This is a genomic window from uncultured Roseobacter sp. (assembly GCF_947495275.1).
In the GTDB taxonomy this organism is placed as follows: Bacteria; Pseudomonadota; Alphaproteobacteria; order Rhodobacterales; family Rhodobacteraceae; genus Roseobacter.
In genome coordinates this window covers 1-55784 of the sequence record NZ_CANLYL010000010.1, presented here as the reverse complement: position 1 = coordinate 55784, position 55784 = coordinate 1, and the positions used below count along the sequence as shown (strand labels likewise).

Here is a 55784-nt window from a genome sequence, read left to right as displayed (position 1 = left end):
CCGCAAAATGGCTAGCACCCAGACTTTACGAGTTTGCACAAGCCCACCCGGAAATTGAGCTTCGTTTCTCCGCATCATTGAAGATCATGGATTTTGGACGCGACGCAATTGATGTGGCCATACGTTTCAGTCGTGAACCAGAAGAGAACCTTTACGCAGTGCCACTTGCCCACGAATGGGTTGCACCGGTCATGACACCGGCATTGGCCGAGAAGTACCCTAATGCAGAGAGCCTCAAATCCGCGCCGCTGATTTTCGACGATTCGATCAATTTCCTGAGGCCTAAATGTGACTGGCAAGCATGGTTCGCGGCTGTGGGGATAGATTTTGCGCCGACCCACGGCCCGCGCTTCAGTCAGGCGGATCATGCGGTTGATGCTGCACTTGCCGGAATGGGCGTTGTCTTGGGTCGACGTGCGCTTGTGGTCAAAGAAGTAGATGAGGGCAGATTGGTTATGCCTTACAAAGTGGCATTATCAACCGGGGCGCGCTTCCGTTTTCTCTGCCCGCAGGGCGCGGAAAACCGACCGCAGATCAGAGCGTTCAGAGATTGGATGCTCCATGAGATTGGCAAAACGACCTACATCACAGATCAACTTGTTATCAGAAATCCAGCGGATTGGTCCTGAAAACAGGACACCACACGCAATGGCAGTCCTGCATTCATGCTCTTTTGGCGTCAGTCCCCGGAAAAGGGTCTCCGACATCATCAGATATCTGCGCTCAACCGCCATTGCTTCAAGCGATCAAGCCGGTTTTAGCTTTCTGGAAAGACAACAGACATCGACCTTACGAGATCGGAAGCGGTGTCTTGCATGTCACCGGCGGGGCGCTATGCGCTGCCCGCGCCAGACTGTCTCGCGGGCTTTAACTGGAGAGCCGCGTAATCTCTTCTTTCAGGCGTAGTTTCTGCTTTTTCAGGTCGGCGATTGCAAGATCATCGGTGCCCGGCGCGCGTTGCGCCTCTTCAACGGCTTCGCTCAGGGACTGATGTTTCTTCTTCAGCTGGTCGACATGTGCAGTAACGCTCATTCATTCCTCCTGTTTGCAACGGTACGGGTTGAGTTGAGCACAACATGCGCGCCAAGTCACGCCGCATCAGCAGCATGGGCATGATACCCGTTAAAATTGTGTTAACGCCTGTCAAAAATCCAGCGCGGCACCGTCGCGCAGTATGGATTTCACCGCCGGAACATAGCTGTCGCCATCCTTTTCGTGGCGAGATCCTTCGTGGAGAATCAGCGGCGCGTGCAGCTTAAAGGCGGCACGCCCGTCCTTTTTTGCCCGCAAAATGACCAGTTCAGCCAAACGCCCCGCGCGCGGAGTCAGCGGCAACACTTCAATACTCCCCATGTGCACCGGCAGTGCCCTGAGAATGTCCGGCAATCGCTCAGCACGGTGGATCACGTGAACAAAGCCCTTTGGCCGCGCGCGTTTCGCGGCAATTTTCACCCATTTTGCGAGCGGCGTAACCTCGCCAACGGCGGTTTCGCGCCCACCGTCCTTTCCAGCACGCCGTGCGGCTTTGTCAAAATAGGGCGGATTGGTCATCACGTGATCAAATTGGCGCTCGCGCAGGTCAAGAGGCAAATCATTGATATCTGCCGGAATAACCTCCAGTTGATCGCCGCCATTGCGGCGCGCAAGATCGGCGTAATCGGGCTGCATTTCCACGCCGGTCATCAAAAGCCCCGGGACCCGGGCTCCCAGACAAAGGATTGCCGCCCCAACGCCACATCCAAGGTCCAGCACGGACTGCCCGGAACGGGCTGGAACGCTTGCCGCAAGCAGCACCGGGTCTGCCCCGGCGCGGTACCCGTGACGCGGCTGAAGAAGCTGCACCCGCCCACCAAGAAAAGCATCTCGAGTCAGGTTGTCATTCATAGCCCCAGTGGGATGTCATTATCTTCGAGAACGCGCGTTGCAGCGACATGTTGGTCTGCCCTGACCATCAGGCGACGCGGGAAAATTCCGATACCTCCTTCGAGCACGCTCATGTTTACGTCCTGCTCGAAGCAAGCTATACGCTCCCCTTGAAGAAGGGCGGTGGCAAAGGCAATGATCGTTGGGTCTGTGCTACGCAAAAGTTCCTTCATATCAAAGATGTAAAGGCAAACAGACCACCATGTCGACCCTAGCAAGCGGGAAGTTGATGCCGAAAACGGAGAATTCACAAAAACCGCATGATCGGATGGCCGCGTATCTGGCCAAAGACATGCTGGCTGTGAATGCATTGATCCGGACGCGCATGGCCTCGGAGCACGCGCCACGCATTCCCGAAGTAACTGCACATCTGGTGGAGGCAGGTGGCAAGCGGTTGCGCCCCATGCTTACATTGGCGGCAGCCCATCTTTGCGGATATGAAGGGCCGTATCATGTGAACCTTGCCGCAACGGTAGAATTCATTCACACGGCGACGCTGCTGCATGACGATGTGGTGGACGAAAGCGGCCAACGCCGCGGGCGCCCGACGGCAAACCTGCTGTGGGACAACAAGTCATCCGTTCTGGTCGGCGATTATCTCTTTTCGCGCAGCTTCCAGCTGATGGTCGAAACCGGCTCCCTGCGCGTCCTCGATATATTGTCCAACGCGTCGGCGACGATTGCCGAGGGCGAAGTGCTCCAACTCACCGCCAGCCAGGATCTCGCAACAACCGAAGCCATTTACTTGCAAGTTGTCCGAGGCAAAACCGCCGCATTGTTTTCTGCCGCCACAGAAGTCGGGGGGGTTATCGCCGATGCGCCCGGCGCCGTGGTGCAGGCGCTTTTTGATTACGGTGACGCACTGGGGATAGCGTTCCAGATCGTTGACGACCTCCTGGATTTTCAGGGAGACGCGGGCACCATCGGGAAAAATATCGGCGATGATTTCCGAGAGAGAAAACTCACGATGCCTCTAATCAAGGCGGTTGCCAAGGCGGACGAGCACGAACGCGCTTTCTGGGTGCGCACCATCGAACGCGGCAGACAAACAGATGAGGATCTGGAGACTGCTCTCGCTTTGCTGCGAAAGCACAACGCCCTGACTGAAACAGCCACGCAAGCGCGTGTTTGGGCCGCAAAAGCGAAATCTGCTTTAAAGCCGCTGCCCGATCACGAGATTAAGGACATGTTGAGCGATCTGGCAGATTACGTCGTTGAACGGATCAACTGATTTGCGGCTGGGCGCTGCCTGACTGTGTTCCCAGATGCGTCGCTTGCACCCACCATTCAGGATGCATCAGGCCAATTTCCTTGGCCGCAGCGAGCGATGCATCTGCGTTTTTAAACACCCCAAAACAGGTCGCCCCGGACCCAGACATACGCGCCATCAGACACCCCGGCTGGCTTTCCAGTGCTTGGATCACCGTCTCGATTGATGGCTCCAGTGCAATGGCGGTGGCCTGCAAATCATTGCGTTGCGCCAACAACCAGTCTGCAAATTCTGACGCACCGGCGAAGCTCGGGAGATCTACCGGCATGGGTGGATTCTTTCGCACTGGAAGGGACTGAAACACCTTTGGTGTCGAAACTGCAGCTCTCGGGTTCACAAGAACAGCGTGCAGCGACGGCATCTTCGGTAATATTGTGATCTCCTGACCAATACCGCGTATGCGCGCTGCGGCACAGCTCACGCACATCGGGATATCGGCACCAAGTTCCAGCAATTGATCAACCTTTGGGACCGCCTGGCCAGCTTGCATTGCAGCCAACCCGCGAAAGGTCGCAGCCGCATCCGCCGATCCACCACCAATTCCTGACGCAACCGGCAGGTTTTTTGTGAGCGCGATGCTCAGATCAGGCAAGCCGGGGAAGAGTTTCGCCACCCGCACGACAAGATTACTGTCCTCAGAACCCAGATGTTGTGCCTCCGGGCCCGAAACACTGAATTCCCGAGGGCCAACCGTCAGTTCGACAATATCCCCGATATCGGCAAAGGCCACCAGACTGTCGATCAGATGGTAGCCGTCAGAACGCTGACCCACCACATGCAAGGTCAAATTGATTTTGGCGGGCGCGAATATCCGAACCGATTTAGGATCGCTTTGCGTCAATCTTGAGCAACTTCCAGCGGAGCAGCCCCTTCTTCCTCAAGCACGGCATCAAGCCCGATCTCCAGCTTGCGCCGAATCCGGTCAGGCTTGGCCTCGCTCAGAGGATCATCTTCATCGACAAAAGATAACGCACGCGCCCATTGGAATTCCGCCTCGCGTTTGCGACCCACGGCCCAATAAACGTCACCAAGGTGATCATTCACAACCGGATCAACGGCCATCAGCTCCACCGCACGCTCCATATGCGGAACTGCTTCGTCGTAGCGGCCCAGACGATAAAGCGCCCAGCCGAGGGAATCGATTATGTAGCCGCTGTCCGGGCTGGCCGCGACCGCTTGCTCAATCAAACCCAGCGCCTCATCAAGCTTTTCCGTTTTTTCGACCAGAGAATAACCAAGATAGTTCAACACTTGGGGTTGTCCCGGGTTCACTTCGAGTGCGGCGCGAAAACCTGCTTCTGCCGCCTCCCAGTTTCCTTGTCGCTCGTTTGAGATGGCACGGGCATACAAAAGGAACCAGCTTGGACCGCCGCTGTCTTCGGCAAGCGCCACGGCACGATCATAGGCCACAACCGCATCAGCAAAGCGATCTTCCTGACGCAGCGCGTCACCCAAAGCCGATTGAACGGATGCCAGCTGGCCATGGGTTCGGGCCAACTGTTCCAGAACCTCAATGGCGGCTTCAGGTTTGCCCGACCGACGCATTGCCGCCGACCGCCCCAGCTCCGCCGCGTGGTAGGCCGGATGATCAGACGGTACGCCCTTGTAGACAACAATCGCCTCATCATGTTGGCCAAGTGTTTCGAAAAGCTCCGCCGTCAGAAGCAAGGCATCGACGTGCCCCGGCCGCAAGGCGCGCGCGACCTGAGCATAAAGGATCGTATATTCCGGACCTGCTTCGCTTCGCAGCGCCGCAGCCACCGAATAGAAAACTTCGGCAAATCCGTCCTGAACGCTGGCAACATGTTTGAATGGCAGGGGTTCATCGTCATTTAACGCAGCAACGATCAGGTCAATCTCCGGATCAGTCGCGCCGCTGAACATGCGCTGCAAAAGCTCCAGGGCTTCACCGTCCCGATTCAGCTGCGACAAGATCTCAACCCGGGCCAGCACACCCCGGCGGGTTTGCACCACCGAACCGGTGCCGTCGGATGCAAAAATCTGCTCGGCGCCTTCATAATCGCCAACCGATGCCAGTGCCATGGCCTTGTGATAAAGCGCAAAGCCCAGAAGACCGGGCCTCTCAGCGAGCTTGTCAAAACCAGCCAGGGCCTCGCTCACCTTGCCGACACCCATCAGACCCCAGGCACCAACCAACCCATCAACGAGCGGCCCGATGCCTTCTCCCTGCGGGATCTTGCCGGCAAGTGCCTGATAATCCTCATCCAGGATCGATTTTGCGGTCAGCACCAGTTCCGCAATCTGGCTTTGTTGACCCGACGAAACCAATGCCGTAGCGATTGGCGCGGCCCGCTCTATGCGTCCCATTGCGAGCTGGGACACAACAGCGCTTTCCATCAGCTGAACATTGCCAGGATCGCGGGCCAGCGCTTGGGTGAAGTAGGATGCAGCCTGCTCAAAATCGCTTTGCAATGCAGCGGATCGTGCTGCCAGATAGGGACCAGCAATGGATTGCGCATGCGCCGACACTGCCAATGCGGATACAACGGCAATCGCCGCAGCGGTTGTCATCAGTTTTTGGAACACGAAACGCTCGACCTCATTCGAAAAGGGCTTTTGCTTTAAGCTAGCATGTTCGGACGCAATCGCAATGGCCCCGATCGACCGATGGCGATTCTCCCCGGTCTCACCTGATCACCAAAAAGCGATCACTCAGGCGGAAAAATAGCCGCCCTTCCGCAGATCACATATTTGGATAGTTCGGGCCGTCACCCCCCTGCGGCGTCGTCCAGACAATATTCTGTGCCGGGTCCTTGATATCACAAGTTTTGCAATGGACGCAGTTTTGAAAATTAATGACAAAGCGCGTGTCCTTGCCCTCTTCTTCAACAAACTCATAAACGCCCGCCGGACAATAGCGCGCTGAAGGGCCTGCAAATTTTGGCAGATTGCTTTTGATCGGTACATCGGCGTTGGTAAGTGTCAAATGCGCGGGTTGGCTCTCTTCGTGGTTGGTGAAAGAGAAAGCCACATTGGTCAGCCTGTCAAAGGACAGCTTTCCATCTGGCTTCGGATAGTCAATTGGCGTGTGTTTTGACGCTTCTTCCGTGGCATCCGCGTCAGATTTCCCATGCCCCAACGTGCCCAGAAAGGAAAACCCAAGCGTGTTGGTCCACATATCGAGTCCACCCATGATCAGGCTGGCCGTCAGCCCATATTTGGACCACAGCGGTTTGACGTTGCGCACTTTGCGCAGGTCCTGACCGATCTTGCCGGTACGGACTTCGGCCTCGTAAGTCGCCAATTCGTCGCTGGCCCGACCGTTTGACATCGCCCCGATCGCCGCCTCGGCCGCTGCCATACCAGACAACATCGCATTGTGGTTGCCCTTGATACGGGGGACATTGACCATACCGACCGAACAGCCCAGCAGGGCAACACCCGGGGCGACCATTTTTGGCATGGACTGGAAACCGCCCTCCGAGATTGCCCTTGCGCCATAAGCCACGCGTTTTCCCCCTTTCAGCAGATCCGCAACCATCGGGTGGTGCTTGAACCGCTGGAATTCCATGTAAGGGAAAAGATGTGGATTCTTGTAATTCAGGTGGACCACGAATCCCACGTAAACTTGATTATTTTCAAGGTGATAGATAAAAGATCCGCCGCCTGCATTGCCATTCAGCGGCCAACCCATCGTGTGGGTTACGGTACCTTCACGGTGCTTGGCAGGGTCAACTTCCCAGATTTCCTTCATACCAAGGCCGAATTTTTGAGGCTCATGCCCATCGCTGAGATTGTACTTCGCAATCACCTGTTTGCTCAGACTGCCGCGCACGCCTTCAGACAGGAAAACATACTTGCCATGTAATTCCATCCCCGGCTCATAGCTGTCGCCGTGGCTGCCATCAGCATTCTTGCCAAACTCACCTGCAACAACCCCTTTGACTTCGCCGTTGCCCCCGTAAACCAGCTCGGAACAAGCCATACCGGGGAAAATCTCGACCCCCATCTCTTCTGCCTGTTCCGCCATCCAGCGGCAGACGTTACCCATGGAAACAATATAGTTGCCGTGATTGTTCATTAGCGGTGGCATCGGCGCATTCGGAATGCGCAACTGCCCAGCCTCGCCCAGCATGTAGAAATTGTCCTCGGTCACCGGCACGTTCAGCGGTGCACCTTTTGCTTTCCAGTCCGGGATCAATGCATCCAGACCCACCGGATCGAGCACCGCACCAGAGAGAATATGCGCGCCAACTTCAGAGCCTTTTTCAAGCACGACCACGTTGCAATCAGCGTCCAGTTGCTTCAACCGGATCGCCGCAGACAGACCTGCTGGACCAGCGCCAACAATGACGACATCGTATTCCATTGCTTCGCGTTCACTCTCAGACATTCCCGGCTCCCTTACAATCCTTCGGGGCACAGCACCCGCTGCGCAATAATCGTTCGCGATTGGCTAAACCACGTCACCTCCCAATGCAATCGCAACCGGGCGTCATAAAGGGGTGAAAACGACGATTTTGACACAGATCTCCGCGGTTCCGTTCACGTTTCAGGTCGATCCCCCATCAGATAGCGCGGCCCCGGTCCCTTTTCCGCAGCACGATCAGTTGGGTTGTACAATGCACAATTGGGCAAACTCAGACACCCACATCCGATGCAACCGTCCAGACTGTCCCGCAGACGGGTCAAAGTCTCTATCTTCTGGTCCAGGCTGGCGCGAAAGCCAGCGCTTATCTTTGCCCAATCTGCCTTGGTCGGCGTGCGCCCGCCGGGCAATCTGTCAAGTTCCGCGCGAATCTGCGGCAAGGTAAAGCCAAATTGCTGTGCAATCATCACGAAGCTGAGCCGCCGCAAATCGGAGCGCTGAAACCGGCGCTGCCCCCCAGAATTGCGCCAGGGTCTGATCAAACCCTGCGCTTCGTAGTAACGGATCGCAGAGACCGCCAAACCTGTGCGCGCAGACAATGCCCCAATCGACAAACCATCATTGATCGCCATACAAAAAACTCCTTGACCTCAAGTTAGGTTTAGAAATTACGATACATGTGATCAAGACGCATTTGGAGGATTTTGCAATGGCGGCAATGCTTGAACACACCAACTACACAGTCTCGGATGCTGATGCGACGGCAGCCTGGATGTGTGATCTTTTTGACTGGCGTATTCGCTGGGAAGGCGCGTCGCTGGATGGCGGGAAATCCATCCACGTGGGCACGGACACCCACTATCTGGCGCTCTACACACCAAAGGTTCAGACCGGCGAGAAACCCAACAGCTACATCACGCGTGGCGGGCTGAACCATATCGCGGTTGTCGTCGAAGACATCGACGCGATGGAAAGTGCGGTAAAAACCGCTGGATTCACGCCGGGCAATCATGGCGACTATGAACCCGGGCGGCGGTTCTATTTCCACGACCATGACAATATCGAATATGAGGTCGTCCAATACGACTAAGCTGGCGCGTGCCAATCTGACACGTCCCTCTTGCATTTTGCCTCACCATTAGGTCAGGTAGTTGGCATCTCTCACCTGCGGCCCCCCGGTGCAACCCGGCGGGCCGCATCATTTCGTGGACGACACCGATGGACAAAATTCCGATGACCCGCAAGGGCCACACAGATCTTGAAGCTGAACTCAAGCAGCTGAAGTCCGTTGAGCGACCTGCCATTATCAAGGCCATCGCCGAGGCCCGCGAACATGGCGATTTATCCGAGAATGCCGAATACCATTCCGCCCGCGAAAAACAGTCTTTCATCGAAGGACGCATCAAGGAACTTGAGGGCGTTCTGGGGCTCGCCGAAGTCATCGACCCGTCAAAAATGTCCGGTACGATCAAATTCGGGGCAACGGTCACCTTGGTGGATGAAGATACGGATGAAGAAAAGACCTGGCAGATCGTTGGCGAACATGAGGCCAATGTCGAAAATGGGCTTTTGAACATTAAATCGCCGATTGCGCGCGCCTTGATTGGCAAAGATGAAGGCGACAGCGTAGAAGTGCGCACGCCAGGCGGCGAAAAATCCTATGAGGTGCTCAAGATCGTCTATGCCTGACGGGACCATGAGACATGACTGACACAGCTGAAACCACCGAGACGACCGAAGCGCGCGCGCGCCCGACACCGCTGGGGATTTATGACCGCCCCAAAACGGAAGGGGTCACTGTCATTGAAATGGCGGCAACAGCGCTCTCCTGCATCTGGTTGCTGGGCGCAGTGATCTTTTTCGTGGTTCTGCCGAATGATCTGAGTGAAAATCTGGACGGCGTGCGGTTTTTGATGACGATGCTGACGGTGTTCATGCCGGTTGGCATGATCTGGGTTGCCGCGACGGCGGCACGGTCCAATCGCGTGATGCGAGAAGAAAGCCAGCGATTGCAGGCCTCCATAGATGCCATTCGCCAGACCTATATTGCTCAAAGCCAAAGCGGTGTGGTCGGGCCGGAGCCCGCTTCGGTCGCACGAAAACTCGACGAGATTGCCGCGGCGACGCGGAAGACCGAAACCACCGTTGCGACATTCGCGTCGCGACGGGAGGCGGATCGCCCCGCAACGCCACCTGTGCAAACAAAATCTGTCCCACAGCCGGATGATCAGCCAGCACTTGCCTTGGGCACCTCCGCTGAAGATATGGCGCCCCCCCTTGCGGTTGAAGACTTTGTCCGGGCGCTGAACTTTCCGGAAACCGCAGAGGACGAAGCCGGCTTTTCAGCTTTGCGCCGCGCCCTCAAGGACCGATCCGCCGCGCAACTAGTTCAAGCCTCTCAGGACGTACTGACGCTGCTCAGCCAGGATGGCATCTACATGGATGACCTGCGACCGGATCGCGCGCGTCCCGAGGTTTGGCGGCAGTTTGGACAGGGCGCACGCGGACGCCCCATTGCAGCGCTCGGCGGGGTGCGGGACCGATCTTCTCTTGCCCTGACGGCCGGGCGTATGAAGCAGGATCCGATATTTCGCGATGCAGCCCATCATTTTCTACGGCGGTTTGACAGAACCTTTGCCGATTTCGAAAGGACGGCAACGGACAGCGAAATCTCAGCCCTGGCCGAGACCCGCACCGCGCGGGCGTTCATGTTGCTGGGTCGCGTTGCAGGAACCTTTGACTAGCATCGGAACCCAGCTCGCAAGGTTGGATAATCTTCGTCATTTTTGGACGATGCGCAATTTTGCAAATCAAGTTGCTGCTCTTTGCAAAATTAGAAACTGATATCTTTCAGCCAGTTACGCCAAGCAAATCGACGCGCCCGAATGATCGCCAATGCCAGCGAAGCTCATTCAAGCGTCTTGCCTGTGGCGACCAAACATCAAATCGGGTCCGTTGCTCACCACCATGTTCTCATCACTGAAGCACTCCTGAACCAACCCGTGTCGCGCGATGAGATCAAATACATAAAACCAAGGAACGGTCATCCAAATCGGATCGCGCCATCAACCACCAAAGGCTGCAGTTTCCCGGGTTCGCTACGATCTCTGAGGTTTGTTTGGCCCGAGAAAACTCATCTTAGCCCAAAGCTGCTGAACGGAATGTAGCGCACCATGCTGCCAGGTTTGATTTCGGCCGCTTCCGGTGGCAGTTCAACCAATCCATCTGCCCAACTCAACCCGGAAATGCGGCCCGACCCTTCGGAGGCGAAAATCTCAACACGGCCATCCCGCATTCGGGCTCGCAAAAATTCGCTACGCCCGGCTTTTTTGTGTTTGGTGAATGCGGCAGGCACGTCAAATCCCTGAGGTTCCAGCCAGTTTTGCCCTGCCAGACGGGCCATAGCCGGGCGCGCAAAGATGAGCGCGCAGACCATCGCGGCCACGGGATTACCCGGCAACCCGAAGACCGGCGCACCGGACCACATTCCCAGCGCGAGCGGTCTGCCGGGTTTGACGGCAATCCGCCAAAGGCTCATTGCTCCCGCCTCTGTCAACAGTGCCGAGACGTGGTCTTCATCGCCTGCCGAAGCGCCACCGCTGGTCAGGATCAGATCAGCTTGCTCGGCAGCCTCGTTCAAACGATTGCGCAGTGTCTCCCGATCATCGGGCACACGCCCAATATCCACCGGAAGGTGACCCATCTGCCGCACCATCTCCAACAGCATCGGACGATTTGCATCGTATATCTGGCCTGGATCGGCAAAATCACCTGCCTCCACCAGTTCTGCGCCGGTCGACAGGACAGCGACGCGCAAAGGTTCATAGGCACTGACACGTTTTGTGCCCACAGCCGCCAGCAGCGCGGCTTCGGCCGGTCCCACACGCGTCCCCTTGGAGAGAGCGCATGCGCCCTGTTCCACATCTTCGCCCGCCTGCCGCGTGTTCGCCCCCTGCCTGACGGGGCCACGAAACGCGATCTGACCGCCGTTTACAGTCACGTCCTCCTGCAAGATCACCGTATCGACACCCAAGGGCAATGCGGCACCGGTCAGCACCCGTATGGCAGTCCCTTCCGGCAAATTGACGGGCATATCGCCCGCAGCCGCTCTGGCTTTTGCGAGCGGCAGCTGATGCACACCCGCATCGCGACCACCTGCAAAGCCGTAACCATCCACAGCGGTATTCGGCAGCGGCGGGTTCGCCCGTTCTGCAAGGACATTTTCAGCCAAAACATACCCCGCAGCCTCAGTGACCGACACGTTCATTGTTCTGGTCACGGGCGAAAGACGCTGTTCCAGCATCGCCAGCGCCTCTTTGACGGGCGTCCAGTTCACGCCGGGCGGCAACGCAAAGCAATCATTGGTCAATCGCGGCGGGCGCAACGCGGCCTGACGCAGCAAATCTTCGTGGCCTAGTCCGAAAATCCACCCTTCTTCCGGGGCCGAAACATCCAGGATATCGCCCAGCTCAGTGGGATCGAGCGCGGATACCATGCGTGCCACCTCGCGCACTTGCCACGCGTCCCTGATCATCCCCTCGGGGCCACTATCGAGCGTCAGGGACGGCCAGATTTCAACCAGCGCCACGGGTTTGGTCAACGGTTCAAAAGGCCATGCGGCAGCATCGAACTTGCGCCGCAAACGGGCCAGAACCGGCAGGCCCATCAATACCTGTGAGCCAACCGCACCGGCCCCGCCCAACTGCCAGCAGGTAAACGCCCCGAGGGCCCGTTCCTCGGCTGCGCGTTTTTCAGGAAAACGGTTCTGATAACCTTGCATCCCGCGTGGCAAACACTCGATTTCGCGTTTGAGGCAATTGAACCAGAACGGCCCATGACCACCAAACTGACGGTTGATTTCGCCGGCAAGATCGAAGCGGTTGTTTGCTTGAGGCGTGTCCTCGATACGTTGCTCCAGCCATTCCCAAAGGGCGAACGGATCCTCCTTGCCCGTGATCGCGCTGGCAAATCCTTTCGGGTAGCCGAAAGGAAAATCAAACCCGGCCAGCACCCGCCGCCCGGCAGCAAGTTCAGCGGCAAGCAAGTCTTCCAGCCAATCTTCGGCAAGCTTTCGGTTGCGAAGATAGATAGGGGCCTCGGTACGCCCATCCCGCGCGACACAGGCCCAGATCGCATCTTTCCGGGGAGATTTTCCAGTGTCATTGCCGCCAGACCAATCAACCATGACGATTGTGTCAAAAAGCGTCACAGGCCCACCTCGGCCAGAATGAAATCCGCGATTGTGCTTGTGTCGTTCAGGTCAAAAACCGGTCGATCCATGCTGATCTTGGTGTCACTGGCGATAGCTCGGATCGTTGGATCCTCTGGCGCAATCAACGGGTTACCGGTTTCTGAACGGTGCGCTTCGATCTTGCTGTGCGCGTCGCGCTTATATCCTTCGATGAGCACCAGATCGACCGGACTGAGTTTATCTAGCAGTTCATCGAGCGTTGGCTCTGGCGCACCGCGCAACTCGTGCATCAATGCAAAGCGGTTTCGCGATGCCAAAAGCACCTCGGAAGCACCTGCCTGCCGATGGCGGTAACTGTCCTTCCCAGGATGATCGACGTCAAAAACGTGATGCGCGTGTTTCACGGTCGATACCGATATTCCGCGGCTGCAAATCTCACTGACCAAACGCTCCATCAACCCGGTTTTGCCCGCATTCTTCCACCCGACAATGCCATAGATTTTCATAGCAACGCCTCAGCTTGCGCCAGATCATCCGGTGTGTTGACATTGAAGAACGGATCAACTGAAGCCACCGGGAACAGGGCTTCGCGACCGTTGTGCGCGTCCGTCCACAAAACCACCTTGCGCAAGCCGTCTTGCAAATCCGCGCGCAGATCGTCGCGCAGAGCCACGGGCCAAAGACCAAAAGTCGGATGCCGAACGCGTCCGCGCGCCGCATCCGGCGTGGCGGAAAGAACCAGAGGCTGCGTCATTCCCTCGGCCGCCAATAGCAGTTGCGGGACAAGATCGGCCGGAAAAAACGGCGTGTCCGCCGCCGCCGTCACAATTGTATCCGCACCTTGCGCCGCCGCCCAATCGAGCCCGGCAAGCACACCCGCAAGGGGACCGGCGTAATCTTCAATACTATCCGGCAAGACGGGTAGCTGAAAACGGGCAAATCGCGCCGGATCCCCATTTGCATTGAGCGCCAGCCCAGCCACTTGCGGCGACAGCCGTTCGATGACGTGGTCAAGCAGGCAGTGCTTGCCGAGACGCAACAGCCCCTTGTCTCCGCCGCCCATACGCGTGGCCTGCCCACCGGCCAAAATCACTCCAAGCGGCTGCTTCATCACGCCCCCTTGCGCCCGGCGCGGCGAGGCTCTTCCGCAATTTCGCGAGGGTTTGCATCGCGTGTCAGGCGATCTTCTCCCGAAAGACACATGAAGCGCTGACCCTTCATGCGACCGATCAGCGTCAGGCCAACCTCCTTGGCAATTTCCACCCCCCAGGCCGTGAAGCCGGAGCGTGATGCGAGCACCGGAATGCCCATCATCGCCGTTTTGATCACCATCTCGGAGGTCAGACGCCCGGTGGTGTAAAGGATCTTGTCTGCGGCATCGACATTCTCCGCCAGCATCCATCCGGCGATCTTGTCGACCGCATTGTGTCGCCCGACATCTTCCATATAAACCAAAGGCTTATCCTGATGGCAGAGCACAGTACCGTGAATGGCACCCGCTTCCAAGTAGAGCGATGGGGTCCGGTTGATCCGGGCACTCAATGCGTAAAGCCAGGACGTACGCACAGGCGTCGCAGGCAGTCGAACGCCCTCCAGTCCGGACATCATATCACCAAAAACAGTGCCAACCGCACAACCGCTCGTGCGGGTTTTCTTGCGCATTTTCTCTTCGTAATCCGTCTGGCGCGCGGTGCGCACGACCACGGTTTCCAGCTCTTCATCATAGTCGACGCCGGTGATCTCATCCCCGGCCTGCAACATGCCCTGATTGCGCAGAAAACCAAGGGCGAGGTAATCGGGATAGTCCCCGATGGTCATGGCCGTGACGATCTCCTGACCATTGAGGAAGATGGTCAACGGGCGTTCTTCGACGACATTTGTAGTGACACGCCGACCTTCGTGATCCGTGCCCTCCACGCAACGGGTCAGCCGCGCCGCCGAAGGATCGGGAGCGATGATATAGTCGCCGGTATCGTCGAGCCTGGCCAATTGCATCCCCCTCGAAGCTAAGCTACCTCTTGGCGGTAACTTTAGAAGCATCTCATGTCCTCCACCACACCGAAAACACGCACAAGGGCGTCAGCCTTTTGGAAAGGGGTAGCCGACGGCACCCCATTTTTGCTCGTTGTCGGGCCTTTTGCGATGCTGTTTGGCGTGCTGGCGACGGAAGCGGGCCTCAACGTTCTGGAAACGCTTGCCTTTTCTGCGGTCGTCTTCGCTGGTGCGGCGCAGTTTACCGCGTTGCAACTGATGCAGGAAAACGCCCCGACACTGATTGTCCTGGCCTCTGCACTCGCGGTAAATTTACGGGTTGCGATGTATTCGGCATCGCTCACGCCCTGGATTGGCGCGGCCCCTCTCTGGCAGCGGGCCATTGCGGCGTATTTCACGGTCGACCAATCCTACGCCTGTTCCGTTGCACAATTTGAAAAAGAACCGCAAATGACCGTGCCTCAGCGGATGGCTTATTTTTTCGGTGTACTGACCCCGATCGTGCCGACATGGTACATCAGTACATTCATCGGCGCAGCAATTGGCACGCAGGTGCCCGAAAGCTGGGCGCTCGATTTTGCACTGCCCATAACCTTTTTAGCGATGGTCGCGCCCATGCTGCGCACCGCAGCCCACGTCGTCGCCGCCTGTGTCGCAATCGTCGTCAGCTTGCTGGCCGCGGGCGTACCCTATTCGCTGGGACTGATCATTGCGGGTGCCTTGGGAATGATCGCTGGTGCGCAGGCGGAAGCCATTATAGAGCGTCGAAAGGCAGAAAATGACTGAGCCGAATACCCTCTGGACCGTCATCATTTGCCTCGGCCTTGGCAGTTACTTTCTACGTTTTGCATTCCTCGGGATCGTCGGGGACCGCCCGATGCCCAAATGGTTGCTGCGGCACTTGCGATATACTGCCGTGGCCATGTTGCCGGCGATGGTATCGCCGCTTGTTGTCTGGCCTGCCGCAACGGGAGGGCAACCCGACCTGCCCCGCATGTTGGCGGCCTCCGCGACGCTGCTTGTGGGTCTTGCAACCAAGAACGTGCTTGCCGCAATCATATCCGGAGCAGCGACGCTATTCGGCGCGCTCTATCTCTTAGGTTAGGGGTTTGCGATCAGCTTTGTGCAGCTTCGATCCCGTCGCGTACGTCGCCCTCGTCATTCTCATAGTATTTGTCGGTTTTCACATCCGGACGCTGTGCAATCTGCTCCATGAGGTTGATCGGGAAAAACGTCACCGAAATATTTTCAAAGCCAGGGATTTCTTTCAAAATCGCGGAGGTTGCATTGGCGCAAAACGCGCCGGGGACGGCACCCTTGGATTGTACCAGTTGCAGCGCTTGTTCGGCCTGCGCGGGCGTCACTATGATTTCCTGGGACACAACATGATAGGTGCTGCGCGCATGCGCGCTCTTGTAGCCCTGTACCCAGGCCGGTGACATCCCGTAGAGCACGTCGCCGCGTTCCGCTACGTCAGCGTGCAAGAACGACCCCGCAGGGTCATAGATCACCTGTTGGGACCCGCTCACCATCAGGGACGTATGGCCACCGCTGCCAGTCGTATTGTTCACCATTGTGAAAATCGTAAGCTTCGGCGGCCCCTCGGGAACGTAAACCTTGGCAGCGATTTCTTCCGGCGATGCCTCGAAAACGGACGAGACCGCACATCCCGTCAGCAATGACGCTGCGGCCAGGATCATCAGTAAGCGCATTATTTATCCCCGCGGGCCAGTTCAGCTCAGGTGATGAAAATCGCCATGCCAACCAAAAGAAGAATGATAATGATCACGCTTTTGGTGGTGAAACGCATAAAACCATCAAAGGTTTTTTCCTGAGTGGTGATCTCCATGTCACCGTGCTTGTGATCTGCCATTTCCGCAGCCCTTCTAAAGATGTTTCGACCAGCCCTAATAGATTCTTCCAGCCATGTCACCCGCTTGGCCAAAGGATGCGGCGAAATGCGTATGATTCTGTTAGAGGGTCATGCCCTGGCACTCTGCTGTCGCGAAACCGGTTGCCCCACAGCTATGCATTATCTTCGATGTCCTGAGCCAGCCGGAAACCGATCCGGCGCGCTTCGACGGTTTCAGAAGGCTTGGGCAAAGCGCGCAGCATCACATTGAGCTGGCTCACATGCTGAATGAGCTGCGTTTTGCCACCCGCGCCATCGCTGCCGTAAAACGTCACGATATCGGGATCGAAGTATCCCATCCCTTCGATCCGCAGGACACCTGCATCCCCCCCGGTGAAACCCATGGCCACCTCATGCGCGTTATCCAACTGCTCTTCAAAGTTCTTCAGGTAGATGATGATACGTTCATAAGCCCATTGCGCCGGCGATTTTTGCGCCGTCGGTTTGGAGGCAATTGATTGAGGTAGTTCCGGTGCATCCGGCGCAGGTGTTTCGGGATCACAATGCACTTCGTGACGGCGTGGCAAAGCGTTTGCTTCTGCCAGCTCGGCGGAGGTTTCGATCTTGTCACCCATTGTCTATCCTTTGCGCTGATACTCCCAGGCATCATCAGCGCGGCGTGTCCGGCTGGCAAGACCCGACTGATAGAGGTGGCTCAAATGTGCGACAGCCTCAACCAGCGCCAGGCCGTATTCCGCCGCCCCAATCTTGCGTTTGAACAGGGGCGCAAAGCACTCCGCCGCTGTTTTGGGCGTGTCGATGTAGTCAAGCAGGCGCGTCAGAGCCCCATGATGATTGTCAATCAATTGGCGCATCCGCAGGGGCAGACCGGTAAAGGGCAGTTTGTGCCCCCCCAAGACCAGATGGTCAGGCCGCGCCAATGTCGACAGGCGTTCGCAGGCCTCCAGCCAGTCTGCAATCGGGTCGGCCATCGGTTCGGTGGCATAGACGCCGATGTTGGGACTGATGGAGGGCAAAATCTGGTCGCCCGCCAGCACCAGATGATCGTCCCGGCTCCAGAAGGTCGCATGCTCGGGGGCGTGACCGTTGCCTATGTGAATATCCCAGCGCCGCCCACCCATCTCGATCACATCGCCCTGCTCGATGCGGGTGTAGCCCAGCGGCATCGGGGCCACGACATCGGCAAAGTTGAACGGGCGTTCCGTGGCGCGTGTTTCGTAAATATCGGCATCCATTCCAGCACTGCGGTAAAACGCGAGGTTTTCACGCGACGGCACATCCTGCGCGTCAAGCGTCAGCATGCGAGCAGTCAGCCACGCGGTGCGGGTCGCGACCAGTTCGGCCCCATGCGCGGTCTGGAACCATCCCGCCAAACCCACATGATCGGGATGGTGATGAGTGACAATCACGCGCCCGATGGGCTTGCCGTTCAAAGGGCCTGCCATCAGGGTCTGCCAAATCGCCTTGCTCCGTTTGGACGCAAATCCGGTGTCGATCACGGTCCAACTGTCGCCATCGTCCAACGCATAGATATTGACGTGATCGAGTTTCATGGGCAGCGGCAGGCGCATCCACAGAACGCCTGGTGCTATTTCGATGGCATCCCCTTCTGCGGGAGGCTCGTCCCAAGGATACCGCAGACCCTCTGGCAATTGATCTTTCATCAGGCGGCCAGTTCGTCAGCGCTGAGCGCAAAGAGGTCTTCGGATCCCGCCTGTGCATGGGCCAGAAGCCCTGCGTGTTCCGGCAACAGGCGTTTGATATAAAACCGTGCCAGTTTCTCACGCGCACCCCCCTGATCCGCCAGGGCCGCCTTGAGGTGCAGATAGCCGCCAAGCACCCGGGCAAATGCCCGCAAATAGGGCACAGCGCCAGAGAAACGGATATTCATATCCGCTTGCGCGTTCAGCCACTCCGTCGCTTCGCGCAGGCTTTCGGAGGCCTGCCAGACCGGTTCGGCAAGATCGGGCAACGTACCACGCGCCGCTTCGGCAAGCGCTTCAACCTCATCGAGCAACCGGGCCGCGGCCTCGCCACCGTCCATCATCTTGCGCGCCACCAGATCCATCGCCTGAATGCCGTTTGTGCCTTCGTAGATCGCAGTGACACGCACATCACGGCTGAACTGCGCCGCACCTGTTTCCTCGATGAATCCCATGCCGCCATGCACCTGCACGCCCATCTCTGCAGTGGCCATGCCCGTATCGGTGCCGAACGCCTTTGAAATCGGTGTCAGCAAAGCGGCACGGGCGCGCCAGTCATCGCTGCCCGTTGCACGCGCCATATCAATGGCCATCGCACAGCTCAGCGCAATGGCCCGCGCGGCAAAAACATCCGCCTTCATGGTCATTAGCATGCGGCGTACGTCGGCGTGATCCAGAATTGTGCCGGTACCATCGGCCAGCGCGGTTCTGCCCTGTTTGCGTTCAAGCGCGTATTGCACCGCGTGTTGACAGGCGGCTTCGGCCACGCCAATCCCCTGCCCGCCCACACCAAGGCGCGCATTGTTCATCATGGTGAACATGGCCGCCATTCCGCCCTGTTCCGGCCCGACCAGCCAGCCGGTTGCGTCATCATATTGCATGACGGCAGTGGGCGAGCCATGCAGACCCATCTTGTGCTCAAGGCTGACAACTTTCACGCCATTTGCCGTGCCAAGCGAGCCATCCTCATTGGGGATGAATTTAGGCACCAGAAACAGGCTGATGCCTTTCGTGCCAGCGGGCGCATCCGGCAAGCGTGCCAGCACCAGATGGCAGACGTTTTCCGCGAGATCATGATCCCCCCAGCTGATGTAGATTTTCTGACCCGTGACCGCATAGCTGCCATCGCCGTTGTCGACCGCCTTACTGGACAAGGCCCCCACATCCGATCCCGCCTGCGGTTCTGTCAGGTTCATGGTGCCCGTCCATTCGCCGGAAATCAGTTTCGGCAGATAAAGTGCCTTGATGGCGTCACTTGCGTGATGCTCCAGCGCCTCAATCTGGCCCTGGCTCATCAAAGGTGCCAGCTGCAACGACAGGCACGCACCGCTCATCATCTCGTTGACCGCCGAGGTCAGCGTCATCGGCAGCCCCATGCCACCATATTCAGGATCCGCAGACATACCGATCCAGCCGCCTTCGGCGATCGCCTTCCAGCCGGTATCATAGCCTGGCGAAGTGCGGACAACGCCATTTTCCAACCGCGCCGGATGCAAGTCGCCGGGGCGCTGTAAAGGCGCCATCACTTCGTCGCAGAGTTTTCCGGCTTCCGTCAGGATTGCGCGGGTTACATCGTCTGTCGCATCTTCGAACTGCTGTGTCTCACGCAGCCGGGCAAAATCAACAACATGATCAAACAGAAAGGTGAAATCATCCACTGGCGCATGAAAGGGCATCAAATCGTCTCCGTCCGGGTCATCGGCCACCTTGGCAATAATGGCCACAGCCTATAAAGGTCTAGCGTTTTATACATGAGCCGCATCGCCGCGTCCGGCAATCGAAACGCGGCGTCACGGAGTGTGATGAGTTGAAAGCGCCCAAAATCCTGCACCCCGAACCTGCCGGCTTCGCCAAGGCTGCGGACCTCCTTGGAAGTGGGCAACTTGTCGCGTTTCCGACAGAGACAGTCTATGGTCTCGGGGCCGACGCCCGCAATGGACGCGCCGTCGCGGCAATCTACGAGGCCAAAGGGCGTCCAAGCTTCAATCCGTTGATTGTGCATCTTCCCGACGTCGCGACGGCGCAAGCCTATGTTGCATGGTCAGACACAGCCGACCGGTTGGCGCAAGCCTTTTGGCCGGGACCGTTGACGTTGGTCCTGCCCTTGCTGCCAGAACACGGTTTGTCGTCGCTGGTTACTGCAGGGTTGCCCACAGTGGCCCTAAGGGTGCCTGCGCAAAAGTCGGCGCAAGCTTTGCTGCGGGCTTTTGGGGGGCCGGTCGCTGCGCCATCTGCAAACCCATCCGGGCGCATAAGCCCAACAACAGCCGCCCATGTGATGGCGGGATTGGGCGACAAAGTATCGGCAATTCTGGATGATGGTCCCTGCCTCGTGGGTCTGGAAAGCACGATCGTCGGTCTGGCTGAGGCGCCTGTTCTGCTGCGCGCAGGTGGGCTGCCCATTGAAATCATCGAAGTGGCTCTTGGCACCGCATTGGCAGAAGCTGAAACGCCACGTGACCCCAAACGCATCAGGGCACCCGGTCAACTGGCGTCACATTACGCGCCAAACGCCCCATTGCGCATGAACGCTACGGCGAAACGCACCGGGGAAGTCTTGCTCGGTTTCGGCGCGATGGCCTGCGATCTCAATCTCTCTGAAAATGCTGATCTTCACGAAGCGGCCGCGCGCCTTTTTGAGAGTTTGCACCAACTTGACGCCAAGGGCTTGCCAATAGCGGTCGCGCCAATACCGGATCATGGATTGGGCCGCGCCATCAATGATCGCCTCGCGCGCGCCGCAGCCCCGCGCTAGCCTATCAACCACCCTGGCAACGCCACCAAAAGGATCAGGCGTGCCCCGCCGTCGAAGACAAACCCAAAGGATCAATGCCCAGGCTCTTGACCGTTTCAACCCACTTGTCACTTGCTGAGGTTGAGAACACCAGATTGGCCGACGCATCCGCCGTAAGCCAACCGTTATGTCCAATTTCGTTTTCCAGCTGCCCCGGTCCCCATCCCGCGTAGCCCAGCATCATGATCGCGCGGCTTGGGCCCTGATCCCGGGCAATCTCTTCCAGAATATCCAAGGTCGCTGTCATCCCAAAGCCCCCGGGCACCGAGAGTGTGTGAAGGCTCGATTGATAGTCGCTTGAATGCAGCACAAACCCGCGCCCAGTCTCAACAGGTCCGCCAAAATGCACTGGCATCGCTGCGGCTTTTTTGGAGGGCTGGATTTCCAACTGGTCCAGAACATCGCTCATGCGGACATCCGCACTGGGCTTGTTCAGAATCAGCCCCATCGCCCCCTTCTCAGAATGCGCGCACAGCATGATCACGGACCGTTCGAAGCGCGAATCCCCCATAGACGGCATTGCCACCAGCAGTTTGCCATTCAAATCAAGGGGACCGATCTCGGAATGCGCAGACGTCATACCTTCAGAATGGCGCGGCACCCTGCCGGGTGCAAGGGAAATGCCTGCCAAAAACGGCGAAACATGGCTGACCGGATCGTGACTTGGCATTTCAACGGCGTTCGCCCATATCGAAGGAATGATACGCTTATCGCTTGCCCTCGCCCTCGTATGTCTCTCTGCGCTGCCCGGTTTGGCCCAGGATCGATTTGACTTACCCGTTTCAGCCGAGTTGTTGCCCGGTTGGGTGCAGGCAGACGGAAGCCGCGTCGCTGCCGTGCGTCTTTCCCTTGAGCCCGGGTGGAAAACCTATTGGCGCACGCCCGGAGACGCAGGGATACCGCCACAATTCAACTGGTCCGGATCCAAGAACATGAAATCCGTCCAAGTCGCATGGCCAACACCGAAAGTCTTTGACCAAAATGGCCTGCGCTCCATAGGCTACGCGGACGAACTCGTCATTCCTTTCACGCTTGAGCCAAAGAAGACGGGCAAGCCAATGCGCGTGAAACTGGTCATGGATATCGGAATTTGCGCCGACATCTGCATTCCCCATACGGTCAGTTTCGACGAGACGTTGCGGCACAGCGGCTCGAAGCCGACACCGGCCATTGCAGCGGCCCTGGCACAACGTCCTTTTTCGGCCAAGGAGGCGGGCGTGGCGGCCGCTACCTGCCGGATGGAGCCCACGACAGACGGGTTGCGCATCGAGGCGCGTGTCACCGTTCCCTCCACCGGCGGCAATGAGGTGGTGATCATCGAACCCGGCAGCGGCGAAATCTGGGTAAGCGAAGCCGAAACCCAACGCACAGGCCGGGAGATCGTCGGTGTCTCGGAAATGATTCATGTCAATGGCGGAACCATTGCCCTGGATCGCTCGGCCATCAGGCTCACGGTTTTGGGCAACAACCATGCCGTCGATATTCAAGGCTGCACCGCAGGCTAAGCCTGTCGGCGCGCACGTCTGGCGAAAAGAGCCGCAGCTGTGAAGCCGTAGGCACCCAGAACAATCACAACGACCCCCGAGAGGAAGAGCAGCAGGGCGGCGAGGAGTGCCGAAAGCTGTGTCACTGCGGGGAAAGCCACCGCAAGGGTCTCGGGCAAGGCACCATACCAGAGAACCCAGCCAAGCGTTGCCAGGCACCAGCACAGGATCAAGGCCCAGAGGGCTGCAAATCCGATCTTGATACCGGCAACCGGCGCGGTGAGCCCCCGCCGCATCGCATTCATCTGCCGGGCGATGTCATGCTGGGCGGCAACCAGCGCCGGAACCACCAACAAGACCAGAAGCATGCCGAAACCCAACCCGTAGACCAGCGTGATGATCGTGGGTTTGAGGAATTGCGCCTGCCGGCTGCCCTCATAGAGCAACGGTGCCATGCCCAGAACTGTGGTCATGGTTGTGAGCATAACGGGACGCAATCTGTCGGAAGTCCCCTCAATAATCGAAGGGATCAGGCCACGATCCTGCGCGTATTCGTCGATGGTGGTGATCAGCACAATAGAATCGTTAATGATAATGCCAGTCATGCCCAGCAGGCCCACCACCGTGAACATGCTCAAGGGGACATCCCACAACACATGCCCATAGATCGTCCCGACAAGCCCGAAGGGGATGATCGCCATGACAACCATCGGGCGGGTCCAACTGCCAAAAACCCAGGCCAATACGAGATATATGCCCGAAAGGCACAATATGAGCCCCGTCATCGCTTCATTCAGAAAGGTGTCTTCCTGCTCTGCCAACCCGGCAAGCTGCCATTCGATCTGCCACTCACTGGCGATGCGGGGCAGGATTTGCTGCTCCAGCGCCTGTTGTATCTCAGCGGCGCGTGCGGGATTGTCCTCGGAGATGTCTCCGGTAACCGAAATCGTCCTGATCCCGTTCTCGCGCCGCACCGTACTGAAACCGATCCGTCGTTGCACGCTTACGATATCGGCCAGCGGTACATATTCGCCTGCCGGTGTGCGCAATTGTGTCCGGTCAAGGAAATCGGCCGTTAATTCGCCTGCGGGAAGTTCAACATCTATGGTCGCGCTGCGCGGCCCGTCCGGATAGGTCGCGGCCTCGATCCCGCCGAGCCGGTTGCGCAAGACACGTCCCAGGTCATCAATCGTAAAGCCAAGCGCCTGGCCCTGTGCGGTGAGGTCAAGGATCAGTTCTTCCTTGTCATAGGACAGGTTGTCCTGCAGCGCTGAGACTTCGGGGTATTGGCGCAGCTCGTTTTGCAGATCAAGGCTTGCGGCTTTCAAAGTGTCCGTGTCGCCGCCTGAAAGCCGAACACTCAAGGCATCGCCGCCGGGGCCGGAACGCCACCCGCGGAACGAGACAACTTCGGTCAGGGGATGGTTCACCACCCGCTCTTGCAAATCACCGACAAAGGCAAAGCTTGAATAAGGTCTGAGATCCGCATCAATCAGCTGAATGGAAATCGCACCAAGAAGGTCTTTGTCCTTGATATCCATTCCGTCCAGACCGCGCCCCGTGGTTCCGCCCACCTCTGACAGAACATGCTCCACCGGGTTGAGACCGTAGCGCGCCTCGTATTCTGCGGCCACTTCGGCGGTGGCGCGTTGCAATTCACGTGTCATTTCCAGCGTATCTTGCCGTGTTGAGCCATCCACCATGGCGAAGTTGCCCGTCACAGAGGACCGTTCAGGCGCATTGAAAAACCGCCATTGCACGTCGCCCCGGATGAAGATGGCAACCTGACTGGCCAGTATCGCGACGACACCGGCCAGAACCACATAACGCGCCCGGATCACACCAGCCATCAACGGGCGGAACAGGGTTTCACGCGCCCATCTGAACCCACGATTGACCTGCCTGCTGGGCCAATCGTACCAACGTTCCTTGGCCTGCGCGGCAAGTGCGTGCGCCATATGGTTGGGCAATATCAGAAAGCACTCGATCAGCGACGCGACCAGAACGGCAATAACCGTCAGCGGGATGTCTCTGATCAGCAACCCAAAACGGCCTCCGATCGCAACCAGTCCAAAAAAGGCAATCACGGTGGTCAAAGTGGCGGCGAATACCGGCATTGCCATCCGCCGCGCGGCATTTTCCGCTGCCTGATACGGCGTTTCATTGAACCGCCGCGCGCGATGGTCCGCGTGTTCACCAACCACGATGGCATCGTCGACGACGATCCCCAATGTGATGATCAGGCCGAAAAGGGAAATCATGTTGAGCGTAATGCCAGCCGCATACATCAAAGAAATCGCAGCCATCATTGCAACCGGGATACCGGCTGCGACCCAGAAAGCCGTCCGGGCATTCAGGAACAAAAACAGCAGGCACACGACCAGACCGAGACCGATCAACCCATTGTCGATCAAAATGTCCAGGCGCCCGGTGATCGCGGCGGCACGCGTCCGAATAAGTTCGATGGTGACCCCATCGGGCAGCGTTGCTTCCAGCTTTTCAGCGACATCCTCAACCGTTGCCTGGATGCCCACCGCATCACCCCTTGCGGATCGATCCACCCTGACAGAAATCGCCGGATTGACGCCGACAAGATAGCTGCGCTCGCGATCACTGCCTTCGCGTGAGACAGTGGCCAGATCGCCAATCCGCAATTTCGCACCATTGGGCTCGGATCGCAGGACAATATCGGCAATCTGGTCGGGCGCGCGTTTTTCGACACCGGTTCTGACGCGGGCGTTTGAGCCCGACACATCGCCGGCGGGGTCTGTATCTGCTTCCGCAGCGATGGCCGCCGCGATTTCCGCCATGCTGATGTCATGTGCGATCAATCGCGCGGAGGGCACCTCCACTAATGTGCGCGGCGCGGCAACGCCCCGGATTGTCGTTCGTGTGACACCTGCCGCGAACAATCGCACCACCAGTTCATCGGCAAATTGCGCCAACTGTTCCGGCGCCACCGGCCCGCTGATCACAACATCGGTGACACGGTCCCGCCACACGGTACGACGTACCTCCGGCTCATCTGCGTCCTCCGGAAGCTCAGTGACCGCATCCACCGCACTCTGAACATCGTCAGCGGCGCGCGACATGTCCCAATCAGGCTCAAAACTCAGAGTGATCCGAGACCACCCCTCGCGCGCGATGGAGGCTGAGCTTTCCACACCTTCCACGGCCAGCAATGCAGGCTCCAGAAGCTGCACAATTGCCCGGTCGACCTCTTCAGGTCCTGCCGCATCCCAATTCGTCGAAACCGTCACCTTGTCCAGAATGACATCAGGGAAAAACTGCGTCCGCATGTTCGGCAGGGCCGCCAGCCCGGCAATAATGAGCGACACAAAAAGGAGATTGGCGATTGTTCGGTGACGCGTGAAATAGGAAAGGATGCCACTGGCCGCTTGGGGAATTTGCCGTGCCATGCGCTATCCCCCCATACGGCTTTCGATGCGGGCAACCATCTTGGCGGGCACTTCTCGCTCGGCGAGTTGCGCAAGGGTCTTTTCCTTGGCATCCTGCGGCATGCGCAGATTGCCCTGCACAAAGGCCACGAGTTTTGCGCGACGCTCTTCGGTCAGCTCAAGCATATCCGGCACGGCTGCTTCACTGCGTCCTTCTCCCCGCAAGGGGCGCACCGCAATGCCCGGCCCCAAAAGCGGCGTCCGGCTGGTTACCACTTCACGGCCCGCCAATCCTTCACCCTGCACCAGAACTTCGTCCCCTTGTCGGCGCAACAAGGCTACATCCAATATTTCGAGGCGGTCTTCTCCCGAAATCACCAGGACCTGGTTTTGCGCATCCAGCGCGCTCGCTGGCAGGCGCACCACATCGTCCAAGGTCGGTTCGTGGATATTCAAGGTCACAAAATCGCCCGGACGAAACCCGCGCGCTTCGAAAAGACGCGCAAAAACAAGGCGCCCCGTCTGCCCTTCGCCGGTCGCAGCACTGACACGGCTCACCATTCCGGTTGCTTCAAGATCAACCCCTGTCACATCCAGTGTCGCCGTGACCTTGGCAGCGACCAGATCGCCATTCGCATCAAGCAGTCGCGCGTATTGTGCGGTCGACAATCGAAAAGCCACTTCCAGATCGTTGGGATCAATCAGATCTGCCAACCGCTCATTTACCGACACTAATCGCCCTTCAACGATTGCGGTCTCGCTCAACGTCCCATCGAAAGGTGCCTCGATAGAGGCATCTTCAAGATTTCGACGTGCTTCATCCAGAGCGATCCGGGACCGTGACAGTCGGGTCGCTGCCTGATCGATACGGGCTTCGGCCAGCGTGACGGCCTGTCTGCGCGCCAACACGGTCGCGCGGGCCGCTGCAGCGGCCAGTTCTGCCTCTTCGACAGCGGCCGATGTACCGACACCGCGTGCTGCCAAGTCAACCTGTCGCCGATATGCTTTTTGTCGCAATGCCACCTGATCTTCCGCGGCAGCTTCCTCGTCGCGCGCAAGATCGAGCGCACGGGCTGCATCACGGCCTTCAGCCTCTGCATCCGCCAGATCAGCCTTAAGCCGGTCCAGCGCCGATTGCATATCTGCGGGATCGATCCGAACCAGAACCTCCCCCGTGCGCACCGCGCCACCATCTTCGAAGTTTTCAGCAAGCTCAACCACACGCCCGCCAACGGCAGCGCGCAGTTCAAGCGTACGACGGGACGCGACTTCTCCGAAGGTTTCCAGAATTGGCACGATACTCTGCGCCTCCGCCCGCAGGACGTTTACCGCAAAAACACGCTCGCGCGCTGTCTGCGGCGCGGCATCCGCGTTGAGGCGATCCTGCACGGCGTCCCGGATCATCTGACCAGCAAAAATCAGCAATCCCAACGAGATCGCCGCCAGAAATAGTCCGATCATGCTTTGGCGCAAGAACCGCATTTTGCCGTCGTCCTGTTGGCTTGTTCAATCCCATATATAACCTAGCTGGGCCGAAAAAAATACCAACCCACAAGGGTGTTACGTATCAGGATGTCATTTCCGTCGCTGGTTTTCATCCAAACGCGGCATGATCTCGACAAAATTGCAGGGCCGGTGGCGATAATCGAGCTGTTTAACCAGTATTTCATCCCAGGCATCTTTGCAGGCACCCGGGCTGCCCGGCAGCGCAAAAAGATAGGTACCATTGGCCACCCCTCCCGTGGCGCGGCTTTGTACCGCGCTGGTGCCAATTTTCTGCATCGAGACAATGGTGAAGACCGTACCAAAGGCATCAATCTCCTTTTCATAGACATCACGGTGGGCTTCAACCGTAACATCGCGCCCGGTCAGGCCGGTACCGCCAGTGGAAATCACCACGTCAACGGCGTTATCTTCACACCAGACACGTAATTGCCCGGCGATCTGGTCGCGCTCATCCGGCAAAATCCGCCGATCCGCAAGTTCGTGGCCAGCGCCGAGCAGCCGCGCCACCAGAACATCACCGGACTTGTCTTCGGAAATGCTGCGACTGTCCGATACGGTCAGGATCGCGATGCGGACGGGCATGAAGTCGAGTGCTGTGTCAATTCGGCTCATTTCAAGCTTTCTCCAATACGGCGAGTCGTCCGGCAAGTGCCGTAAATATCCCCGCGCTCACCCAATCCAGAACCCGGCTGCCATGGGCCAGTCTTTGACCCAACGACGCCGCGAACACGCCGACAAGCCCGTTCACAAAGAAACCGCAGACCGAAATGATCGCTCCGAAGAGCAAGAACTGAACCCATATCGGGCCTGCGTTCTGGTCGACAAACTGCGGGATGAACGCCAATACGAAGAGGATGACCTTGGGATTCGTCAGGTTTACCAAAAGGCCTGCGCCATAGGGTCGTCCTCTTGGTGCGTTCTGATCCTGCGTGGGAGTGTCCGGGCGACGCAAGGCTTGCGCCGCCAACCATAGCAGGTAAGCAACGCCAACCCATCTGATAACGTCAAACGCATAAGGCAACGTCGCAACCAAAGTGCTCAGGCCAGCACCTGCCAACAGGACGTGAATCATACTGCCCGTCGATATGCCGGCACTGGCAGCCCAAGCCGCACGAGGCCCCGACCTGATACCCTGTCCCAGACAGAACATCATATCCGCACCCGGCGTGACATTCAGCGCAAGTGCCGCCGGTATGAATGCCACGAGCATGACCAGATCAACCATTGCCCACCCGTGCCTTGAGGCTCAAAAGATCGGCCCAGGCTTCGCGTTTCGCGCCCGTCTGGCGCAGCAGATAGGCAGGATGGAACATCGGCAACGCGGGGCGCCCGAAGCATTCTGTCCAGTTGCCTCGAAGGCGGGTGATACCTCTCTTGCCCAAGAGCGCCTGCGCGCTGATATTTCCCATGATCACAATCACTTGCGGATCCGCCAAAGCAATATGACGTTCCAGAAAAGGACGCATCATCGCTATCTCTTCGGGATGCGGGTCACGGTTTTGGGGGGGGCGCCAGGGCAGCACATTGGTGATGTAAACGGGCGCTTCCGCACGCGCGCGGCCCATGTCGATGGCGGCCAGCATCCGGTCCAGCAACTGGCCTGCACGCCCGACAAAGGGTCGCCCTTCGCGGTCCTCATCGCGCCCCGGTGCCTCTCCGATGATCATCACGGGCGCGCCCGGGATGCCATCGGAAAAGACAAGATTGCGTGCACCGCGTTTCAACTCACAGTGTTCAAATCCCGCAAGAGCTGCGCGCAATGCGTCCAGATCCTGCGCCATTTCCGCCAATCTGCTGGCCTCCGCAACTGGATCGGGCTGAGCGCTGGCGGTCATTGGTTTCGCCGCAGCCTGCGGCACGTTTCGGGGCTTGGCGAGCGTATCCGGCAACGCGTAACAATTCACTGGTGCGTCGCAAATCGCCTCGGTCGCGCCAAGTTCGACCTGCCAATCCAAAAGGGCCAGTGCGTGATGATATTCGGCTGATTCCATGCCCCCACTCTACGCGCCGGATTGACGGAACTGAACAGCCGTTGCGCAGGCAGGCACCGCTTGCCCGCCCGGCCCGCCATCCCTATAAGGTGGCAAATCACGATAGGTTGCCGCCCATGACGTTCCCGCACCGCCATCTGCTTGGCATCGAGGCCCTGCGCCCCGAAGAAATCACGACGTTACTGGATTTGGCGGACACCTACGCGGCTCTGAACAGACAACCCGACAAACACGCCGACGCGCTGGCGGGTCTGACCCAGATCAACATGTTCTTTGAGAATTCCACGCGCACGCAGGCGAGTTTTGAGATCGCTGGCAAACGGCTGGGTGCGGATGTGATGAACATGGCAATGCAGGCCAGTTCGGTCAAAAAGGGCGAAACCTTGATCGACACGGCCCTGACGCTGAACGCCATGCATCCCGATTTGCTGGTTGTGCGGCATCCGCATTCGGGAGCCGTGGATTTGCTGGCCCAAAAGGTCAATTGCGCGGTTTTGAATGCAGGTGATGGGCGTCACGAGCACCCCACGCAGGCGCTGCTGGATGCGCTGACAATCCGCAGGGCCAAGGGCCGGTTGCACCGGCTTTCCATCGCGATCTGCGGCGATATCGCCCACAGCCGGGTGGCGCGCTCAAACATCATGCTGCTGGGCAAAATGGAAAACCGCCTGCGTCTGATCGGCCCGCCGACCCTCATGCCTTCGGGCATTGCAGAATTCGGGGTCGAGGTCTTTGACAGCATGGAAGACGGTCTGAAGGACGTCGATGTGGTGATGATGCTGCGCCTGCAAAAAGAGCGTATGGACGGTGGGTTTATTCCGTCCGAGCGCGAATATTACCATCGCTACGGGCTGGATGCGGAAAAGCTCAAACATGCCAAACCGGACGCGATTGTCATGCATCCCGGCCCGATGAACCGGGGCGTGGAGATTGACGGCACGCTGGCCGATGACATCAACCGCAGCGTCATTCAGGATCAGGTCGAGATGGGCGTTGCGGTGCGCATGGCCACCATGGACCTGTTGGCGCAGAACTTGCGATTGACCCGGGCGGAGCCGGCATGAGCCGGAGCATCGAGATCAAACGGGCAGAAAGCGGCGTGATCCGCGTCTTTGCCATAAACATGGCCCCGGCGGAGGTGGCCGGCGCGCTCAAGACCCTGCCCAAGGCCGATCTGGCGCGCCAGCTTCTTGACAGCCCGCATCTGAACACTGCCAGTGTGGAGATTTTTCCGGTTGCTGATCTGACGGGCGTGGGATTGAGCGCCTATCTGAGAGATGGCTATGCGGTTGACGATGAAGCGCTTACGGCGGATCGCGGCAAACTGGAGGCGCTGGAAGGATACGTGCTGTTGCTATTCTCCAGCAGTTTTGCAGGCGCACCCGCCGTGCTGACCCCGAGCGCCGATCTGACCCTGATCGGCAGTTACACCGATCCCAAACCCGCGCAACACAGCGTTGAGCTGAACACCGACAGCGCCAAACCCTACAGCGGCACTCCGGCGGCGCAACCTGCCACAAAGCGCAGCCCCGCCGGGAGCGCGCTGGTTGTTCTCGCAATCATCTTGCTGATCGGCTTGGCCATCTGGTGGGTGCTGGCATGAGCCCAAAGGACATAACGCCATGAATGAGCCCAGAGACCCGAAGATGTCCGGCCGCGTGGCCATGGTTGCCCTGCTGGTCGCCTTCGCGGTGGTGGGCCTGATGATCTGGGTGGGGGCGTGATGAGGATTTTTGGCGCGCGGTTTTCTGACAACCGACGGCACGCCGCATGTGGGAGCCGCCTGCAATGACCAAACTGACCTTTCTGAATGCCCGCATCGTTGATCCGGAAACCAACGAGATCAATATCGGCGGGCTGGTTGTTGAAGACGGACGCATCACCAAACACCTGCCGAAAGACGCACCCCGCCTGACGTCCGGTCGGGTCATTGACTGTCATCTCAAATATCTCGCGCCCGGCATTGTCGATCTGGGCGTCAAGGTCTGTGAACCGGGTGACCGACACAAAGAAAGTTACCGCTCGGCGGGGCAGGCAGCGGCGGCGGGTGGCATCACGACGATGGTCACACGCCCCGATACGGAACCTGCTATCGACAGCCCGGAGACCCTGGAATTCGTCACGCGCCGGGCAAATGAGGTCGCCCCTGTCAATGTGTTGCCCATGGCCGCGCTGACCAAAGGGCGCGAAGGCCGCGAGATGACCGAGATCGGGTTCCTGATGGATGCGGGTGCCGTTGCCTTCACCGATTGCGACCGGGTTGTGACGGACACCAAGGTTTTATCCAGAGCGCTCACCTATGCGCGCAGCCTCGACGCGCTGGTCATTGCGCACCCGCAGGATCCGGGGCTCAGCCGAGGTGCGGCGGCCACGTCCGGAAAATTTGCCTCCCTGCGCGGCCTGCCCGCGGTGTCGCCCATGGCGGAGCGCATGGCGCTCGACCGGGACATCGCGCTGATCGAGATGACGGGCGCGCGCTACCACGCGGACCAGATCACCTGCGCCCGCGCCCTGCCCGCGCTGGAACGCGCCAAGGCAAACGGGCTTGATATCACCGCGGGCACGTCGATCCACCATCTGACGCTGAATGCGCTGGACGTGGCCGATTACCGTACGTTTTTCAAATTGAAGCCACCCTTGCGTGACGAACAGGACCGGTTGGCCGTTGCCGAAGCGGTCAAAAATGGCCTGATCGACGTGATCTCCTCCATGCACACACCGCAGGACGAGGAAAGCAAACGCCTGCCATTTGAAGAGGCCGCATCAGGGGCCGTTGCCTTGGAAACGCTACTGCCTGCGGCGATGCGGCTCTATCATGCGGGCCTGATCGACCTGCCCACATTGTGGCGCGCGATGTCGCTCAACCCGGCCAAGCGGCTTGGACTGGAAAGCGGTCGGCTGCACGTCGGCAGCCCGGCGGATCTGGTGCTCTTTGATCCGGACGTGCCGTTTCTGATGGATCGCGCCACGCTGCGCTCAAAATCGCGCAATACCCCCTTTGATGGCGCGCGGATGCAGGGCAAGGTGCTCGCAACCTATGTTGCCGGAACCTGCGTCTACGAGACATCCTGATGCCGATCATTGAACATACCGCGACCGCCCTCGCTGCCTGGGGCCTGTTTGGCTACCTGCTCGGCTCCATTCCTTTTGGGCTGGTGCTGGCACGGATCATGGGGCTGGGCAATCTGCGGCAGATCGGGTCCGGCAATATCGGTGCGACCAATGTCCTGCGCACTGGCAACAAGACCGCTGCGGCCCTGACACTTCTGCTGGACGCAGGCAAAGGCGCTGTGGCAGTTCTGATCGCCCGCCAGTTTGGCAGCGAAGACACTGCCCAAATTGCCGGGTTGATTGCCATGCTGGGCCATTGCTACCCGATCTGGCTGAAATTCGCTGGCGGCAAGGGGGTGGCCACGTTTCTGGGCATCGTGCTGGCTTTGAGCTTTCCGGTTGGTGTGGGTTGCTGCGTCGCCTGGCTGATCGGTGCGCTGGTTTCGCGCATTTCGTCCATGGGCGCGTTGGTATCCGCTGCATCATCGACGGTGTTGTTGATTTTGCTTGGCGTGCCCGAGGCCATGATGCTGAGCATTCTGCTCACGCTGATTGTCTTCTGGCGCCATCGTTCCAATATTGCACGCATACGCGCGGGGACAGAGCCAAAAATTGGTCAGAAATCTTGAACGACGACCCCTTGCGTAGCTTGGCCGAGGCATTGGACGCATTGCCACACGGCACCTTTTACGCGCGTGTGAAGAGGCGTCGCTATATCGCCACAAAAACACAATTCAACGACGGCAAATCGACAAAGCTGGTTGCGGAGGAACTGGGGGGCAAAGATTACATCAGTTTCAATTACTACCGATTGACCACAGGTGCACGTTTGTATCCCTGCGAGATGAGCCGCGAAAAAGTCATTGCATTTGTACTTGCCGCACTGCCAGAGGGTGCGGCTCCTCAGGAAGAGGCATAGCTGCCATCCGGGCCATGAACTTCATCGCCCTGCAAGGCCGGTGAGAATACGCAGATGAGATGCAGTGGATCAGGCCCTGCGACATGCACCTCGTGACGATCATGCGCATTTGGCGCGTAAAGAACGCCGGGTGTGATGTCGTGAGACGTCCCAGATTCCAACTCGACAACCGTTCCGCGACCACCAATACAATAGCAGGCTTCCACATGGTTTTTATAGTGAAGGTTGAGAACCGCGCCCGGAAACACCCTGGTTTCCGTCATGGAAAACCCCATGCCATCGGATTTAACCAGCAACCGCAGGCTGCTCCAGCCGGGGCCGGATGCATCACGCGCGGTGCCCGCAAGTACCGCTTTATCTGCGATGATCATGAAGCGCCTCTTTTCTGTTCCGCAATTGAATTGAATATTGCATGGCCCGCAGGTGCATGCCACTTCTGCATTCATGACCAGAATTCTGACCAGCCCGGATGGGACCCCCGCAAGCCGCCTCGCGTTTGGCACCATGCAATTTGGCGGTCGCGCTGATGAAGCCGCTTCGCGCGCGATGTTTGACGCCGCTATTGACGCAGGTGTCACACATTTCGACACGGCGCATGTGTACAATGACGGCGCTTCCGAAAAACTGCTTGGTGCCCTGTTTGGCAATCAACGCGACCGCCTGATCATCGCGACCAAGGCGGCCTATACAGGGGGCGGTTCCAAGGAGAACATCTCTCAATCGTTCGAAATTTCTCGCCAGCGTCTGAACATGGACATGGTTGATGTCCTATACATGCACCGCTTCGACCCGGACACGGATTTGCACGAGAGCATGGAGGCTCTGGCGGAACTCAAAAACGCTGGAAAAATCCGCTATGTCGGTGTGTCCAACTTCGCCGCATGGCAGGTTGTCAAAGCCATTGGCATTGCGGCAAAATTCGATCTCACAATCGACATTCTGCAACCGATGTACAATCTCGTGAAACGTCAGGCAGAGGTTGAAATTCTGCCGATGTGTGCCGATCAGGATGTGGCGTGCGCCCCATATTCGCCATTGGGGGGTGGACTTCTGACTGGTAAGTATGCGGCTGGCGGAGGCGGCAGATTGGTCGAAGACGACCGGTACGCCGCTCGCTACGGCCTGGACTGGATGCATCAGGCCGCCGTTGGTCTGGGTGAGGTCGCTGCCGATATTGGGGTTGATGCGCCAACGCTGGCCGTGGCCTGGGCCGCAGCGCATCCTATGGGCCCAACGCCCATCACTTCGGCGCGCTCCGCAGAGCAACTCGGGCCCTCTCTTGCCGCGATGCATTTCGATATGGATGCGGAACTCTATGCGCGGCTTGCAGCCCTCAGCCCGACACCGCCACCTGCCACGGACCGTATCGAAGAACAGGCATGACCGACATCATCGTCATCGGCGGCGGCATCGCCGGATTGTCCGCTGCCGCGCGCCTCTCGGACACCGCCAATGTAATGGTTCTGGAAGCAGAAGGCTCCCTTGGCTATCACGCCTCGGGCCGGTCCGCCGCACTGATCGAACAGAATTACGGCGCGCCCAGCGTTCAGGCGCTGAACCGGGCCAGTTTTGGTTATCTTCAGACAAACGGCTATCTCAGCCCGCGTGGCCTGCTGCTCATTGCCCGGAGCCATGAACGCGACGCCTTCCAGAGAGACGTGGCCACTCTTGGCACTGAACCTGTCACAGTGGCGGAAGCCTTGGCCCTCGTCCCTATTCTTGATGCCCAGAAGGTTGTCTTGGCAGCCTATCATACGGAGGCGCTGGACATTGATACGGATCGGCTTTTGCAGGATTTCGCCCGTACCGTGCGCCGATCCGGTGGGCGCGTCGAGACAGGCCGACGTGTGGAAAGCATAAGTTACGCAAATGGAGAGTGGAAAGTTACCTGCGGCGAAGAACAGTTTCACGCACCAACTCTGATCAACGCCGCTGGCGCCTGGGCCGATACAATCGCAAAAATGGCTGATGTCGAGCCGCTGAACATTGTGCCACATAGACGTTCTGTTGCACGCATCCCGGCACCCGGAGATCATGATGTTGGAAAATGGCCGATATTCTTTGGCGTTGGAGAGACCTGGTATGCCAAACCGGACGCTGGGTTTCTACTGGTCTCGCCCGCAGACGAAGACCCGGTTGAGCCCCATGATGCCTGGGCCGAAGACCTGACGCTGGCAGAGGGGTTGGCACGCTACGAAGAAGTGGTGACGGAACCTGTCACGCAGCTTCAATCCAGCTGGGCCGGGTTGCGCAGTTTCGCGCCCGACCGGACGCTCGTTTTGGGGCGGGACCCTGCAAAGCCGGAATTTGTCTGGTGTGCTGGCCAGGGCGGTTATGGGTTTCAAACCGCGCCCGCGGCATCACGTCTTTTGGCCGACCTGGTTCTGGGAAAGACGCCCGGGATTGATGCAGATGTTGTGGTAGCCCTCACGCCAGACAGGTTGCGGTAATGCCTAAAATTCCATCCAATGCCAGTGTGGCGCAACAAGCTGATGGCGCGAAGCTGCATGCGCCCGCCGCTGCGCGCAATGCGGATGCGCTGGTTGGCCTGCTTGCCAAATTCGCACCCAACACCGGTGCCGCGCTGGAAATCGCCAGTGGAACGGGCCAGCATGTGGCTGCATTCGCGGCAGCCCTGCCAGAACTGGTTTGGCAGCCAACCGAGGTTGATCCTGCACGGCTTGCCAGCATCAATGCCTATGCGGCTGATGCCGGGGTCACAAACGTTCGACCGGCCTTGGCCCTTGATGCCACTCAAACGGGTTGGCACCGGCGCCATTCTGACAACGGTTTGATCGTTGTGATCAATCTTCTGCACCTAATCGACACGCCGAGCGCCGAGACAGTGTTGTCGGAAGCCCTAAAAGCCCTCCGGCCAGACGGGCGGCTCATTCTCTACGGCCCTTTCAGGCGAAACGGGCAATTGACCAGCGAAGGCGACAGGCGATTTGACGCAGACCTGCGCGCTGCTGATCCCGATATTGGCTATAAAAACGACGGTTTCATTGAGGACTGCCTTATTGCCGCGGGCGCATCGACAATTGAACGTGTCGAAATGCCCGCCAACAATCTTGCCTTCATTGCGAAAAAGGGCTGAACTGCTGCGCTTTCGGCGCCTTATCCGTCAACCCGAATGCGTTCGTTTTTGGGATCATATGGGCTGTCCTCGACAATCTCGGCATCCCAAAGCTGATCGAGCATTTTCACTTTCAGCCTTGTGCCCTTGACCGCCAGATCCGGCGTGACGTACCCCATCCCGATGCTTTTCCCAAAGGCCACGGAATACCCGCCGGAGGTCAGCCGTCCGACACGTGTCTCCCCGTGGTACAGCACCTCGCGCCCCCAGGGATCGGCATCCTCCGGCCCGTCGATCAACAGAGTGACGCATTTGGACCGCACACCAATCTCTTCCATTTTGGACTTGCCGTGAAAGTCTTTGGACATATCCACAAACCGCGGCAAATCGGCCTCCAGCGGCGTGGCGTCGCGTCCCAGTTCAGTGCCAAAGGCGCGATAGGATTTTTCCTGCCGCAGCCAGTTCTGTGCGCGCGCACCGACCAGTTTCATCCCGTGTTTCTCACCGGCCTTTTCGAGCTGGTCGAACAGGTAGTTCTGCATCTCGATGGGGTGATGCAATTCCCAGCCCAGCTCACCGGTATAGGCCACGCGGATGGCGCGCACCGGGCACATGCCCAGTTCGATATTACGCATGGTCAGCCACGGGAACCGCTTGTTTGACAGCACAGTGGCCGGATCTGCATCTTTGACGATTTCGTTCAGCACATCGCGCGATTTCGGACCCGCGATAGCAAAGACGCCCCACTGCGTGGTCACATCATGGCATTCGATATAGCCGAACTCCGGTGCTTTATCCTCGATCGCCTTGCGCAGGTAATCCGCGTCATAGGCTGTCCAAGCCCCGGCGCTGACCAGGTAATATTCGTCCTGCGCCAGACGCACGATGGTATATTCCGTGCGCGTTGTGCCATGCCCTGTAAGCGCATAAGTCAGATTGATACGACCCACATTGGGAAGCTTGTTGCACGTGAACCAGTCCAGGAATTGCGTGGCCCCCGGGCCTTTGACCAAGTGTTTGGTAAAGGCCGTGGCATCAATCAGACCAACGCCTTCGCGGATCGCTTTTGCCTCATCAACAGCATATTGCCACCAACCGCCTCGGCGGAAGCTGCGCGCGTCGTGATCGAAAGTGTCTGGCGCGTCCTGGGGACCAAAATAATTTGGTCTTTCCCACCCGTTTACAAATCCAAACTGCGCCCCGCGCACAGCTTGCCGGTCATAGGCCGGGGATGTGCGCAACGGGCGGCAGGCCGGGCGCTCTTCATCCGGGTGATGCAGGATGTAGACGTGGTCGTAGCATTCCTCATTCTTGCGCGCGGCAAATTCGGTGGTCATCCAGTCGCCGTAGCGCTTTGGATCAAGCGAAGCCATGTCAATCTCGGCTTCGCCCTCGACCATCAGTTGCGCAAGGTAATAACCCGTGCCGCCGGCGGCAGTGATGCCAAAAGAAAAACCCTCGGCCAGCCACATGTTGCGCAGGCCGGGCGCCGGGCCGACCAGCGGGTTGCCGTCGGGCGTATAGCAAATGGGTCCGTTGAAATCGTCCTTGAGACCGCTTTGCTCGCAGGAAGGCACACGGTGGATCATCGCCATATACTGCTCTTCGATCCGTTCGAGGTCGAGTTGGAAGAGATCGGCGCGGAAACTGTCCGGCACACCGTATTCAAACCGCGCAGGCGCGTTTTTCTCGTAGACGCCCAATATCCAGCCACCACGTTCTTCGCGCACATAGGATTGCGCATCAGCATCGCGGATGACCGGGTGCTCGACATTGCCTTCGGCGCGGAATTTCACCAGCTCAGGGTCCTGATCCATGACGATGAACTGATGTTCCACCGGGATTGCGGGCATCTTGATCCCGAGCATCTTGGCGGTACGCTGCGCGTGGTTGCCGGAGGCGGTGACAACATGTTCAGCCGTGATCACCACCTGTTCTTCCGTGGGCACCAGATTGCCGCCCTTTTCCGCCATTTTGGTCGCGGTCACTTCCCAATGCGTGCCGTTCCAGTGGAAAGCATCGGCCTGCCATTTGCGTTCGATCATCACGCCGCGTTGCCGCGCGCCCTTGGCCATGGCCATCGTCACGTCTGCGGGGTTTATATAGCCATCCGTGTGATGATAGAGCGCACCTTTCAGATCGTCCGTGCGAATGAGCGGCCACTTTGCCTTGATCTCATCGGGCGTCATCCATTGATATGGCACGCCACAGGTCTCGGCAGTGGAAGCATAAAGCATGTATTCGTCCATACGCTCCTGCGTCTGTGCCATCCGCAGGTTGCCAACCACGGCAAAGCCTGCATTGAGCCCGGTCTCTTCCTCCAGCGTTTTGTAGAAACGGATCGAGTAGTCGTGGATGTGTGTTGTCGCATAAGACATGTTGAAATAGGGCAGCAGTCCGGCCGCATGCCAGGTAGAGCCCGAAGTCAGCTCGTCGCGTTCCAGCAGCATCACGTCGTCCCACCCGGCGCGCGCAAGGTGATAGGCAATGGACGTCCCAACGGCACCGCCGCCGACGACAAGGGCTTTGACTTGGGTTTTCATGACACAGGCTCCATGACAATCTGTTTGGGTAGCATTAGCCGTTGATGAAAAACGGCGCAAAACGCGCCCGACCGGTCATGGTGGGAAAGCGACATCAAAGCCCGCAGCCACCTGAAGCTCCCCTTGCAAAAGAGCCTCCGTGTTTGGCACTGCGGGTAAGATGGGCGTCAGGCCACCGGTCTTTTTCCAACTGCGTTGTCTATTGCAGAACCTTCCCCGGGTTCATGATGTTCTGCGGATCGAGCGCCAGTTTTATCGCCGACATTACCAGGGTCGCCTCCCCCAGTTCCTTGACCAGATAGGGCCGTTTGCCCTGCCCGATGCCGTGCTCGCCCGTGCAGGTGCCATCCATTGAAATGGCCAGATCGTTCAGCCAGCTTACATAGCCCGCCGCCCTTTCCAATTCTTCGGCATTTGACATATCGACCAGCAGAGAGACGTGGAAATTACCGTCCCCCGCATGGCCTAAAATTGGTGCGACCAAAGAGAGATCAGCCGCTTTGGCCTGCGCCTCCCCCACACAATCTGCCAACCGGGAAATGGGGACGCAAACATCCGTGGCGATCCCCTGCGCGCCCGAGCGATACTGCAACATCGCCCAATAGGCGTCATGCCGCGCCTGCCAGAGCCTGTTACGCTCTTCCGTTGTCGCCGTGGCCTGATAGCCGATCCCGCCATGCTCTTCCGAAAGGGCGCCAAAAATCTCGGCCTGTTCTGCCACGCTGGCTTCAGTTCCGTGAAACTCCAGCAGCAAAAGCGGTGTTTCCGGCAGGCTCAGCTTTGAATAGGCATTGACGGCATTGACCGTGGTTTCGTCCAGCAGTTCAATTCTGGCGACCGGCAAACCATATTGGATAACCGACATTACGGTCTGGCAGGCTGCATCCACGGAGGCAAAAGAACAACTGGCGGCACTTATCGCCTCGGGAATGCCCTGAAGTTGCAGGGTGATTTCCGTAATGACGCATAAAGTTCCTTCCGAACCCACCAGCAAACGCGTCAGATCATACCCGGCGGATGACTTTCGCGCACGCGTGCCTGTCCGAATGATCCTGCCATCCGCCATCACCGCCTCAACCGCCAGCACATTGTCCTTCATTGTCCCGTAGCGCACAGCGTTGGTGCCCGACGCATTGGTGGCGGCCATCCCGCCCAGCGATGCATTGGCCCCCGGATCAATGGGAAAAAACAGCCCCTGATCACGCAGATGCGTGTTGAGCGCTTCACGCGTCACACCGGGTTGCACACGGCAATCAAGATCACCCTGATTGACCTCAACCACCCTGTCCATCCGACTCACGTCGATGCACACCCCGCCCGCCGGCGCATTGACATGCCCTTCAAGCGAGGTGCCCGTTCCAAAGGGAATGACGGGTACGTCATGCTGCGCGCAGACAGTTACAATATCGGAAACTTCCTGTGTGGAGGCCGGAAAGACCACCGCATCGGGCGGCTGGTTTTCGATCCATGTGGTTGTGTGCCCATGCTGCTCGCGAATGGCCTGGCCGGTTTGAAGTTGCTCGCCAAAGCGCTGTTTCAGCACCCCTAGAGCCGTTTCTATCCCCGTGTCATTCCGCGGCAGATCGGCGTGCTTGACCATAGGTTCGTCCTCCTGACCGCGCGCGGGCTATTGCCCCAGCGCGATGCCTTCACGTCTGGGGTCAGCGCCCCCTTTCAGCGTCTCACCAATGGAGATGGCATGCAGCCCGGACGTAAGCGCGCGCGCGCCAACCTCGAACCCCATGCCGGTCAACGCTTCGGTCAGCGCCTCGGCGGAAGTCCCTTCCTCCACATCGTATTTGCCGAACCGGTTGACCGCATGCGGGACGGATACGGCCTGTTGCACGTCCATCCCCCAGTCCAGATGCGCGATGATGCTTTCGGCGACATAGCCAATGATGCGGCTGCCCCCCGGGCTGCCGATGGCCAGAACCGGCGCGCCGTCTTTCATCACGATGCTGGGTGCCATGGACGACCGCGGGCGTTTGCCCGGCTCCACCCGATTGGCGATGGGCACGCCATCTGCCTGCGAGCGGAAAGAGAAATCGGTCAGCTCATTATTCAACAGAAACCCGCGCACCATCAACCGGCTGCCAAACCCGTTCTCAATGGTTGTTGTCATCGAGGCCACATTGCCCATCGCATCGACGATCACGAAGTGCGAGGTTGAAGGCAGTTCGATGGAGGCGTCATCTGCCCAGATCAGCGCATGGTCGAATTCCGGCGTACCCGGGGCAACCTCTGCAAGCGCGGCATCACCACCCAGCAGTTTGGCTCTCTCGGCCAGATAAGCGGGCGCAACGAGCCCCTCTGTCGGCACCGGCACAAAATCACTGTCCGCCATGTAACGACCACGATCGGCGAAGGCCAAACGCGAGGCATCGCCGATCAGACGCCGGACCTCCGGATCATTTGGCCCCGCACTCAGGTCATAGTTTTCCAGTATCCCCAGGATTTGACCAACGGTCAAAGCGCCAGATGACGGCGGTCCCATGCCGCAGACGTTGTGGGCGCGGTAGGTCGCGCAGACCGGCGGGCGCTCCTTGACGCGGTAAATGCTCAGATCAACGGCAGAAAGCACGCCGGGGTTGCCTTCTGCCCCCTGCACAGTCGCCACGATATCCGCCGCAATATCGCCGGTGTAAAACGCCCGCGCACCGCCATCCGCCATGGCGCGCAGAGTGTCGGCATATGCCTGGTTTTGCAGCAGATCACCGGCCGCAAGCGGCGTCCCTCCGGGCATGAAATACTCGGACGTGGCGGCAAATCGCCCAAGCCGTTCCGCATCGCCCTCGATCAAGCCTGCCAGTCGCGGGGAGACGTCAAATCCGCTCTCGGCACGCTCTATGGCCGGGGCCAACAGATCTGCCCAGGGCAACTTGCCCCAACGCACGTGCGCATCCTCCATCAGGGCCGGAGTACCGGGCGTTCCGACCGAAAGACCGCCCACAACCGCATCGTAAAAACCCAATGGTTCGCCATCACCGTCCTGAAACAGGCGAGGTGTTGCCGCCAAGGGGGCCGTTTCCCGCCCGTCGAGCGTCGTCAATGTCGCCGTTTCCGCGTCATAATACACCAGAAATGCGCCACCGCCGATGCCGGAGGACTGCGGTTCAACCAGTCCAAGCATCGCCTGAACGGCGACCAACGCGTCCGCTGCAGAGCCACCATTTGCCAGCGCATCGGCACCGGCCTTGACCGCCCAGGGGTTGGCTGCGGCCACCATCCAGTTCTGCGCCTCGACCGGGACACCGGCAAATTTCGCGTCCAGCGCGGTCGCCACCTCCGGCGAGATCGCCTGGAATGCGCCTTGTGTCGCAGCTTCGGGTTGTACCGCGTCGGCGGCTTGCTGTGCATGCACCGCGGAAGCGGCTAGCAGGGTCAGTCCACTGAGAAAATAGCGCATATCGTCTCCGATCTGTTGAGAGGGAAGTCAAAGCATGGAAGGTACAACCTGGTCCGGTGGCCGGTGGCCATCGTCAAAGGTTTTGATATTGATGATCACTTTCTCGCCCATTTCCAACCGGCCTTCTCGGGTGGCAGAGCCCATGTGCGGCAGGAGGACAACGTTACTCAATTCACGCAGGCGCGGGTTCACCTTGGTCCCGTGTTCGTAAACATCTAGCCCGGCACCAGCGATCTCATCCGCGCGCAGCATGCGCGTCAGTGCGTTCTCGTCGATGACCTCCCCACGCGAGGTATTCACGATCACGGCCTCCGGCTTCATCAGTTTCAAGCGACGGGCATTCATCAGATGGAACGTCGAGGGCGTGGCCGGGCAGTTCACCGAAATGACGTCCATCCGGGCGACCATCTGATCCAGGCTTTCCCAATAAGTCGCTTCAAGGTCTGCTTCGATTTCAGGGCGTAACCGTCGCCGGTTGTGATAGTGCACCTGCATGCCGAAGGCCGCAGCCCGCCGCGCAACCGCTTGACCAATGCGCCCCATGCCCAAAATGCCAAGCCTGCGCCCGCCCACACGACCACCCAGATGTGCGGTCGGTGCCCAACCTTCCCACGTATCGGATTGCATGACGGACAGGCCTTCGGGAATACGCCGCAGGACCGCCAGTAAAAGCGCCATGGTCATGTCAGCCGTGTCATCCGTCAGAACACCGGGCGTGTTCGACACCAGAATGCCGCGCTGACGCGCTGTTGATACGTCTATGTGATCGACACCCGCCCCGTAGTTCGCAATCAGTTTCAGGCGGTCGCTGGCCTGCCCGATCAAGGCAGAATCGATGTCATCGGTTACCGTGGGGACCAGTACGTCAGCCGCTTTGACAGCTTCCGATAGCTCTGATCTGCTCATCGGCGTGTCATCCTGCCGTAATTTGACGTCAAAGAGTTCAGAGAGACGTGTTTCAACCGCTTCGGGTAACCGTCGCGTAACGACAACACTCAGCTTTGGCTTTGACATTTTGAGCCTCCCCGGACTTGGCGCAACGATGCTTTTCATGGCATGGTGGCGGAGATGGCGACGGGGCACAAGAACCTCGGGCCCTCAAAAGAGCAAAATACGAATAACGGGCGATGTCATGACCAAATTCTTCCTGTCGGCCCTTGCCGCAGCGCTTGTTTTTGCCGCTGCTGCCCAGCCTGCTCTTGCGCGGGACAAGGGCCCGGTCACGCATCTTCCCTTGCCGCGGTTCGTTTCCATGAAAGCCGCAGAAGGCAACGTGCGGCGCGGTCCGTCGCTGACCCATCGCATTGACTGGGTTTTCAAGCATCGCGATATGCCGCTGCGAATCACCGCAGAGCACGGGCATTGGCGCCGCGTCGAAGACCGCGATGGTCAGGGGGGGTGGGTCCACTACTCGCTCTTGTCAGGCGTGCGTACCGTGATCGTGGAACAGGACATGTTGCCTTTGCATATGCGGCCCGATCCGGAAGCCCCAATAAACGCGGCACTCGAAGCCGGTGTGATTGCACGGCTTGGCAAATGTGGTCCGGAATGGTGCCAACTGAAATCCGGCGGCTATCGCGGATGGGCCCCAAAATCACGCCTCTGGGGCGTTTCCGTGGAAGAGATCAGGGAATAACGAGGCTACCTACGCCGTCTCAGTTGGCCGCAATGAACTGATTTATGATCGCTGCCAGCTCCGGCCCGACATCTTCCTGAAGAAAATGCCCTGCTCTCTCCAGGATCACATGGGGCTGGCCCGCGGCCCCGGGCATCTCGCGTTGGAACGCGATTTCGCCACCAGCCATAACCTTGTCTTCAGCTCCGAACGCGGTGAGTACCGGAAGCTGCAAGCGGCGCAACACCTGCCATGCGGCGCGGTTAGGTTCTGATGCTGGATCATCCGGACGATCAGGCACCAGCATCGGGAATTCACGCGCGCCGGCCTGATAGGATGCATCCGGAAAAGGCGCATCATAGGCGGCGATCTCTGCCTCTGACAGTTTCGAAACCGTCCCGCCGCTGACAATTCTTCCGGCACGGAACTCCGGCGTTTCCTGAGAATAGCTGCGCCAACTTTCAAACGCCCGACCCATCGGCTGATCACCTGTCGGCAGCGCGGTATTTGCAACGACCAATCTGGCAAAGCGATGCGGCATCGCGGCAAGCAGCCGCAAACCTATCAACCCGCCCCAGTCCTGACAGACCAGCGTAATGTCCTGCAGGTCCAACTGCTCCAACGCATCCGCCATCCAGTCGACATGATGTTGATACGTATAATCTGAGCGTTCCACCGGCTTATCGGACCTGCCAAAGCCCACAAGGTCGGGGGCAACCACACGATGCCCCGCCTTTACAAAAACGGGAATCATATGGCGGTAGAGATAACTCCACGTCGGCTCGCCATGCATGCAGAGAATTGTGTTGGTCGCGGCGGGCCCTTCGTCCAGGTAATGCAGCCGCAACGCGCCACCCGATGTGTCATCGACGCCGAGGTAATTCGGCCGATAAGGAAAATCGGTCAAGCCGTCAAACCTTGCATCTGGCGTACGCAGCACCCGCATCTTGACCTTCCGAAAAATGAGTGCATCGCCTCTGGCATTCCTGCGATGCAAGGGTAGGCTAGTCTCGATCCGCCCAAAACACAAAGGAAGTTCGTGATGAAGGCAATTGTTTACGAAACATTTGGCGCAGCAAGTGACGTGCTGAAACTGATCGAAATTGACCCTCCCGTACCTGAGCCTGGTGAAGTCTGCGTGGAGCTGGTTTATTCCGGCGTGAACCCATCAGATGTAAAGGCGCGTGCCGGTTCACGGCCTGGCGTCACCAGACCCGCCTTCCCCCAGATCATTCCGCACAGCGATGGTTCCGGCGTTATCTGCGCGGTTGGACAGGGTGTCGCCCGGTCTCGGATAGGAGAACGGGTGTGGATTTGGAACGGGCAATGGCAGCGTGCTTTTGGCACCGCTGCAGCATCGATTTGCCTGCCCTCAGAGCAAGCCGTTTCGCTCCCTTCCAATGTCAGCTTCGAAACCGGTGCGATACTGGGAATCCCGGGATTGACCGCAGCTCACGTGGTGTTCGGGAATGGTCCGGTCTCGGGCAAGACCCTGTTGATCCAAGGCGGCGCGGGGACTGTCGGTCATCTTGCCGTAAAACTGGCCAAATGGGGCGGTGCAAATGTCATCGCGACAGCGCGCGGGGCGGGAATGGAACGCTGCCGACAAGCTGGTGCCGACACTGTTCTGGATTATAGCGCTACCGATCTTGCGCAACAGATACTGGATGCAAACAATGGGCAGCTGATCGAGCGGATCGTCGAGGTCGAATTCGGCAAAAACATTGAAACTGACACCGAAGTCATTGCCCCCAACGGAACTATTGCCGCTTATGGTTCTGCGCAAGAAATGTCACCCACCCTTCCCTTTTATCCGCTGCTTTTCAAGGCCGTCACCATCGACATCGCCTTGATCTATCTGCTGCCAGAGGATCGGCGCCGGCAGACTATTGATTGGCTACACACCGCCCTTGAGGCAAATGTGCTCGATTGTCCGGTAGAGGCGGTTTTTCCACTGACAAGCACGGCACAGGCACATGAAGCCGTCGAAGCCTCCGCCCGCTCCGGCGCGATTCTGATTGATGTTACGAAAGAGTAAGGTTGTCTTGCATGGCTTCGGAGCGTGATTGTCACCATGCAATTTGCTGAGCGTTCAGGATTTTTGCACCATTTTTGTCCAAAACGGGTCTTGCACGTCGGCGCACAGGGGCTTAATTACCGCCACACGTTGGGATGTAGCCAAGTGGTAAGGCAACTGTTTTTGGTACAGTGTACCGTAGGTTCGAATCCTACCATCCCAGCCACCCACTCCCGAGATTCTGACTGCCGAGCACTTGCCGCTTGATTGTGTCGTGTTTTCGGGCGCCTGGCACAGGCGGTTTCCGACAGAGACCCGCACGTGAGCGCAGATCGGGCCAGTTTCAGGCCCTGGTCTCTGTTTGCGATTCCGACGGTACGGGTTTGAGGGGTTGCGGAAGGTCTCAGCTTACAGCTTCGCGAACTTTGCGCGCTGTTCTGACCAGTCGGCGGGAACGCCTGACTTGATGAGACGGTCAGACGTCACACCCTCCGACTGCTCACCGGCTGCGATCGCATGCAGGATGTCTGGTGCGAGCATCGCAAGGTCGACAACATCCTGCACCCGGCGCTTTGATGTGCCCTCGGCCTGTGCGATCTCAGTGAATGTCTTTCCGGCAACAATCATCGCCATCCACCTCTGCGCTTTGACGATGTTCCGAACCAACGTCACATCGGCTTTGGGTGCCGCGTCCCCAAGATGCAGTTTCAGCTCGACACCGCGCCTGCGCATCCGGAATGGCGACATGAGGATCAGCTCTTCTGTGTTGATCAGGTCTGCATCACATTTAAGAACCGAGGCAAGTCTGGTCTGACACAACCGAACGGACACTTCTCCCTGGCTCATGTCAGCGCGTTCGATCAGATGCAGACATTCCGTGGTCTGCCGGATGGCATGCAGGCCAGCTGATCTGGCGGTGACCTCTGACGCGGGCAGATCCGGGATAAGCCGCATTGCAACATCCGGTCGCTTCAAATGCTGTCTGACCAGATCGGCAATCAGCCCCTCCAGCTGGTCTGCCGGCAAACGCCAGGCGTCCGGATGCTTCCGGCTCCGATCCTTCACCAACCTGTGAGAGATATAGTAGCGCAGTCGCCTGCCATTCTTCCGGCTGTCACTGGGCGTCAGGCGGTCGCCGGTTTCATCATAGAGTTTGCCGGCCAGCGGCGATCGTGTGACCCTGCGCTTTGTGCCACGGGCCGTTGCGGCTCCTTCTTTCAGCATCTGCTGGACCTGGTCCCAGGTCACCGGGCCGATAATTGCCGGATGCTGTCCGTTGTAAACCTGTTCCTTGTGCCGGATCCGCCCGGCATAGATCGGGTTGCTCAGGATGTGATGGATGTGGCTGCGATCAAAAGGGGTGCCGCCGGAGATACGCCCTGCCCTGTGAACGCGCTCACGTGACCTGAGGCCAAGATCCTCTGCGCGGTCTTTCACGACACGGATGAGACCATGTTCCAGATACAGTTCATAAAGAGCCCTGATGGTTTTCGCCTCGTCCGGTTCGATCTTCAGCGTCCGGCCATCCGCCTCGTAGCCGAGCGGGACAGTCCCACCCATCCAGAGCCCTTTGCGCTTGGAGGCCGCAATCTTGTCGCGGATGCGTTCCGCCGTGACTTCGCGCTCGAACTGGGCAAAGCTCAGAAGGACATTGAGGGTAAGCCGCCCCATGCTGGTGGCCGTGTTGAACGATTGGGTGACCGACACGAAGGACGCATCCGCCCGATCCAGACGCTCGACCAGCTTGGCGAAGTCGGCCAGAGACCGGGTCAGCCGGTCGATCTTGTAGACGACGATCTGATCCACACGTTTGTCGTCCACTGCCCGCATCAGACGCTGTAAGGAAGGCCGATCAAGATGACCGCCCGAGATCCCGCCATCGTCATAACAATCTGGCAGCAACTCCCAGCCTTCGTGCTTCTGGCTGGCGACATAGGCCTCACAGGCCTCCCGTTGCGCATCCAGCGAGTTGAAGTCCTGCTCCAGACCCTCCTCCGAGCTTTTTCGGGTATAGATGGCGCAGCGGATCCGACGCATCACTGTACGCCGAAGAACCGCGGGCCGGACCAGTGCGCACCGGTGATGTGTCTGGCAATGGCCGACAGCGATCGCCATGGTTTGCCATCCATGACATAGCCACTGTTTGTCACCTCGACCTGATACGTTCGCCCGTTCCATTCCCGGACAAGATGCGATCCCGGTTTTGCGATCGTGGGGGCGATCTTGCCAGTTGCGATCCGGTTCAGGCGGTGCGTGGTTTTGGCTGACACACCGCCCAGCGCCCTGTTTTGCGCTTCCCAGATCAGCACCCGCTTCATAAACTGCGGCGAGAGGTATTTTGGCGGCGAGCGCCCAAACATCTCTTTCCAGCGATAAAGACACTCCGCGCGATCATAGGCTTCGATCTCAGCCATCCGCACCGTTACCTGATCAGCCCGGCCCGTGCTCATTGGCTGCCGCTTTCTTCAACAATCCGGTACACCGATCCTTTGTCGGTATTGCTGCGGACGATCACAGATCCGGATTTGCGTTGTGCGGAAATGGCAGCCCGTACCGTGTGGGGTTGCCAGTTGAAGGCCTTCTGGATCTGCGCAATTGATGCGCCGGACCTGCGGGCCAGCAGCTTTCGAAGCTCAGCCTGGCGCGTGGGTCTGGCACGGGCACGACCTGATACGCCGCTCCGTTGGTTGGAACTGTGGGTTGTCGTCATTCGGCTCTCCACTCTGCAGGCAAAGGCCAATCCCTCGCCCTGTACTGAGTGGAGCCCGGCAGTGTCCGGGCGGCTGAATATGTCGACAGTACCGCTCTGCAGCGCTCAGAAGTCCAGCCGTTTATAACCCGACGGACGGATTATGTTGAAAAACTCTGTTTGCTCCGAAAGGTGGCAAGAAATTTCTCCATGGGGCGCCAGTCGGGAATTTTGGCGCGGGGGCGGCCAAATCGATGCTTTGACGATGTGTCGATCTCCTACAGCCGTCTCCGCGCAAATCGGGCGAACTTTTCCGGTGCAACGGATTCTGAAGGAGAAATAAGAGAGCGGATTTTCGGGTTCTTCTCGCGATCGGCGTATTTTGTTGAAAAACTCGGGCTTGATCGAAACGTAAGTCGCTGATTCAATTCGTCCTATAGGGAGGGATTGAGGATGATGGGACCGAAGCAGGAAGCGCAGGCGGCACTGTTTTATGAGTTCTCGCTGGAAGATCATGTCCCGCAAGATCACCTGCTCCGCTCAATTGATCGGTTTGTCGATCTGGACAGCATTCGCGCGCATCTGGCGGATTTCTACAGCTATACTGGGCGTCCATCAGTCGATCCCGAGTTACTGATCCGGATGCTTTTGGTTGGCTACTGCTTTGGGATCAGGTCTGAACGACGTCTTTGCGAAGAAGTTCATTTGAATCTTTCCTATCGCTGGTTCTGCCGCCTTGACCTGAACGACCGGGTGCCGGATCATTCGACGTTTTCCAAGAACCGCCATGGCTGTTTCCGTGACAGCGAACTGCTGCGTCATATATTCGAGACGACAGTGGCGCGGTGCATCGCGGAAGGTCTCGTCAGCGGCCAGCGCATGGCTATTGATGCCAGTCTGATCGAGGCTGATGCGAACAAACAGAATTCCACGCCAAAGGAAGAGTGGGACGTATCAAGCATTGATCCAAAAGATGCGCCTCGCGCGGTTCGCGAGTATCTCGACACTCTGGATGAGGCGGCATTCGGCGCGGCGAGCGAGGTGCAGCCAAAGTTCACGTCGCATTCTGACCCGGCCAGCCAGTGGACGGCAGCACGCAAAGGGCCAGCATTCTTTAGCTATTCTGACAATTATCTGATCGACACAGACCACGGTGTGATCGTCGATGTCGAAGCGACCCGCTCAATCCGACAAGCGGAGGTCGGATCAACCAAAACGATGCTGAAACGGGTCAAAGCAAAGTTCGATCTGCATCCTGAACGTCTGATTGCCGATACCGCCTACGGCACCGGGCCATTGCTTGGCTGGTTGGTTGATCGCCAGATTGCACCACACATCCCAGTCTTCGATAAGTCTGGCCGCAATGACGGAACGTGGACACGTGCCGACTTCGAATGGGATGCCACGAACGACCAGTACATCTGTCCAGAGGGACATGCTTTCAAGCAGTTTCGTCGCAACTATTCCGATCCAAACCGAGGGCCAACGGGAAAAGGCACTACGCGCTATCGTGCTCTCAAGGAGGTCTGCCAAGCTTGCCCGTCCAAATCCAAGTGCTGTCCGAACGCCGACGCGCGGAAGATCACGCGAGAAGAAACTGAAGACGCCCGCCAGGTCGCGCGCGACATCGCCAAAACCAAGCAATACGCGATCTCCATGAAGCTCAGGAAGAAGGTCGAGATGCTTTTTGCACATCTCAAACGTATCCTAGGACTGGGTCGCCTCCGATTACGTGGACCATGCGGCGCAAATGACGAATTCCTCCTCGCTGCCACAGCTCAGAACATCCGGAAACTAGCAAAGATCTTTCCTGCACCGCAGCAAACGCGCAAAGCCTGATCAGAAAGGCGCTTGCACCACGCTCAAAACACTACTTTCTGCGCTCGCAACACGTTGTTTTTCCACAGAATTGGCGGGAAGTGTGAGTTCGCTGCACATGCGAGATCGCTCCAACGGAGAGATCAAAGCGGCCATTCAAGGATGCGGATGCGCCGCTCAAATTTTGCAGTGGACATAAAGGCCAGAAATGCGCAGGAGGCGGACTATACGAAGCTTCGCGAAGTGGCGGCTCCGGCGCCCAAACCTACCTACCGTGCTGCTGTTTCGCATCGGTCGGCAGCTGTTGTGAAATAGCCAACGACACGGATATCCGACTTAGACAGTTGGCAACGGATCAATAAACACGAAGGCTCTCCGTCGCAAAACCAGTAGGATTGCTAGCAGAAGATGGACATCATGGATCGAGCCGCGCCTTTTCTTCCAGGGCATAATCGCGAAGGGTCTTCGAGGAAACTTTCGACGGCGCCACTCGGCGTAATCTGAGACGGCCAGCCGTATTCAGCCCTTCGATCCAGCTTCGCCTCGTCCAATAGACACCTTCGAGGCTATTCGGAGAATGCGCATCATAAACGAGGTCGGCTGCCCCCATGTGGCGTTCTTCGTCCGTGGCCGAGGGGTCTTTGGTTTCCTGCTCATACACATAAGCGAGGTGAATGCGTGGCGTATGCTGGCACTTCCAGGGGCGTGCGGTGATTGAGTAAGACGTAGCGTCCATGGAACTCAGCCCCGTCGCAAGCCTTAATGAGTACAACGAAGCGGTAATCTCAACCGCGATGGCATCGTGGCGCTCCGCTGTTTCGTAGAGTTCAGCAAGGTCGATTACGCTCTCGGTAGTCGCCGCGTTCCGCATCTTTTCAATCGTCGGCCAGTTCGATGCAGTCGTCCCGACCCACACACCATTAAGGTCCGGGAACACCGTCCGGTTGAGCACAGGCATCGTTCGCCAAAGGAACCGCCATGGTGCCCAGTAGGCCGTGAGGCCGAAGACAATACCGAGTAACGTAAGAACAGCCACTGGCAGGTAGCGGATGACCACCGAGTCGGAAACCGTCACACCAACCCAAGCGCCGAAATTGTCTGCATAGACGGCAAGTCCGACAACGATCATCAGCGCCGTACCCAGAGTTTTCCATGGCAATAGTGCATACATGTTTTGTTCTCCTACACTTCGGGACACCCACCTCTTGGAATCAGGTCGGAAAAGCCATATATGTTGCGGGCTTACGACTCTCTAGCCGCTACATGGTGTTGTCCCATCCGACAGGCTGAAAGTCCAGTTGATGTTTTTGGCCATTAAAACGAGAAGGGAACATTATGCCGGTGAACGCACATAAAGCGCTCAACAGTGCCAACGAGAGCTGCTACGTCAAGAAGCTCAAGCTTCCCAAGGAGCGTGAAGAAGAGCTGCGCGCGGTCCGTGACGAGTTGCGAGACGCGATACGTTCGGGACTGAAGGACTGGACCGACCGATTTCCTATAACCGAAATGGTCACGCGTGATGCGATCGTTGCACTCAACTCTGAGCAGGCGGATATCACCGAGGCTTTCGGTCGGCCGAAGTTTCGGATGCAGGGAAGCTTTTCATACTCCACAGTGAACGATCCGGCGAAGGGCAAGACGCCGCCGCTTCAGATCGATCTGGACGATGGCATGTTCCTTCCGACACGTTACATCAATCGCGACGGTGCTCTTGCACCTTCTGTTGCGGCAGATGGCTACTTCAAAGCCGTCGAGCAGCTTGTATCAGATGTTTGCGAAAAGAACGGGTGGACGCTCAAAAAGAAGACATCTTGCGTTCGTGTCGAGATTGACCGGGAGGCGCACGTGGACATCGCGCTCTACGCTGTTCCGGAGAAAGAATTCGTAACCTTGGTCGAAACGGCGATGGCCCAAAACCGTGTGATCAGGGATGGTTTCATGGATTTGCGCGATGATGACTTTGCCAATGAAATCTATGGTCGGCTCTCTGCTGACCAGATGCGTTTGGCCTGCCGCGGCGATGACGGGTGCGGCAAGTGGATCCCGTCCGACCCGCGAAAACTTGAAGACTGGTTCCGGGATGCCGTGAGGGATCACGGAGACCAAGTTCGCTTCGTCTCTCGCTACCTGAAGGCCTGGCGGGACGAGCAGGATCTGGTTGGCCTTGCGTCGATAGCTCTCATGTGGGCGGTCGTTGAAGTGTTCAAGAACCATCAGGGCTATAAACCATTCAACGGCCGCGATGATCTGGCCCTTCTTGCCGTGGCGCGCGCACTCCCCGACATCTTGCGCCAAGAGATACCGAACCCGGTTGTCCCGGGTGAGCGCCTTGACCAAGGATGGAGCCATACAGACCGCCAGATATTTGCTTCAGCTGCAATGGACTTGGAGGCGCAGCTGGAAGCGGCGCTGATCAGATCGAGCACGCCTCAGGCCACAGTGCGGTATATGTTAGACGCCCTCGGTTCGAGATTTCCGACGGATGTGAGCCTTCTCGTTGACGACGCGGCCCAAGTGGGGGGAACCCTTGCTGCTCCGGAGACACTGACCAACAACTTTCTTGAAACCAAGGACGAGCGGCCTGCGGTGAAGCTGGGCGGAGATGAACGCTACGCCTGATCTTGCTGGCATGAGCGATGTGCTTGGTAGTGTCGGTCGGGCTGCTGAGACCCAATGGCGCGGACAGAGACTTACTGCCGACGATCTGCGACGTCTGCCAAAGGGGCCTTGGGTCGCAGGTTGGCGCTTCAGGGTAGCGGTCGAGCCAGACGTTGTGGAGGTAGACTTGGTGTTCGACGCCGTCTTCCCCTGGTCGGCACCACGGCTCTACATGCGATGCCCGCCGGCGCTCGGCACTCTTCCACATCTGGAAGCAGATGGGTTCATCTGTGCCTTTCCCAGCCGAACCCCGGTAGATCCTGCCAATCCGGTCGGGATTGCACGTGCCTACCTGAAGAGGCTGTTGGAGCTTGCGGCGGATTGGTCGAATCCAGAATTCATCGAGCGCGAAATCTCCGACGAGTTCTTATCCTATCTTGGGCGCAAGAGCGCGCCACGGCCGATCCGATCGCTGTTGGCGCCGAGCGAGTACGCTGGGCCCATGGCTTACTTATGGAGAGGCCGAACGGGTATCGTTCTATCTGATAACTCGGAACACTTGATCGAATGGCTGAATCGTCGGCATGGACGCCAGACGCGGCCCTGGGTGTTCGAGCAAGCGGTGGTCCTGAGACCGGATGCCTTACCCAACCCGCAAGAACTACCCGGCAATGCCAAACAACTATTGGACATGGCGGCACCGGGAGCAGAGCGGGATGCTTTGATCAAGATGCTTATGTGCGGTCCGGGTGCCTTGGTGGTGACTGTCGCGCTGCCGACGCGACCACATGCGACGATGATTGCGTATGAGATCCCAGGCGCGCGGAAGGAGACCGAGCGCGGGCGCAAGCATGTAACGGCCGGGTTCAGAGCCAAGAAGATGTCGCGCGAGGTTTTGATCCAACGGCGAGCCAGTGCATCTTTGAAAATTTCACCTATGGAGGTGGAGCGTCTTGATGCGGCATGGGTGCATGGGCGAGACCAACTGCCGGAAGTGCGAGCACTTCAAGGCAAGACTGTCACTGTGTTGGGATGCGGTTCCCTTGGATCTGGGGTTGCCACACTTCTAGCGAAAGCGGGTGTGGGTGGGCTAAATCTAGTCGACCCCGAAGTACTCGCGAGTGAAAACACATCCAGACACGACCTGGGTATGTCGGACGTGGGGCGCTGGAAGGCGGACGCGTTGGCTGATAGGTTGCGCAATGAGTTCCCACATCTCCCAAATGTGCGTGAATATCATGTCCGTTGGCAGACGATCGCGGAAACTGAACCGGAGGTCTTGCGCAGCTCGGACATCATTCTCGTTGCGATCGGCTCCTGGATGGATGAAGGTGCGTTCGAAGCATGGCGTCTTGCCCAAGATCGTCCGCCTACGGCGATCTACGGGTGGTTGGAGCCGCACGCAGTTGCCGCGCATGCAGTGTCGATTACGGAAGGCGGGCCATGTTTTGGGTGCGGCTTGAGCGAGTTCGGGGATAGCCTGCTTCGTGTCGCCGAATGGACGGAAAGCACGACGACGCGGACGCATCCCGCTTGCGGAGGTGCTTTTCAACCCTATGGAGCATCGCAACTTGCGCGCGGTCACGGTCTGATAGCTGATCTTTGCCTTGAGCAACTAACAGGCGACCCGACCCATGTTCACAGGATTTGGTCCGGTCCTACTCGCGTACTCGGTGCTGTCGGCGGAAACTGGTCCGAAGAATGGAAGAAGTTCGTAGGTCGGCCATGCGAGGCCGGTGGGGAGTTCGAGCGCTCGTGGACCCGTCGCGATAACTGCTGGATTTGCGAAAGCTCATGATGTCTGCTTGGGTATGCGAACACCTCGAACTTCGATATAGCCTTGCGCCTAAAGCGGTCGAGGTGTTGTTGAAGCACCGCCAATTGAGGTGGAAAGATCGTGAAGCCGGTGGCCCGCTTTTCTCCAATGCACCAGGGCGGCGCTGTACAATCGATGTAGCGTCCGGACCTTTCCCTCAAGACCGTAGAACTCGGCATGGTTACATTCCCCACCGGCCGAGCGTGCAAGCTGATATTCTCCAAAAGCATGGATCGGGCCTTCACTTTATCGGAACTTGGCACACGCATCCATCGCCGCGGCCAACCGCGTCGTCCCTGGATGCTAGGTCCATTCTCAATCTCTACAGAGAATCAGATCACGATCTTGACGCTTTCATCATGTTGATTGTGGGTACTGACGGTGATCCAGCGACGTGGGAGCTATCTGCGCAAGGTACCTTCGGCAAGGTCGTTCTCACCGCGAAATCATTGACCGGGAGCAAGGCTTTTGGTGCGGGAGGCCACGAGATCGACGGCAAATGTCCAGACCAGTATAGCGAACGAGACGGCTAACTCTCTTTGGTGTCTGGTTCACTTACACTGCCCCCGTTGGATTTAGGGCTTAGAACGACCGGCTTGTCCACACGCTGGTCGTTCAGCCGGTACTCAACTTCGAGCAAGTAGCGAACGGCTGCTATGCGGGCTGCGACTGCAGCATCCGAAAGGTCCGCTGGAGGTCGGCTAATGGGATGTACCGGCTGCTTCACCCAGCAGGTTAGGCTTTGCCTATTTCTGCAAGATGGAGAAGTAGCATGGCGAAG

The 55784-nt window shown here is 58.4% G+C and carries 54 protein-coding genes and 1 tRNA gene (1 of these 55 running past the window's edge); 23 read left to right on the top strand and 32 right to left on the bottom strand.

Features of this window, described 5'->3' with window-relative positions:
* Window positions 1-629: the 3' portion of a transcriptional regulator GcvA gene (locus tag Q0802_RS17405; RefSeq protein ID WP_298920842.1), read on the top strand. Its footprint begins 313 nt before the window's first position; only the last 629 of its 942 coding nucleotides appear in the window; its start codon lies off the left edge, out of view; its stop codon occupies window positions 627-629.
* Between the two features lie 238 nt (window positions 630-867).
* Here the strand turns inward: Q0802_RS17405 and Q0802_RS17400 are convergent, their stop codons facing one another.
* The 3 genes from Q0802_RS17400 to Q0802_RS17390 all read right to left on the bottom strand — a co-directional run bounded on the left by Q0802_RS17400 (window position 868) and on the right by Q0802_RS17390 (window position 2096).
* Entirely contained in the window at window positions 868-1032 is a 165-nt protein-coding gene (locus Q0802_RS17400; RefSeq protein WP_298920621.1) for a DUF465 domain-containing protein, read from the bottom strand.
* A 111-nt stretch (window positions 1033-1143) separates the two neighbouring features.
* Window positions 1144-1884 (bottom strand): methyltransferase domain-containing protein, encoded by a 741-nt coding sequence (locus tag Q0802_RS17395; protein ID WP_298920619.1) that lies wholly within the window; start codon window positions 1882-1884, stop codon window positions 1144-1146.
* Window positions 1881-2096, bottom strand: a complete 216-nt coding sequence (locus Q0802_RS17390; RefSeq protein WP_298920617.1) for a DUF2007 domain-containing protein — start codon at window positions 2094-2096, stop codon at window positions 1881-1883. Before Q0802_RS17390 ends, Q0802_RS17395 begins: the two co-directional genes overlap by 4 nt.
* Before the next feature lie 56 nt (window positions 2097-2152).
* Between Q0802_RS17390 and Q0802_RS17385 the strand changes: the two genes are divergently transcribed.
* Complete coding sequence (locus tag Q0802_RS17385) at window positions 2153-3154, top strand: polyprenyl synthetase family protein (RefSeq protein ID WP_298920840.1); 1002 nt, start codon at window positions 2153-2155, stop codon at window positions 3152-3154.
* Here Q0802_RS17385 and Q0802_RS17380 read toward each other — a convergent pair.
* From Q0802_RS17380 to soxR, 4 genes are all read right to left on the bottom strand, one after another.
* Window positions 3147-4034 (bottom strand): 4-(cytidine 5'-diphospho)-2-C-methyl-D-erythritol kinase, encoded by an 888-nt coding sequence (locus Q0802_RS17380; RefSeq protein WP_298920615.1) that lies wholly within the window; start codon window positions 4032-4034, stop codon window positions 3147-3149. The genes Q0802_RS17385 and Q0802_RS17380 overlap by 8 nt on opposite strands.
* Window positions 4031-5725: a tetratricopeptide repeat protein gene (locus Q0802_RS17375; protein WP_298920838.1), complete on the bottom strand. Its 1695-nt coding sequence runs from the start codon at window positions 5723-5725 to the stop codon at window positions 4031-4033. Before Q0802_RS17375 ends, Q0802_RS17380 begins: the two co-directional genes overlap by 4 nt.
* Before the next feature lie 172 nt (window positions 5726-5897).
* Complete coding sequence (locus Q0802_RS17370; RefSeq protein WP_298920613.1) at window positions 5898-7547, bottom strand: electron transfer flavoprotein-ubiquinone oxidoreductase; 1650 nt, start codon at window positions 7545-7547, stop codon at window positions 5898-5900.
* 152 nt (window positions 7548-7699) lie between these two features.
* Window positions 7700-8155, bottom strand: coding sequence for a redox-sensitive transcriptional activator SoxR (soxR, locus tag Q0802_RS17365; RefSeq protein ID WP_298920611.1), 456 nt, complete (start codon window positions 8153-8155; stop codon window positions 7700-7702).
* A gap of 77 nt (window positions 8156-8232) precedes the next feature.
* Here soxR and Q0802_RS17360 point away from each other — a divergent pair, with 77 nt between their 5' ends.
* The 3 genes from Q0802_RS17360 (at window position 8233) to Q0802_RS17350 (ending at window position 10267) form a co-directional block, all read left to right on the top strand.
* Window positions 8233-8613 (top strand): VOC family protein, encoded by a 381-nt coding sequence (locus tag Q0802_RS17360; protein ID WP_298920608.1) that lies wholly within the window; start codon window positions 8233-8235, stop codon window positions 8611-8613.
* 128 nt (window positions 8614-8741) lie between these two features.
* Complete coding sequence (greA, locus tag Q0802_RS17355; RefSeq protein WP_298920606.1) at window positions 8742-9212, top strand: transcription elongation factor GreA; 471 nt, start codon at window positions 8742-8744, stop codon at window positions 9210-9212.
* A gap of 14 nt (window positions 9213-9226) precedes the next feature.
* Window positions 9227-10267, top strand: a complete 1041-nt coding sequence (locus Q0802_RS17350) for a hypothetical protein (RefSeq protein ID WP_298920604.1) — start codon at window positions 9227-9229, stop codon at window positions 10265-10267.
* 389 nt (window positions 10268-10656) lie between these two features.
* On the opposite strand, the gene glp is transcribed toward Q0802_RS17350, so the two are convergent.
* The 4 genes from glp to fdhD are packed head-to-tail and all read right to left on the bottom strand — an operon-like array spanning window position 10657 to window position 14709.
* A complete protein-coding gene (gene glp / locus Q0802_RS17345) occupies window positions 10657-12708 on the bottom strand; it encodes a gephyrin-like molybdotransferase Glp (protein ID WP_298920837.1) in 2052 nt (683 codons plus the stop codon).
* Between the two features lie 20 nt (window positions 12709-12728).
* Window positions 12729-13220: a molybdopterin-guanine dinucleotide biosynthesis protein B gene (mobB, locus tag Q0802_RS17340; RefSeq protein WP_298920602.1), complete on the bottom strand. Its 492-nt coding sequence runs from the start codon at window positions 13218-13220 to the stop codon at window positions 12729-12731.
* The gene (gene mobA / locus Q0802_RS17335) at window positions 13217-13825 is read right to left on the bottom strand and encodes a molybdenum cofactor guanylyltransferase MobA (RefSeq protein WP_298920601.1); all 609 of its coding nucleotides are present in this window, start codon (window positions 13823-13825) and stop codon (window positions 13217-13219) included. Before mobA ends, mobB begins: the two co-directional genes overlap by 4 nt.
* Window positions 13825-14709: a formate dehydrogenase accessory sulfurtransferase FdhD gene (fdhD, locus tag Q0802_RS17330; protein WP_298920599.1), complete on the bottom strand. Its 885-nt coding sequence runs from the start codon at window positions 14707-14709 to the stop codon at window positions 13825-13827. Before fdhD ends, mobA begins: the two co-directional genes overlap by 1 nt.
* A 48-nt stretch (window positions 14710-14757) precedes the next feature.
* Between fdhD and Q0802_RS17325 the strand changes: the two genes are divergently transcribed.
* Complete coding sequence (locus tag Q0802_RS17325; RefSeq protein ID WP_298920597.1) at window positions 14758-15492, top strand: AzlC family ABC transporter permease; 735 nt, start codon at window positions 14758-14760, stop codon at window positions 15490-15492.
* The gene (locus Q0802_RS17320) at window positions 15485-15811 is read left to right on the top strand and encodes an AzlD domain-containing protein (protein WP_298920595.1); all 327 of its coding nucleotides are present in this window, start codon (window positions 15485-15487) and stop codon (window positions 15809-15811) included. The genes Q0802_RS17325 and Q0802_RS17320 overlap by 8 nt, the downstream gene beginning before the upstream one ends.
* Window positions 15812-15821: 10 nt before the next feature.
* On the opposite strand, the gene Q0802_RS17315 is transcribed toward Q0802_RS17320, so the two are convergent.
* From Q0802_RS17315 to Q0802_RS17295, 5 genes are all read right to left on the bottom strand, one after another.
* Window positions 15822-16418, bottom strand: coding sequence for a hypothetical protein (locus tag Q0802_RS17315; RefSeq protein WP_298920593.1), 597 nt, complete (start codon window positions 16416-16418; stop codon window positions 15822-15824).
* Between the two features lie 26 nt (window positions 16419-16444).
* Window positions 16445-16579, bottom strand: coding sequence for an aa3-type cytochrome c oxidase subunit IV (locus Q0802_RS17310; RefSeq protein ID WP_298920835.1), 135 nt, complete (start codon window positions 16577-16579; stop codon window positions 16445-16447).
* Between the two features lie 152 nt (window positions 16580-16731).
* On the bottom strand, window positions 16732-17193 hold the full coding sequence (locus Q0802_RS17305; RefSeq protein ID WP_298920591.1) for a DUF6173 family protein: 462 nt from the start codon (window positions 17191-17193) through the stop codon (window positions 16732-16734).
* 3 nt (window positions 17194-17196) lie between these two features.
* Window positions 17197-18243 carry an MBL fold metallo-hydrolase gene (locus Q0802_RS17300; protein ID WP_298920590.1) on the bottom strand — a complete coding sequence of 349 codons (1047 nt, stop codon included), beginning with the start codon at window positions 18241-18243 and terminating at the stop codon, window positions 17197-17199.
* On the bottom strand, window positions 18243-19958 hold the full coding sequence (locus Q0802_RS17295; protein WP_298920588.1) for an acyl-CoA dehydrogenase: 1716 nt from the start codon (window positions 19956-19958) through the stop codon (window positions 18243-18245). Before Q0802_RS17295 ends, Q0802_RS17300 begins: the two co-directional genes overlap by 1 nt.
* A gap of 131 nt (window positions 19959-20089) precedes the next feature.
* Between Q0802_RS17295 and Q0802_RS17290 the strand changes: the two genes are divergently transcribed.
* Window positions 20090-21037, top strand: a complete 948-nt coding sequence (locus tag Q0802_RS17290; protein ID WP_298920586.1) for an L-threonylcarbamoyladenylate synthase — start codon at window positions 20090-20092, stop codon at window positions 21035-21037.
* A 34-nt stretch (window positions 21038-21071) separates the two neighbouring features.
* Here Q0802_RS17290 and Q0802_RS17285 read toward each other — a convergent pair whose 3' ends face one another.
* Entirely contained in the window at window positions 21072-21656 is a 585-nt protein-coding gene (locus tag Q0802_RS17285) for a YqgE/AlgH family protein (RefSeq protein WP_298920834.1), read from the bottom strand.
* Between the two features lie 118 nt (window positions 21657-21774).
* Between Q0802_RS17285 and Q0802_RS17280 the strand changes: the two genes are divergently transcribed.
* The gene (locus Q0802_RS17280; RefSeq protein ID WP_298920584.1) at window positions 21775-22581 is read left to right on the top strand and encodes a protein-disulfide reductase DsbD domain-containing protein; all 807 of its coding nucleotides are present in this window, start codon (window positions 21775-21777) and stop codon (window positions 22579-22581) included.
* Here Q0802_RS17280 and Q0802_RS17275 read toward each other — a convergent pair.
* The 5 genes from Q0802_RS17275 to Q0802_RS17255 all read right to left on the bottom strand — a co-directional run bounded on the left by Q0802_RS17275 (window position 22578) and on the right by Q0802_RS17255 (window position 29455).
* Window positions 22578-25979 (bottom strand): efflux RND transporter permease subunit, encoded by a 3402-nt coding sequence (locus tag Q0802_RS17275; RefSeq protein WP_298920583.1) that lies wholly within the window; start codon window positions 25977-25979, stop codon window positions 22578-22580. The two genes, Q0802_RS17280 and Q0802_RS17275, sit on opposite strands and share 4 nt — an antisense overlap.
* A gap of 3 nt (window positions 25980-25982) precedes the next feature.
* Window positions 25983-27440, bottom strand: a complete 1458-nt coding sequence (locus Q0802_RS17270; protein WP_298920581.1) for an HlyD family efflux transporter periplasmic adaptor subunit — start codon at window positions 27438-27440, stop codon at window positions 25983-25985.
* Between the two features lie 93 nt (window positions 27441-27533).
* The gene (moaB, locus tag Q0802_RS17265; protein WP_298920579.1) at window positions 27534-28076 is read right to left on the bottom strand and encodes a molybdenum cofactor biosynthesis protein B; all 543 of its coding nucleotides are present in this window, start codon (window positions 28074-28076) and stop codon (window positions 27534-27536) included.
* A gap of 1 nt (window position 28077) precedes the next feature.
* Entirely contained in the window at window positions 28078-28689 is a 612-nt protein-coding gene (locus tag Q0802_RS17260; protein WP_298920577.1) for a LysE family translocator, read from the bottom strand.
* Window positions 28682-29455: a uracil-DNA glycosylase gene (locus tag Q0802_RS17255; protein ID WP_298920575.1), complete on the bottom strand. Its 774-nt coding sequence runs from the start codon at window positions 29453-29455 to the stop codon at window positions 28682-28684. Before Q0802_RS17255 ends, Q0802_RS17260 begins: the two co-directional genes overlap by 8 nt.
* 116 nt (window positions 29456-29571) lie before the next feature.
* Here Q0802_RS17255 and Q0802_RS17250 point away from each other — a divergent pair, with 116 nt between their 5' ends.
* The 5 genes from Q0802_RS17250 (at window position 29572) to Q0802_RS17230 (ending at window position 33425) form a co-directional block, all read left to right on the top strand.
* Window positions 29572-30519 carry an aspartate carbamoyltransferase catalytic subunit gene (locus Q0802_RS17250; protein WP_298920573.1) on the top strand — a complete coding sequence of 316 codons (948 nt, stop codon included), beginning with the start codon at window positions 29572-29574 and terminating at the stop codon, window positions 30517-30519.
* Window positions 30516-31058, top strand: a complete 543-nt coding sequence (locus tag Q0802_RS17245; protein ID WP_298920571.1) for a hypothetical protein — start codon at window positions 30516-30518, stop codon at window positions 31056-31058. The genes Q0802_RS17250 and Q0802_RS17245 overlap by 4 nt, the downstream gene beginning before the upstream one ends.
* A 185-nt stretch (window positions 31059-31243) precedes the next feature.
* Complete coding sequence (gene pyrC / locus Q0802_RS17240; RefSeq protein ID WP_298920570.1) at window positions 31244-32527, top strand: dihydroorotase; 1284 nt, start codon at window positions 31244-31246, stop codon at window positions 32525-32527.
* Window positions 32527-33135 (top strand): glycerol-3-phosphate 1-O-acyltransferase PlsY, encoded by a 609-nt coding sequence (plsY, locus tag Q0802_RS17235; protein WP_298920569.1) that lies wholly within the window; start codon window positions 32527-32529, stop codon window positions 33133-33135. The genes pyrC and plsY overlap by 1 nt, the downstream gene beginning before the upstream one ends.
* Window positions 33132-33425: a hypothetical protein gene (locus tag Q0802_RS17230; RefSeq protein WP_298920568.1), complete on the top strand. Its 294-nt coding sequence runs from the start codon at window positions 33132-33134 to the stop codon at window positions 33423-33425. Before plsY ends, Q0802_RS17230 begins: the two co-directional genes overlap by 4 nt.
* On the opposite strand, the gene Q0802_RS17225 is transcribed toward Q0802_RS17230, so the two are convergent.
* Complete coding sequence (locus Q0802_RS17225; RefSeq protein ID WP_298920567.1) at window positions 33410-33796, bottom strand: ectoine synthase; 387 nt, start codon at window positions 33794-33796, stop codon at window positions 33410-33412. The genes Q0802_RS17230 and Q0802_RS17225 overlap by 16 nt on opposite strands.
* Before the next feature lie 73 nt (window positions 33797-33869).
* Here Q0802_RS17225 and Q0802_RS17220 point away from each other — a divergent pair, with 73 nt between their 5' ends.
* The 3 genes from Q0802_RS17220 to Q0802_RS17210 are packed head-to-tail and all read left to right on the top strand — an operon-like array spanning window position 33870 to window position 36522.
* The gene (locus Q0802_RS17220) at window positions 33870-34808 is read left to right on the top strand and encodes an aldo/keto reductase (protein WP_298920566.1); all 939 of its coding nucleotides are present in this window, start codon (window positions 33870-33872) and stop codon (window positions 34806-34808) included.
* Window positions 34805-35875, top strand: coding sequence for an FAD-binding oxidoreductase (locus Q0802_RS17215; protein ID WP_298920565.1), 1071 nt, complete (start codon window positions 34805-34807; stop codon window positions 35873-35875). Before Q0802_RS17220 ends, Q0802_RS17215 begins: the two co-directional genes overlap by 4 nt.
* Window positions 35875-36522 carry a DUF938 domain-containing protein gene (locus Q0802_RS17210; RefSeq protein ID WP_298920564.1) on the top strand — a complete coding sequence of 216 codons (648 nt, stop codon included), beginning with the start codon at window positions 35875-35877 and terminating at the stop codon, window positions 36520-36522. The genes Q0802_RS17215 and Q0802_RS17210 overlap by 1 nt, the downstream gene beginning before the upstream one ends.
* Window positions 36523-36542: 20 nt before the next feature.
* Here Q0802_RS17210 and Q0802_RS17205 read toward each other — a convergent pair whose 3' ends face one another.
* The 4 genes from Q0802_RS17205 to Q0802_RS17190 form a co-directional block, all read right to left on the bottom strand.
* A complete protein-coding gene (locus tag Q0802_RS17205; protein ID WP_298920563.1) occupies window positions 36543-39044 on the bottom strand; it encodes an FAD-dependent oxidoreductase in 2502 nt (833 codons plus the stop codon).
* Between the two features lie 199 nt (window positions 39045-39243).
* Window positions 39244-40644, bottom strand: coding sequence for an FAD-linked oxidase C-terminal domain-containing protein (locus Q0802_RS17200; protein ID WP_298920562.1), 1401 nt, complete (start codon window positions 40642-40644; stop codon window positions 39244-39246).
* Between the two features lie 27 nt (window positions 40645-40671).
* On the bottom strand, window positions 40672-42450 hold the full coding sequence (gene ggt / locus Q0802_RS17195; protein ID WP_298920560.1) for a gamma-glutamyltransferase: 1779 nt from the start codon (window positions 42448-42450) through the stop codon (window positions 40672-40674).
* Between the two features lie 27 nt (window positions 42451-42477).
* The gene (locus tag Q0802_RS17190) at window positions 42478-43464 is read right to left on the bottom strand and encodes a D-glycerate dehydrogenase (protein ID WP_298920559.1); all 987 of its coding nucleotides are present in this window, start codon (window positions 43462-43464) and stop codon (window positions 42478-42480) included.
* Between the two features lie 118 nt (window positions 43465-43582).
* On the opposite strand from Q0802_RS17190, the gene Q0802_RS17185 reads away from it, so the two are divergent.
* Window positions 43583-44086 (top strand): SH3 domain-containing protein, encoded by a 504-nt coding sequence (locus tag Q0802_RS17185; RefSeq protein WP_298920558.1) that lies wholly within the window; start codon window positions 43583-43585, stop codon window positions 44084-44086.
* A gap of 19 nt (window positions 44087-44105) precedes the next feature.
* On the opposite strand, the gene Q0802_RS17180 is transcribed toward Q0802_RS17185, so the two are convergent.
* The gene (locus tag Q0802_RS17180; RefSeq protein ID WP_298920557.1) at window positions 44106-45011 is read right to left on the bottom strand and encodes a haloalkane dehalogenase; all 906 of its coding nucleotides are present in this window, start codon (window positions 45009-45011) and stop codon (window positions 44106-44108) included.
* Between the two features lie 96 nt (window positions 45012-45107).
* Between Q0802_RS17180 and Q0802_RS17175 the strand changes: the two genes are divergently transcribed.
* Together Q0802_RS17175 and Q0802_RS17170 are read left to right on the top strand one after the other, a co-directional pair.
* Window positions 45108-46103 (top strand): NADPH:quinone reductase, encoded by a 996-nt coding sequence (locus tag Q0802_RS17175; RefSeq protein WP_298920556.1) that lies wholly within the window; start codon window positions 45108-45110, stop codon window positions 46101-46103.
* Window positions 46104-46233: 130 nt separating this feature from the next.
* Window positions 46234-46308: transfer RNA gene (locus tag Q0802_RS17170), tRNA-Gln, on the top strand.
* A 182-nt stretch (window positions 46309-46490) separates the two neighbouring features.
* Here the strand turns inward: Q0802_RS17170 and Q0802_RS17165 are convergent.
* From Q0802_RS17165 to Q0802_RS17155, 3 genes are read right to left on the bottom strand one after another with little or no spacing between them, the layout of a single operon-like run.
* Complete coding sequence (locus Q0802_RS17165) at window positions 46491-48119, bottom strand: recombinase family protein (protein ID WP_298920555.1); 1629 nt, start codon at window positions 48117-48119, stop codon at window positions 46491-46493.
* Window positions 48119-48532, bottom strand: coding sequence for a DUF2924 domain-containing protein (locus Q0802_RS17160; protein ID WP_298920554.1), 414 nt, complete (start codon window positions 48530-48532; stop codon window positions 48119-48121). The genes Q0802_RS17165 and Q0802_RS17160 overlap by 1 nt, the downstream gene beginning before the upstream one ends.
* Complete coding sequence (locus Q0802_RS17155) at window positions 48529-48792, bottom strand: DUF3489 domain-containing protein (protein ID WP_298920553.1); 264 nt, start codon at window positions 48790-48792, stop codon at window positions 48529-48531. The genes Q0802_RS17160 and Q0802_RS17155 overlap by 4 nt, the downstream gene beginning before the upstream one ends.
* 432 nt (window positions 48793-49224) lie before the next feature.
* Here Q0802_RS17155 and Q0802_RS17150 point away from each other — a divergent pair, with 432 nt between their 5' ends.
* Window positions 49225-50610 (top strand): IS1182 family transposase, encoded by a 1386-nt coding sequence (locus tag Q0802_RS17150; protein ID WP_298920552.1) that lies wholly within the window; start codon window positions 49225-49227, stop codon window positions 50608-50610.
* Between the two features lie 394 nt (window positions 50611-51004).
* Here Q0802_RS17150 and Q0802_RS17145 read toward each other — a convergent pair whose 3' ends face one another.
* Window positions 51005-51760 carry a hypothetical protein gene (locus Q0802_RS17145; protein WP_298920551.1) on the bottom strand — a complete coding sequence of 252 codons (756 nt, stop codon included), beginning with the start codon at window positions 51758-51760 and terminating at the stop codon, window positions 51005-51007.
* 164 nt (window positions 51761-51924) lie between these two features.
* On the opposite strand from Q0802_RS17145, the gene Q0802_RS17140 reads away from it, so the two are divergent.
* Both Q0802_RS17140 and Q0802_RS17135 read left to right on the top strand, forming a co-directional pair.
* On the top strand, window positions 51925-53208 hold the full coding sequence (locus Q0802_RS17140) for a CBASS cGAMP synthase (RefSeq protein WP_298920550.1): 1284 nt from the start codon (window positions 51925-51927) through the stop codon (window positions 53206-53208).
* Entirely contained in the window at window positions 53192-54985 is a 1794-nt protein-coding gene (locus Q0802_RS17135) for a ThiF family adenylyltransferase (RefSeq protein ID WP_298920549.1), read from the top strand. The genes Q0802_RS17140 and Q0802_RS17135 overlap by 17 nt, the downstream gene beginning before the upstream one ends.
* Window positions 54986-55784 lie beyond the last annotated feature (799 nt).

Bases quoted from the DNA above. Each gene is read 5' to 3' on its own strand.
- Q0802_RS17210 (WP_298920564.1), top strand. From the start codon at position 35,875: ATGCCTAAAATTCCATCCAATGCCAGTGTGGCGCAACAAGCTGATGGC.
- Q0802_RS17135 (WP_298920549.1), top strand. From the start codon at position 53,192: ATGAACGCTACGCCTGATCTTGCTGGCATGAGCGATGTGCTTGGTAGT.
- Q0802_RS17185 (WP_298920558.1), top strand. From the start codon at position 43,583: ATGACCAAATTCTTCCTGTCGGCCCTTGCCGCAGCGCTTGTTTTTGCC.
- Q0802_RS17280 (WP_298920584.1), top strand. From the start codon at position 21,775: ATGATACGCTTATCGCTTGCCCTCGCCCTCGTATGTCTCTCTGCGCTG.
- Q0802_RS17270 (WP_298920581.1), bottom strand. From the start codon at position 27,440: ATGCGGTTCTTGCGCCAAAGCATGATCGGACTATTTCTGGCGGCGATC.
- greA (WP_298920606.1), top strand. From the start codon at position 8,742: ATGGACAAAATTCCGATGACCCGCAAGGGCCACACAGATCTTGAAGCT.
- Q0802_RS17295 (WP_298920588.1), bottom strand. From the start codon at position 19,958: ATGCCCTTTCATGCGCCAGTGGATGATTTCACCTTTCTGTTTGATCAT.
- pyrC (WP_298920570.1), top strand. From the start codon at position 31,244: ATGACCAAACTGACCTTTCTGAATGCCCGCATCGTTGATCCGGAAACC.
- Q0802_RS17150 (WP_298920552.1), top strand. From the start codon at position 49,225: ATGATGGGACCGAAGCAGGAAGCGCAGGCGGCACTGTTTTATGAGTTC.
- Q0802_RS17180 (WP_298920557.1), bottom strand. From the start codon at position 45,011: ATGCGGGTGCTGCGTACGCCAGATGCAAGGTTTGACGGCTTGACCGAT.
- Q0802_RS17310 (WP_298920835.1), bottom strand. From the start codon at position 16,579: ATGGCAGATCACAAGCACGGTGACATGGAGATCACCACTCAGGAAAAA.
- Q0802_RS17155 (WP_298920553.1), bottom strand. From the start codon at position 48,792: ATGACGACAACCCACAGTTCCAACCAACGGAGCGGCGTATCAGGTCGT.
- mobB (WP_298920602.1), bottom strand. From the start codon at position 13,220: ATGAAAATCTATGGCATTGTCGGGTGGAAGAATGCGGGCAAAACCGGG.
- Q0802_RS17385 (WP_298920840.1), top strand. From the start codon at position 2,153: ATGCCGAAAACGGAGAATTCACAAAAACCGCATGATCGGATGGCCGCG.
- soxR (WP_298920611.1), bottom strand. From the start codon at position 8,155: ATGGCGATCAATGATGGTTTGTCGATTGGGGCATTGTCTGCGCGCACA.
- Q0802_RS17320 (WP_298920595.1), top strand. From the start codon at position 15,485: ATGACTGAGCCGAATACCCTCTGGACCGTCATCATTTGCCTCGGCCTT.
- Q0802_RS17285 (WP_298920834.1), bottom strand. From the start codon at position 21,656: ATGACGTCTGCGCATTCCGAGATCGGTCCCCTTGATTTGAATGGCAAA.
- Q0802_RS17275 (WP_298920583.1), bottom strand. From the start codon at position 25,979: ATGGCACGGCAAATTCCCCAAGCGGCCAGTGGCATCCTTTCCTATTTC.
- Q0802_RS17250 (WP_298920573.1), top strand. From the start codon at position 29,572: ATGACGTTCCCGCACCGCCATCTGCTTGGCATCGAGGCCCTGCGCCCC.
- Q0802_RS17375 (WP_298920838.1), bottom strand. From the start codon at position 5,725: ATGACAACCGCTGCGGCGATTGCCGTTGTATCCGCATTGGCAGTGTCG.
- Q0802_RS17225 (WP_298920567.1), bottom strand. From the start codon at position 33,796: ATGATCATCGCAGATAAAGCGGTACTTGCGGGCACCGCGCGTGATGCA.
- Q0802_RS17145 (WP_298920551.1), bottom strand. From the start codon at position 51,760: ATGTATGCACTATTGCCATGGAAAACTCTGGGTACGGCGCTGATGATC.
- Q0802_RS17190 (WP_298920559.1), bottom strand. From the start codon at position 43,464: ATGTCAAAGCCAAAGCTGAGTGTTGTCGTTACGCGACGGTTACCCGAA.
- Q0802_RS17255 (WP_298920575.1), bottom strand. From the start codon at position 29,455: ATGGAATCAGCCGAATATCATCACGCACTGGCCCTTTTGGATTGGCAG.
- Q0802_RS17205 (WP_298920563.1), bottom strand. From the start codon at position 39,044: ATGAAAACCCAAGTCAAAGCCCTTGTCGTCGGCGGCGGTGCCGTTGGG.
- Q0802_RS17305 (WP_298920591.1), bottom strand. From the start codon at position 17,193: ATGGGTGACAAGATCGAAACCTCCGCCGAGCTGGCAGAAGCAAACGCT.
- Q0802_RS17260 (WP_298920577.1), bottom strand. From the start codon at position 28,689: ATGGTTGATCTGGTCATGCTCGTGGCATTCATACCGGCGGCACTTGCG.
- Q0802_RS17360 (WP_298920608.1), top strand. From the start codon at position 8,233: ATGGCGGCAATGCTTGAACACACCAACTACACAGTCTCGGATGCTGAT.
- moaB (WP_298920579.1), bottom strand. From the start codon at position 28,076: ATGAGCCGAATTGACACAGCACTCGACTTCATGCCCGTCCGCATCGCG.
- ggt (WP_298920560.1), bottom strand. From the start codon at position 42,450: ATGCGCTATTTTCTCAGTGGACTGACCCTGCTAGCCGCTTCCGCGGTG.
- Q0802_RS17245 (WP_298920571.1), top strand. From the start codon at position 30,516: ATGAGCCGGAGCATCGAGATCAAACGGGCAGAAAGCGGCGTGATCCGC.
- Q0802_RS17140 (WP_298920550.1), top strand. From the start codon at position 51,925: ATGCCGGTGAACGCACATAAAGCGCTCAACAGTGCCAACGAGAGCTGC.
- Q0802_RS17350 (WP_298920604.1), top strand. From the start codon at position 9,227: ATGACTGACACAGCTGAAACCACCGAGACGACCGAAGCGCGCGCGCGC.
- Q0802_RS17400 (WP_298920621.1), bottom strand. From the start codon at position 1,032: ATGAGCGTTACTGCACATGTCGACCAGCTGAAGAAGAAACATCAGTCC.
- Q0802_RS17200 (WP_298920562.1), bottom strand. From the start codon at position 40,644: ATGGTCAAGCACGCCGATCTGCCGCGGAATGACACGGGGATAGAAACG.
- mobA (WP_298920601.1), bottom strand. From the start codon at position 13,825: ATGAAGCAGCCGCTTGGAGTGATTTTGGCCGGTGGGCAGGCCACGCGT.
- Q0802_RS17325 (WP_298920597.1), top strand. From the start codon at position 14,758: ATGTCCTCCACCACACCGAAAACACGCACAAGGGCGTCAGCCTTTTGG.
- Q0802_RS17160 (WP_298920554.1), bottom strand. From the start codon at position 48,532: ATGAGCACGGGCCGGGCTGATCAGGTAACGGTGCGGATGGCTGAGATC.
- Q0802_RS17300 (WP_298920590.1), bottom strand. From the start codon at position 18,243: ATGAAAGATCAATTGCCAGAGGGTCTGCGGTATCCTTGGGACGAGCCT.
- Q0802_RS17220 (WP_298920566.1), top strand. From the start codon at position 33,870: ATGACCAGAATTCTGACCAGCCCGGATGGGACCCCCGCAAGCCGCCTC.
- Q0802_RS17215 (WP_298920565.1), top strand. From the start codon at position 34,805: ATGACCGACATCATCGTCATCGGCGGCGGCATCGCCGGATTGTCCGCT.
- Q0802_RS17390 (WP_298920617.1), bottom strand. From the start codon at position 2,096: ATGAAGGAACTTTTGCGTAGCACAGACCCAACGATCATTGCCTTTGCC.
- plsY (WP_298920569.1), top strand. From the start codon at position 32,527: ATGCCGATCATTGAACATACCGCGACCGCCCTCGCTGCCTGGGGCCTG.
- Q0802_RS17395 (WP_298920619.1), bottom strand. From the start codon at position 1,884: ATGAATGACAACCTGACTCGAGATGCTTTTCTTGGTGGGCGGGTGCAG.
- Q0802_RS17165 (WP_298920555.1), bottom strand. From the start codon at position 48,119: ATGCGTCGGATCCGCTGCGCCATCTATACCCGAAAAAGCTCGGAGGAG.
- Q0802_RS17175 (WP_298920556.1), top strand. From the start codon at position 45,108: ATGAAGGCAATTGTTTACGAAACATTTGGCGCAGCAAGTGACGTGCTG.
- glp (WP_298920837.1), bottom strand. From the start codon at position 12,708: ATGGTTGATTGGTCTGGCGGCAATGACACTGGAAAATCTCCCCGGAAA.
- fdhD (WP_298920599.1), bottom strand. From the start codon at position 14,709: ATGCAATTGGCCAGGCTCGACGATACCGGCGACTATATCATCGCTCCC.
- Q0802_RS17315 (WP_298920593.1), bottom strand. From the start codon at position 16,418: ATGCGCTTACTGATGATCCTGGCCGCAGCGTCATTGCTGACGGGATGT.
- Q0802_RS17370 (WP_298920613.1), bottom strand. From the start codon at position 7,547: ATGTCTGAGAGTGAACGCGAAGCAATGGAATACGATGTCGTCATTGTT.